General features: G+C 64.8%; 49 protein-coding genes and 2 pseudogenes (2 of these 51 running past the window's edge). 27 read left to right on the forward strand and 24 right to left on the reverse strand.

The genetic code is table 11. The features are described from left to right. Window positions 1–547 carry the 3' portion of a Cof-type HAD-IIB family hydrolase gene (locus AWB75_RS07930; protein WP_061123520.1) on the forward strand. Its footprint begins 347 nt before the window's first position, so the window shows 547 of its 894 coding nt (coding positions 348–894); its start codon lies off the left edge, out of view; its stop codon occupies window positions 545–547. A gap of 129 nt (window positions 548–676) precedes the next feature. Here the strand turns inward: AWB75_RS07930 and infA are convergent, their stop codons facing one another. From infA to AWB75_RS07960, 6 genes are all read right to left on the reverse strand, one after another. Continuing rightward, window positions 677–943 carry a translation initiation factor IF-1 gene (gene infA, locus AWB75_RS07935; protein ID WP_035507474.1) on the reverse strand — a complete coding sequence of 89 codons (267 nt, stop codon included), beginning with the start codon at window positions 941–943 and terminating at the stop codon, window positions 677–679. Between the two features lie 499 nt (window positions 944–1,442). Then, on the reverse strand, window positions 1,443–2,420 hold the full coding sequence (gene corA, locus AWB75_RS07940) for a magnesium/cobalt transporter CorA (RefSeq protein WP_061123521.1): 978 nt from the start codon (window positions 2,418–2,420) through the stop codon (window positions 1,443–1,445). Between the two features lie 166 nt (window positions 2,421–2,586). Then, a complete protein-coding gene (locus AWB75_RS07945; RefSeq protein WP_061123522.1) occupies window positions 2,587–3,021 on the reverse strand; it encodes a bactofilin family protein in 435 nt (144 codons plus the stop codon). A 47-nt stretch (window positions 3,022–3,068) separates the two neighbouring features. Continuing rightward, the gene (locus AWB75_RS07950) at window positions 3,069–3,431 is read right to left on the reverse strand and encodes a hypothetical protein (RefSeq protein ID WP_061123523.1); all 363 of its coding nucleotides are present in this window, start codon (window positions 3,429–3,431) and stop codon (window positions 3,069–3,071) included. Next, window positions 3,418–4,368: a M23 family metallopeptidase gene (locus AWB75_RS07955; RefSeq protein ID WP_061123524.1), complete on the reverse strand. Its 951-nt coding sequence runs from the start codon at window positions 4,366–4,368 to the stop codon at window positions 3,418–3,420. Before AWB75_RS07955 ends, AWB75_RS07950 begins: the two co-directional genes overlap by 14 nt. 286 nt (window positions 4,369–4,654) lie before the next feature. Beyond that, on the reverse strand, window positions 4,655–5,617 hold the full coding sequence (locus AWB75_RS07960) for a LysR family transcriptional regulator (RefSeq protein WP_061123603.1): 963 nt from the start codon (window positions 5,615–5,617) through the stop codon (window positions 4,655–4,657). A 203-nt stretch (window positions 5,618–5,820) separates the two neighbouring features. Here AWB75_RS07960 and AWB75_RS07965 point away from each other — a divergent pair, with 203 nt between their 5' ends. The 3 genes from AWB75_RS07965 (at window position 5,821) to AWB75_RS07975 (ending at window position 8,883) form a co-directional block, all read left to right on the forward strand. Then, window positions 5,821–7,353 carry a CoA-acylating methylmalonate-semialdehyde dehydrogenase gene (locus tag AWB75_RS07965; protein ID WP_061123525.1) on the forward strand — a complete coding sequence of 511 codons (1,533 nt, stop codon included), beginning with the start codon at window positions 5,821–5,823 and terminating at the stop codon, window positions 7,351–7,353. A gap of 12 nt (window positions 7,354–7,365) precedes the next feature. After that, entirely contained in the window at window positions 7,366–8,262 is an 897-nt protein-coding gene (gene mmsB / locus AWB75_RS07970; RefSeq protein ID WP_061123526.1) for a 3-hydroxyisobutyrate dehydrogenase, read from the forward strand. A gap of 288 nt (window positions 8,263–8,550) precedes the next feature. Then, window positions 8,551–8,883: a hypothetical protein gene (locus AWB75_RS07975; RefSeq protein WP_235012017.1), complete on the forward strand. Its 333-nt coding sequence runs from the start codon at window positions 8,551–8,553 to the stop codon at window positions 8,881–8,883. An 86-nt stretch (window positions 8,884–8,969) separates the two neighbouring features. On the opposite strand, the gene AWB75_RS07980 is transcribed toward AWB75_RS07975, so the two are convergent. Genes AWB75_RS07980 through glgC form a run of 4 tightly spaced genes read right to left on the reverse strand, consistent with a single transcriptional unit; the run spans window position 8,970 to window position 14,077 of the window. Beyond that, window positions 8,970–10,406 (reverse strand): dihydrolipoyl dehydrogenase, encoded by a 1,437-nt coding sequence (locus AWB75_RS07980; protein ID WP_061123528.1) that lies wholly within the window; start codon window positions 10,404–10,406, stop codon window positions 8,970–8,972. Window positions 10,407–10,440: 34 nt separating this feature from the next. Further along, window positions 10,441–11,241, reverse strand: a complete 801-nt coding sequence (locus AWB75_RS07985) for an SDR family oxidoreductase (protein ID WP_061123529.1) — start codon at window positions 11,239–11,241, stop codon at window positions 10,441–10,443. A gap of 55 nt (window positions 11,242–11,296) precedes the next feature. After that, on the reverse strand, window positions 11,297–12,763 hold the full coding sequence (gene glgA, locus AWB75_RS07990; protein ID WP_061123530.1) for a glycogen synthase GlgA: 1,467 nt from the start codon (window positions 12,761–12,763) through the stop codon (window positions 11,297–11,299). Between the two features lie 39 nt (window positions 12,764–12,802). Continuing rightward, window positions 12,803–14,077 carry a glucose-1-phosphate adenylyltransferase gene (gene glgC / locus AWB75_RS07995; RefSeq protein ID WP_061123531.1) on the reverse strand — a complete coding sequence of 425 codons (1,275 nt, stop codon included), beginning with the start codon at window positions 14,075–14,077 and terminating at the stop codon, window positions 12,803–12,805. Between the two features lie 521 nt (window positions 14,078–14,598). Between glgC and pdxY the strand changes: the two genes are divergently transcribed. Continuing rightward, entirely contained in the window at window positions 14,599–15,480 is an 882-nt protein-coding gene (pdxY, locus tag AWB75_RS08000) for a pyridoxal kinase PdxY (RefSeq protein WP_061123532.1), read from the forward strand. On the opposite strand, the gene AWB75_RS39250 is transcribed toward pdxY, so the two are convergent. Together AWB75_RS39250 and AWB75_RS39255 are read right to left on the reverse strand one after the other, a co-directional pair. Beyond that, window positions 15,477–16,259, reverse strand: coding sequence for an IclR family transcriptional regulator (locus AWB75_RS39250; RefSeq protein ID WP_061123533.1), 783 nt, complete (start codon window positions 16,257–16,259; stop codon window positions 15,477–15,479). The genes pdxY and AWB75_RS39250 overlap by 4 nt on opposite strands. Next, window positions 16,256–17,014 carry an IclR family transcriptional regulator gene (locus AWB75_RS39255; protein WP_061123534.1) on the reverse strand — a complete coding sequence of 253 codons (759 nt, stop codon included), beginning with the start codon at window positions 17,012–17,014 and terminating at the stop codon, window positions 16,256–16,258. The genes AWB75_RS39250 and AWB75_RS39255 overlap by 4 nt, the downstream gene beginning before the upstream one ends. A 182-nt stretch (window positions 17,015–17,196) precedes the next feature. Between AWB75_RS39255 and AWB75_RS08015 the strand changes: the two genes are divergently transcribed. Next, the gene (locus AWB75_RS08015) at window positions 17,197–18,156 is read left to right on the forward strand and encodes an MBL fold metallo-hydrolase (RefSeq protein WP_061123535.1); all 960 of its coding nucleotides are present in this window, start codon (window positions 17,197–17,199) and stop codon (window positions 18,154–18,156) included. Between the two features lie 108 nt (window positions 18,157–18,264). Then, the gene (locus tag AWB75_RS08020) at window positions 18,265–19,593 is read left to right on the forward strand and encodes an MFS transporter (protein ID WP_061123536.1); all 1,329 of its coding nucleotides are present in this window, start codon (window positions 18,265–18,267) and stop codon (window positions 19,591–19,593) included. 2 nt (window positions 19,594–19,595) lie between these two features. Here the strand turns inward: AWB75_RS08020 and AWB75_RS08025 are convergent, their stop codons facing one another. Together AWB75_RS08025 and AWB75_RS08030 are read right to left on the reverse strand one after the other, a co-directional pair. After that, window positions 19,596–20,066 (reverse strand): hypothetical protein, encoded by a 471-nt coding sequence (locus tag AWB75_RS08025; RefSeq protein WP_061123604.1) that lies wholly within the window; start codon window positions 20,064–20,066, stop codon window positions 19,596–19,598. Window positions 20,067–20,140: 74 nt separating this feature from the next. After that, window positions 20,141–21,028: an alpha/beta fold hydrolase gene (locus tag AWB75_RS08030; protein ID WP_235012018.1), complete on the reverse strand. Its 888-nt coding sequence runs from the start codon at window positions 21,026–21,028 to the stop codon at window positions 20,141–20,143. A 432-nt stretch (window positions 21,029–21,460) separates the two neighbouring features. Between AWB75_RS08030 and AWB75_RS38400 the strand changes: the two genes are divergently transcribed. Both AWB75_RS38400 and AWB75_RS38405 read left to right on the forward strand, forming a co-directional pair. Next, complete coding sequence (locus tag AWB75_RS38400) at window positions 21,461–22,126, forward strand: tetratricopeptide repeat protein (RefSeq protein ID WP_235012019.1); 666 nt, start codon at window positions 21,461–21,463, stop codon at window positions 22,124–22,126. After that, the gene (locus tag AWB75_RS38405; RefSeq protein WP_235012020.1) at window positions 22,071–22,784 is read left to right on the forward strand and encodes a hypothetical protein; all 714 of its coding nucleotides are present in this window, start codon (window positions 22,071–22,073) and stop codon (window positions 22,782–22,784) included. The genes AWB75_RS38400 and AWB75_RS38405 overlap by 56 nt, the downstream gene beginning before the upstream one ends. Here the strand turns inward: AWB75_RS38405 and AWB75_RS08040 are convergent. The 4 genes and pseudogenes from AWB75_RS08040 to AWB75_RS08055 all read right to left on the reverse strand — a co-directional run bounded on the left by AWB75_RS08040 (window position 22,751) and on the right by AWB75_RS08055 (window position 27,065). Further along, a complete protein-coding gene (locus AWB75_RS08040) occupies window positions 22,751–23,215 on the reverse strand; it encodes a hypothetical protein (protein WP_061123537.1) in 465 nt (154 codons plus the stop codon). The two genes, AWB75_RS38405 and AWB75_RS08040, sit on opposite strands and share 34 nt — an antisense overlap. Before the next feature lie 276 nt (window positions 23,216–23,491). Then, complete coding sequence (locus AWB75_RS08045) at window positions 23,492–24,319, reverse strand: shikimate dehydrogenase family protein (RefSeq protein ID WP_061123538.1); 828 nt, start codon at window positions 24,317–24,319, stop codon at window positions 23,492–23,494. Window positions 24,320–24,495: 176 nt separating this feature from the next. After that, on the reverse strand, window positions 24,496–26,214 hold the full coding sequence (locus tag AWB75_RS08050) for a SulP family inorganic anion transporter (RefSeq protein WP_061123539.1): 1,719 nt from the start codon (window positions 26,212–26,214) through the stop codon (window positions 24,496–24,498). Between the two features lie 70 nt (window positions 26,215–26,284). Beyond that, window positions 26,285–27,065, reverse strand: a pseudogene (locus AWB75_RS08055) (NAD-dependent epimerase/dehydratase family protein). Between the two features lie 150 nt (window positions 27,066–27,215). Here AWB75_RS08055 and AWB75_RS08060 point away from each other — a divergent pair. The 7 genes and pseudogenes from AWB75_RS08060 to AWB75_RS08095 all read left to right on the forward strand — a co-directional run bounded on the left by AWB75_RS08060 (window position 27,216) and on the right by AWB75_RS08095 (window position 35,173). Further along, window positions 27,216–28,991 (forward strand): FAD-dependent oxidoreductase, encoded by a 1,776-nt coding sequence (locus AWB75_RS08060; protein ID WP_061123540.1) that lies wholly within the window; start codon window positions 27,216–27,218, stop codon window positions 28,989–28,991. Beyond that, window positions 28,988–30,727 carry an FAD-dependent oxidoreductase gene (locus AWB75_RS08065; RefSeq protein WP_061123541.1) on the forward strand — a complete coding sequence of 580 codons (1,740 nt, stop codon included), beginning with the start codon at window positions 28,988–28,990 and terminating at the stop codon, window positions 30,725–30,727. Before AWB75_RS08060 ends, AWB75_RS08065 begins: the two co-directional genes overlap by 4 nt. After that, window positions 30,724–31,335 carry an NIPSNAP family protein gene (locus AWB75_RS08070; RefSeq protein WP_061123542.1) on the forward strand — a complete coding sequence of 204 codons (612 nt, stop codon included), beginning with the start codon at window positions 30,724–30,726 and terminating at the stop codon, window positions 31,333–31,335. Before AWB75_RS08065 ends, AWB75_RS08070 begins: the two co-directional genes overlap by 4 nt. A 20-nt stretch (window positions 31,336–31,355) precedes the next feature. Beyond that, a complete protein-coding gene (locus AWB75_RS08075) occupies window positions 31,356–32,180 on the forward strand; it encodes a sugar phosphate isomerase/epimerase family protein (protein WP_087086530.1) in 825 nt (274 codons plus the stop codon). A 72-nt stretch (window positions 32,181–32,252) separates the two neighbouring features. Beyond that, window positions 32,253–33,095: an IclR family transcriptional regulator gene (locus AWB75_RS08080; protein WP_061123544.1), complete on the forward strand. Its 843-nt coding sequence runs from the start codon at window positions 32,253–32,255 to the stop codon at window positions 33,093–33,095. A 150-nt stretch (window positions 33,096–33,245) separates the two neighbouring features. Further along, a pseudogene (locus AWB75_RS39260) lies at window positions 33,246–33,368 on the forward strand (antitoxin PaaA2 family protein); the annotation flags it as partial. Between the two features lie 371 nt (window positions 33,369–33,739). Next, the gene (locus tag AWB75_RS08095) at window positions 33,740–35,173 is read left to right on the forward strand and encodes a cytochrome P450 (protein ID WP_061123545.1); all 1,434 of its coding nucleotides are present in this window, start codon (window positions 33,740–33,742) and stop codon (window positions 35,171–35,173) included. Between the two features lie 25 nt (window positions 35,174–35,198). Here AWB75_RS08095 and AWB75_RS08100 read toward each other — a convergent pair whose 3' ends face one another. After that, window positions 35,199–35,819, reverse strand: coding sequence for a helix-turn-helix domain-containing protein (locus tag AWB75_RS08100; protein ID WP_087086523.1), 621 nt, complete (start codon window positions 35,817–35,819; stop codon window positions 35,199–35,201). A 242-nt stretch (window positions 35,820–36,061) separates the two neighbouring features. Here AWB75_RS08100 and amaB point away from each other — a divergent pair, with 242 nt between their 5' ends. The 8 genes from amaB (at window position 36,062) to AWB75_RS08140 (ending at window position 44,590) form a co-directional block, all read left to right on the forward strand. After that, window positions 36,062–37,561 (forward strand): L-piperidine-6-carboxylate dehydrogenase, encoded by a 1,500-nt coding sequence (amaB, locus tag AWB75_RS08105; RefSeq protein WP_061123547.1) that lies wholly within the window; start codon window positions 36,062–36,064, stop codon window positions 37,559–37,561. Between the two features lie 171 nt (window positions 37,562–37,732). After that, window positions 37,733–38,905 (forward strand): NAD(P)/FAD-dependent oxidoreductase, encoded by a 1,173-nt coding sequence (locus AWB75_RS08110; protein ID WP_061123605.1) that lies wholly within the window; start codon window positions 37,733–37,735, stop codon window positions 38,903–38,905. A 264-nt stretch (window positions 38,906–39,169) separates the two neighbouring features. Further along, window positions 39,170–39,361, forward strand: a complete 192-nt coding sequence (locus tag AWB75_RS08115) for a hypothetical protein (RefSeq protein WP_061123548.1) — start codon at window positions 39,170–39,172, stop codon at window positions 39,359–39,361. 298 nt (window positions 39,362–39,659) lie between these two features. After that, window positions 39,660–40,046 (forward strand): PaaI family thioesterase, encoded by a 387-nt coding sequence (locus tag AWB75_RS08120; protein WP_061123549.1) that lies wholly within the window; start codon window positions 39,660–39,662, stop codon window positions 40,044–40,046. Further along, window positions 40,046–40,963, forward strand: coding sequence for a LysR family transcriptional regulator (locus AWB75_RS08125; protein ID WP_061123550.1), 918 nt, complete (start codon window positions 40,046–40,048; stop codon window positions 40,961–40,963). The genes AWB75_RS08120 and AWB75_RS08125 overlap by 1 nt, the downstream gene beginning before the upstream one ends. A gap of 121 nt (window positions 40,964–41,084) precedes the next feature. Beyond that, a complete protein-coding gene (locus AWB75_RS08130) occupies window positions 41,085–42,278 on the forward strand; it encodes a CaiB/BaiF CoA transferase family protein (protein ID WP_061123551.1) in 1,194 nt (397 codons plus the stop codon). Continuing rightward, complete coding sequence (locus tag AWB75_RS08135) at window positions 42,275–43,219, forward strand: hydroxymethylglutaryl-CoA lyase (RefSeq protein ID WP_061123552.1); 945 nt, start codon at window positions 42,275–42,277, stop codon at window positions 43,217–43,219. Before AWB75_RS08130 ends, AWB75_RS08135 begins: the two co-directional genes overlap by 4 nt. Window positions 43,220–43,252: 33 nt before the next feature. After that, window positions 43,253–44,590, forward strand: a complete 1,338-nt coding sequence (locus AWB75_RS08140; RefSeq protein WP_061123553.1) for an MFS transporter — start codon at window positions 43,253–43,255, stop codon at window positions 44,588–44,590. A 154-nt stretch (window positions 44,591–44,744) separates the two neighbouring features. On the opposite strand, the gene AWB75_RS08145 is transcribed toward AWB75_RS08140, so the two are convergent. Together AWB75_RS08145 and AWB75_RS08150 are read right to left on the reverse strand one after the other, a co-directional pair. Continuing rightward, window positions 44,745–47,153 (reverse strand): phosphoketolase family protein, encoded by a 2,409-nt coding sequence (locus AWB75_RS08145; RefSeq protein WP_061123554.1) that lies wholly within the window; start codon window positions 47,151–47,153, stop codon window positions 44,745–44,747. A 190-nt stretch (window positions 47,154–47,343) separates the two neighbouring features. Continuing rightward, entirely contained in the window at window positions 47,344–48,642 is a 1,299-nt protein-coding gene (locus AWB75_RS08150) for a glycosyltransferase family protein (protein ID WP_061123555.1), read from the reverse strand. Between the two features lie 154 nt (window positions 48,643–48,796). Here AWB75_RS08150 and AWB75_RS08155 point away from each other — a divergent pair, with 154 nt between their 5' ends. Further along, window positions 48,797–53,155 (forward strand): DEAD/DEAH box helicase, encoded by a 4,359-nt coding sequence (locus AWB75_RS08155; RefSeq protein ID WP_061123556.1) that lies wholly within the window; start codon window positions 48,797–48,799, stop codon window positions 53,153–53,155. A 7-nt stretch (window positions 53,156–53,162) separates the two neighbouring features. On the opposite strand, the gene AWB75_RS08160 is transcribed toward AWB75_RS08155, so the two are convergent. After that, window positions 53,163–53,384 (reverse strand): hypothetical protein, encoded by a 222-nt coding sequence (locus AWB75_RS08160; protein WP_061123557.1) that lies wholly within the window; start codon window positions 53,382–53,384, stop codon window positions 53,163–53,165. A gap of 433 nt (window positions 53,385–53,817) precedes the next feature. Here AWB75_RS08160 and AWB75_RS08170 point away from each other — a divergent pair, with 433 nt between their 5' ends. Continuing rightward, the gene (locus AWB75_RS08170; protein WP_061123559.1) at window positions 53,818–55,968 is read left to right on the forward strand and encodes a serine/threonine protein kinase; all 2,151 of its coding nucleotides are present in this window, start codon (window positions 53,818–53,820) and stop codon (window positions 55,966–55,968) included. 7 nt (window positions 55,969–55,975) lie between these two features. On the opposite strand, the gene AWB75_RS08175 is transcribed toward AWB75_RS08170, so the two are convergent. Next, window positions 55,976–56,788 (reverse strand): class I SAM-dependent methyltransferase, encoded by an 813-nt coding sequence (locus AWB75_RS08175; protein WP_061123560.1) that lies wholly within the window; start codon window positions 56,786–56,788, stop codon window positions 55,976–55,978. Window positions 56,789–56,861: 73 nt separating this feature from the next. After that, entirely contained in the window at window positions 56,862–57,380 is a 519-nt protein-coding gene (locus tag AWB75_RS08180) for a phasin family protein (protein ID WP_235012022.1), read from the reverse strand. Window positions 57,381–57,596: 216 nt separating this feature from the next. Here AWB75_RS08180 and AWB75_RS08185 point away from each other — a divergent pair, with 216 nt between their 5' ends. Then, a protein-coding gene (locus AWB75_RS08185; RefSeq protein ID WP_061123606.1) for a DUF2964 family protein crosses the window boundary here: on the forward strand, window positions 57,597–57,671 show its 5' end (the start). The gene runs 117 nt beyond the window's last position; 75 of the gene's 192 nt are visible here — the first part of the coding sequence; the start codon lies at window positions 57,597–57,599; its stop codon lies off the right edge, out of view.

Raw genomic sequence — 57,671 nt, forward strand, 5'->3', positions numbered from 1 at the left:
GCTCGAAGCGTTCGCGGCCGCGAATGTCGATGTGTGGGTCTTCATCGACGACAACTGGTATCTCACCAATCGCGATGCGGCCTACGTTCCGCTCGAAACGCGCACGGTCGGCTACGAGGGCGTGCTCGTCACGCGCTTCGACGACGTCGATCTCGATGCGGTCGACAAGATCGTCGGCTCGACGGCCGATACGGCGCTGCTCGCACGCGTCGAGCCGGCGTTGCAAAAGCAATTGGAAGGACGCGGCCATGCGGCGCGCTCGCAGACCTATTACCTCGACGTGACAAGCCTCGAAGCGAACAAGGGCACGGCGGTGCGCGAACTCGCGCGCATCGCAAACGTGCCATTGGAACGCGTGGCCGTGCTCGGCGACATGGGCAACGACATGGCGATGTTCGAGATCGCGGGTGTCTCGATCGCGATGGGACAGGCGTCGGAAACCGTGCAGCGTCACGCGAGCCTGGTCTCGAAGAGCAACGACGAAGACGGCTTCGCGATCGGCATCGATGCGCTGCTGGCGGCGCGTCATGAGGCTCGAAGCGGGTAGGGCAGGCATCGACGCGAGGCGCCGCCAGCGTGGCGAAGCGCGAGGCGTCGAAGTACAGGCGATCCGCGACAGGTTCAGAAGCGTGTGCTGCGGATCAGGCTCACGCCGGTTGCAGGAATACGATGAAAATCAGCGACGGCGCATCGGTGCGCGCGGGCCGCCGCCGCTTGCGCGTTCGTCTTTGTGACGGAAGTTGATGCGGCCCTTGGTCAGGTCGTACACCGAAAGTTCCAGCGTCACGCGGTCGCCAGCCAGAATTCGGATGTGATTCTTGCGCATGCGGCCCGAGGCGTACGCGCCTACGACGACGCCGTTGTCCAGCGTCACGCGATAGCGGCTGTCGGGAAGCACTTCGTCAACGATACCGTCGAGTTCGATGAGTTCTTCTTTCGCCATATGGGGCTCCTGTGGTCAGTTGTAATGGGTGCTGCTTGCACATCGTACGGCTCCAGCGTGTAACGCCGAAGAACGGCCACGCGACGACGTCAGGCGCGCAATCGCGTCGCTACGAAACGTAAGAGGCGATACAAAGCGCGGCCCGGCACGTCCGGCACGTAAAACGTGCGTTTCGGAGCGCGCCGCGTCTCTCTTTCAGGCTCGTCGTGAGCTTGACGGCATAGGCCGGACGACCGTGCGTGCCGCGTTGGCGGCGCGCCGTGGCCGGCATGACCGGGACGGCGACATCGGCGAACAGCGAAGCCGACGTGCAAGTTGAAACGAAAAGCGGTGAATCCGGGAAGTGAGCGCGTTTGCGATACGCTTACGTCATATGCGGTCGAGGGGGCAATTTGCAAGCCCCGCTGACATTCTCGCGCAAATCGGTTGATTAGACAATGAAATTCGCCCGAAGGTTCCTTCTCCGGCGCTTTCCGTTGCGCGGGTGACGCGCTCGTTGCTATAGCCATCCGACTTTCTTGAAACGCCAGTACAGCACCAGGTCGACGACCAGCATGACGGCGAGACACGTCGGATAGCCGTAGACCCAGTCCAGTTCCGGGATGCTCTTGAAGTTCATGCCGTAGATGCCGGCGATCATCGTCGGCACGGCGAAGAGCGCGGCGAACGAGCCGAGGCGCTTGGTCACTTCGCTTTCCGCGAGCGCGATCAGGCCGAGATTGACCTGAATCGCCGTGACGATCATTTCCCGCCGCCCCTCGATGGTCTTCACGATGCGCAGCAGGTGATCGTACACGTCGCGAAAATATTCCTGCATGCCGGAACAGACGCCGGGCGAGCGCCCGCCATACAGTTTGCTGACGGCTTCGAGCAGCGGCGCCGTGTGATGCTGAAGGATCGTCATGCGACGCTTCAGCGAATACAGATCCTCGATGATCTCGCGCGATTCCACCGAGCCCTTCTGCTCGAAGATGCGCTCTTCCACTTCATCCACTTCGGCGCCGAGCGTCTCGAGCACGGGGAAGTATCGATCGACGACCGCATCGAGCAGCGCGTACATCACGAAAGCGGGCCCGTGCTTGAGCAGATGCGGCTCGCGCTCGCAGCGCTTGCGCACTTCCTGAAAACCCTGCGTCGTGCGATTGCGCACCGAGAGCACGTAGTTCCTGCCGACGAACACGTTCATCTCGCCAACGAGCACTTCGCCTTCTTCGTCGAACTCGACCGTGTGAAAGACCGCGAACAGCGAGTCGCCGTATTCCTCGATCTTCGGACGCTGATGACCGTGCTGCGCATCTTCGACCGCCAGTTCGTGCAGTCCGAACTGATGCGTCATGTGCGCGAGTTCGCCGGGACCGGGCTCTTTCAATGCAACCCAAATGAAAGAGTCGGGCAGATCCCGATACGCATTGATATCGTCGATATCCACATCCGCGAGCTTTCGGCCGTTCTGATAAGCCGCGCAATTGACCAGCATGGGCGCCCTTTATAGTTCTGTCGATGTGATGGGCCACGCGTCGATGGGCGCTCGAAGTCGCGTGATTCGCTTGGGGCGCGGGCGCGTGGCCTTCATCACCGAATCTTAGCTGGACATGCGAGCGGTTGCCAACGAGCGTCCATCGAGCGGGGCTCATTGCTTGACGTCAGTTCGCGGCGAGATCGATTCCGTACTCAGGCGGACTCGGCAGCGACGGCACATGAGTGGGCTGCGAATCGAACTTGGTGAGCTTGCCCTCGACCGTCGCGCCGATATCCATGCGCAATTTCTGATAGAAGATGTTGCCCGTCACGCGCGCGTTGGACTGAAGCTCGACGAAATGCGCGACGGTGACATCGCCGGTGACGCAGCCGTTGATGATGACGTCGTAGGCGCTGACGTTGCCGCGAATCGCGCCTTGGTCGCTGACTACGAGCAGCGTCTCTTCGCCAGGGCGGCCCGTCACGTTGCCGGTGACCTGGCCGTCCATGCGCAGGCCTTCGCTGAACTCGAGATCGCCCGAAATGTGGACATTATGCGCGATGAGCGTCGCGAGCTTCGCGAGCTTGACGTTGTTGGGATCTTTCTTCGATGAAAACATCTCGGGTCCTTGCGATGCAGTAAAAGGGTTGCGTGAAGCGCGCGGCTTCAGTTGGGTGCGTGCTGTTTCCTGAGGAATGCGAGGTCCGTCTGGAGGCGCTGGATTTCGGCGGTGCTCTCGGTCACGCGCTGCTCGAGCGACGCACGGCTCGCCGCTTCCTGCTCGAACGCGAACTGTGCGTGCGCGAGCTGCTCGCGCAGCTTCTGTTCGGAGACGGGCGGCGCGCAGAGCGTATCGAGCTTGCGCACCTCTTCATGCGAGCGCTTGAGCGCGAAGCCCGCGGCGGCGAGGGCCGTCATGGCGCACACGGCCGCGATCAAGCCCAGCCAGATGCCCGCGCCGCGCTTGGGCGTAAGCGAATAGGACTGGCGAGTGAGCAGCGATCGCCGCTTCAAATCAACTTTGCGCATTCGGCTTGCGCTTGAAGAGCGCGAGGTAAGGATTGGGATTGATCTGCGCGCCGTCGACGATCACTTCGAAATGCAGGTGCGGGCCCGTGGAACGTCCGGTCGAGCCGATCTCCGCGATTTCCTGTTGGGGCATGACGTAGTCGCCGGGCTTCACGAGGATGCGCGACGCATGCCCGTAGCGCGTCACCATGCCGTTGCTGTGACGGACATCGACCGCATAGCCATAACCGTTGCGCTCGCCGGCCTGCACGACGCGTCCGCCCGCGCTCGCAAGAATCGGCGTGCCGGTCGGCGCGACCATATCGATGCCAGGATGAAAGCTGAGCCGCCCGGTGAACGGATCGAAACGATTGCCATAGGGCGAGCCGCTGCGCGCGGTGGGCGCGGGATTGCGGCCCGGAAACGCCATGAACGCCGCGTAATGCGTGAGCGTCTGCGTTTGCAGTAGCGACACCTCGTCGTTCAGACAGTCGATGATGCGCCGCGCGCCCCTGAGACGCTGGCGCGGCGTGCCGCTGCTTGCCCGCCCCGTGTCGCACAGGCGCGGCGGCAGCGCAGGTCCGCCCGCGCCGTCGAGCGCCGCGGCGCCTTCCTCGCTGTCGGGCAGCGGCGGCACGTCGTGCACGCCGGACGGGCCGCTGGTGCCGCGCGCGGCCTTCAGACGATCGTCGAAATCATGCAGTTCATGCACCTGCGCGGACAGCCCTTCGACGCGCGGCGTGAGTTCGATCAGCGCGGCATTGAGGCGGCCGAGTTCCTCGATCTCGTACGAGCGGCGCGACATCAGCGCCTGCTCCTCGCCGAGATGGCTGCGGGCGAACATCGTGCCGATAGCAATGCCGAGCGCGAGCGCGGCGATCAGAAGCGCGACGCCGCCGATGATCGCGATGGCGCGCGCCGTGCGTGCCTCGACGAAACGGATGCGCTGGTGGGACATGGTCCGGCGTGACCAGATGACGAAAGCCATCAGCGCACGCGGCGGCCGGTCGAGCCGGCGGAAGAAAAACTAGGAAAAATCACGGGGATGGAGTGCGCCGCGCTCTCCACGGCAAAGCAATGAAACTGGGCGGCGATTATGCCGCACGCTTCGTCCGCAAGTGATGTTTAAACAGGATGTCGAAGCAAAATTACATGATTACAGCGAGTCAAATTTTGTGGCGCGCGAACGGGCGGGATTTGCTAGCACATTTAGGTTTTATTGGCGGTCAAAAAGTATCGATCCATCAGGATGACTTGACGTCGACCCAGGCCATGTGCTCACCATCGCCCATCAGGAATGCGCGGTTCGCTTCGGCCGCCGCGCGCAGATAGTCCCACACGGCCGTGATGCGCTTCAGCTTGCGCAGGTCCTCGCGGCATGACAGATAGAAGGCGCGCGTCACGACGATCTCGTCGGGCAGCACCGGCACGAAGCGCGGGTCGGGCGAGGTCATGAAACACGGCAGGATCGCGAGCGCGCGCCCTTGCAGCGCCGCGAAATATTGCGCGATCGCGCTCGTGCTGCGCCAGCGCGACACCGCGCCCGGCACGGCGCGTTCGAGATACAGCAGTTCGTAGCTGAACGCGAGATCGTCGATATAACTGGCGAAGCGATGCCGTCGCAAGTCCTCGGCGCTGCGGATCGGTTCGTGCGCTTCGAGATACTCGGCCGTCGCGTAGAGCTTGAGCCGGTATTCGCACAGCTTCGTGTAGACGTACTGGCCCTGCTCGGGGCGCTCGAGCGTCACCGCGATATCCGCCTCGCGCTTGGAAAGGCTCACGAAATGCGGCACCGGCAGCAAGTCGATGGAAATGTTCGGATGCGCGTCCTGAAAGCGCGCGAGCTGCGGCGCGAGAAAGAAGCAGCCGAAGCCTTCCGTCGACCCGACGCGCACATGGCCCGACAACGCATGGCCGGTATTGGCGATCTGCTCGGTGGCCGATTGCACCGTCGTCTCGATCGAATCGACGAAACCGAGCAGGCGTTGGCCTTCGGCGGTCAGAATGAATCCGCCGCTGCGCGACTTGTCGAACAGCAAGGTGCCGAGCGCGTCTTCGAGCGCGCGCACGCGCCGCGCGACCGTCGTGTAATCGACCCCGAGGCGCTTGGCTGCGCCGCTCGCGCGCTGCGTGCGGGCGACTTCGAGGAAAAAGCGCAGATCGTCCCAGTTGAGGCGAGCGAGGTCGAGTTTGCCGGCGTTTTGCATGGCTTTTTTTTGCATATCGATCGGGTATTTTTATAGTGCCATGATGGACTTTTGCATAACTATACTCAACTAAACGAGCCTGCAAGATCACGGGCCGATTTCTCAAAAGACGGAGACGACATGCTTTTCCCCTTGCGTCGCATCGGCGCGTCTTCGCTTTCCCCTCTCCGTATGTCCGCAACCTTCCTATCAAGGAGTGACTCGTGAATATCGCTGCTGAACATCCGGCGCAGAGTGCGTCCGTCCGTACGGCCAAGCTGCTCATCGACGGCCAGTTCGTGGATTCGAAGACGGCCGAATGGCGCGACATCGTCAATCCAGCGACGCAGGAAGTGGTCGGCCGCGTGCCCTTCGCGACGAAGGATGAAGTCGATGCCGCGGTCGCGGCGGCGCACAAGGCGTTTCAGACGTGGCGCACCACGCCGCTCGGCGTGCGCATGCGCCTGATGCTCAAGTTTCAGGATCTCGTGCGCCAGAACCAGAAGCGCATCGCACAGACGCTCACGGCCGAGCAAGGCAAGACGCTCGCCGATGCCGAGGGCGACATCTTCCGCGGGCTCGAAGTCGTCGAGCATGCGTGTTCGATCAGCACGCTGCAGCAAGGCGAATTCTCTGAAAACGTCGCGGGCGGCGTCGATACCTATACGCTACGTCAGCCGATCGGCGTCTGCGCGGGCATCACGCCGTTCAATTTCCCGGCGATGATCCCGCTCTGGATGTTCCCGATGGCGATCGTCTGCGGCAACACCTTCGTGCTGAAGCCGTCGGAACAGGACCCGCTCTCGACGATGGAACTCGTCGAACTCGCGCTCGAAGCGGGCATTCCGGCGGGCGTGCTCAACGTCGTGCATGGCGGCAAGGAAGTGGTCGACGCGATCTGCACGCATCCCGACATCAAGGCGATTTCCTTCGTCGGCTCGACGGCTGTCGGCACGCACGTCTACAACCTCGCGAGTCAGCACGGCAAGCGCGTGCAGTCGATGATGGGCGCGAAGAATCACGCCGTCGTCCTGCCCGACGCGAACAAGGAGCAGACGCTCAACGCGCTCGCGGGCGCGGGCTTCGGCGCGGCGGGGCAGCGCTGCATGGCGACGTCGGTGGCGGTGTTCGTCGGGGCATCGAAGGACTGGGTGCCGGAGCTGGTCGAGCGGGCGAAGGCGCTCAAGGTCAACGCGGGCATGGAGCCGAACACGGACGTCGGTCCGGTCGTGTCGAAAGCCGCAAAGGAGCGGATTCTCGGTTTGATCGGCAAAGGCGTCGAAGAGGGCGCGACACTCGCGCTCGATGGCCGCGGTATCGACGTGAAGGGCTACGAAAGCGGCAACTTCATCGGCCCGACGGTCTTCACGAACGTGAACCCCGACATGTCGATCTACAAGACCGAGATCTTCGGCCCGGTGCTGTGCGTGCTCGAAGCGGAGTCGCTCGATGACGCCATCGCGCTCGTCAACCGCAATCCGATGGGCAATGGCGTCGGACTTTTCACGCAGAGCGGCGCGGCGGCGCGCAAGTTCCAGAGCGAGATCGACATCGGTCAGGTGGGCATCAACATTCCGATTCCGGTACCGGTGCCGGCCTTCAGCTTCACGGGCTCGCGCGGCTCGAAGCTCGGCGATCTCGGGCCGTATGGCAAGCAGGTCGTGCAGTTTTATACGCAGACGAAAACCGTCACCGCCCGCTGGTTCGACGACGCCACCGTGAACGACGGCGTGAACACGACCATCTCGCTTCGCTGAGGGAGATTTCTCATGCAAATCGGCTTCGTTGGCTTGGGTCACATGGGCGGTCCGATGGCCGCCAATCTGTTGAAAGCGGGCCACGCCGTGACGGCGTTCGATCTCGTGCCGGCGGCGCTCGATGCGGCGAAAGCGGCAGGCGCGACCCTCGCCGCATCGCCGCGCGCGGCGGCCGAGGGCGCGGAAGTCGTCATCACGATGCTGCCCGCCGCGCAACACGTCAAAGCGGTTTATCTGAACGATGACGGCGTGCTCGCGGGTGTCACCAAAGGCGTGCCGCTCGTCGACAGCAGCACGATCGATCCAGCCACCGCAAAGCTCATCGGCGAGGCGGCGGGCCGCCAGGGCAATCCGTTCGCCGATGCGCCCGTGTCGGGCGGCGTCGTCGGCGCGCAGGCGGGCACGCTGACCTTCATGGTCGGCGCGGACGAAGCGCTTTTCGAAACGCTGCGTCCCGTGCTGTCCGGAATGGGGAAAAACATGGTGCGCTGCGGCGAGACCGGCACGGGTCAGATCGCGAAGATCTGCAACAACCTGCTGCTCGGGATTTCCATGATCGGCGTCGCGGAAGCGATGAAACTCGGCGAAACGCTCGGCATCGATCCGACGAAACTTGCAGGCATTTTGAACACATCGACGGGACGTTGCTGGAGTTCCGATACGTGTAATCCCTATCCGGGCATCATCGAAACGGCGCCGGCTTCGCGCGGTTATTCGGGCGGATTCGGCGCGGACCTCATGCTGAAGGATCTGGGCCTCGCCGTCGATGCGGCGCGTGGCGCAAAGCAGCCGGTTTTCATGGGCGCGCTGGCACAACAGTTGTATCAGTCGATGAGCCAGCAGGGGCTCGGCGGACTCGATTTTTCAGGCATTATCAAGCTATATGCGAAGCAACAAAACGAGCAATAAGTAATCTGACGAGTAAATGACCCGGCACGCACGTGCGTGCCGAATTGGGGTCAATAAATAACGGCTTTATTAAGTTGCACTGCACAACGCGTCGCGCAAACGCATACTGGGCGTGGTCATCGGGATAACGATGATTCGCTTTCCACAAAATTGTCCTATTCTGAAAGCACGACGCCCGTCTACCGTTCGAGTCGAACGCTCCGGTTGCGCCACGGTGCTGGTAGAACGTCCGTCATTTTCGGGCAATCAGATGAGGAGTACGCGATGCAAGTAACACGACACTTAAATATGGAATTGCGGCACGCCACGGTGCCGACTTATGTAGCCAGCTATTTCTTTCCGTTGCTGCTATTGGCATACGAAGTCTGGCGCGTGGGTTCCTGGGTGGCGGTGAACGGCTTCAACTTCATGAACTTCAACTCGATGGGTTATGAGTTCGCGTTGATGATCGCCGTGTTCTGCATGCAAGTCATCGTGGAAATCGCGTTCCTCGCAGGCGCTGTTCTGACGAAGCACAAGGACGTTGGGCACAGAGTGGCGAATCTGCTGCTGGGGCTTTTCTGCTCGATGGTCGTGCTCGGTTTCGACCTTGCACTGCAATATGGCCTGAGCGGAAGTTAAGCCAAAACGAATTACTTTTCCGAAGAGGAAAACGCCGGTTGTTCTCAACCGGCGTTTCTTTTTGATGCAGTGCAACTCGAATCGATTCAGCAACCGGCTGCACTTGCCAGTGCTGGCGGCGTTTCGGATCGTTCCTCATAGCATTTCCTGTCCGCATCCTTTAGCGCGCCGCGCAGCCCTTCCTCCACAACCGGATGATAAAAGGGCAGCTTGAGCGCGTCATCCAGCGTCAGTTCCAGTTGCAACGCCCATGCGAGCAGATGGCCTAAGTGCTCCATCGCCGGGCCGCAGCCTTGCGCGCCGCGCAGCTTGCCGGTTTTCGCGTCGGCATAGACGTGCAGGAGGCCGCGATTCTGCCGCATCACGCGACTGCGCCCCTGATTTTCGAACGAGGCTTCTCCGGTCACCGTCATCTGCTTGTCGAGATTGTCGTATGACGCGCCGACGATCGCCACCTGCGGCTCGCTGAACACGATCGAAAACGGCACTTTGCGTTTGACCGATTGCACGTCGGGGAAGCGTGCGGCGTTGTCGCCGGCAAGCTTGCCTTCGTCGGCGGCGTCGTGAAGCCACGGGCGCGTGCCGTCGCAATCGCCCGCGACGAAGATGGTGCTCTGTCCGCATTGCATCGTCGTTTCATCGAAGAGCGGCACGCCTTTCCCATTCAGTTCGATGCCCGCGTTTTGCAGCGCGAGCGGCTCGAGATTCGGCGCGCGGCCGGTAGCGGCGAGCACGAGATCGAAGGTTTCCGCGTGCGCTTCGCCATCGGCTGATTTGAAGCGAAGGAACGGCTTGTCGTCACGCAGGGACATCTCGTCGAACTTCGCTTCGGGATCGAAATAGAATTCGTCGGCGAGCGCGGCGGCGAGCGCATCGCGTACGGGCTTGTCGGTGAGCGCCGCGACGCCGCCACCTTTGCCGAACATGAAAATCTCGACGCCCAGACGCGCGAGGGCCTGCCCGAGCTCCAGCGCGATCGGTCCCGTGCCGAATACGGCGATGCGCTTGGGCAGCGTGCGCAGCTCGAAGAGATCGTCGCTCGTGACGAGCTTGTCGCCGAACACCTTCAGCTCGTCGGGCACCGTGGGCGCCGCGCCCGTCGCGATCACGATACCCTTCGCTTGCACGCGCGTAGCCTCGCCGACCGTCAGCCGCGTCGCCGATTCGAAGCGCGCCTGGCCGCGCAGGAGCAGTCCGTCCGGCAGCGCGTCGATCTCTTCGAGCACGCCCTTGACGAAGTAATCCCGCTCGCGACGCACATAGTCGAGCACATGCGCATAGTCGGCTTCGAGCGCATGCGTGCCTTCGATGCCGCGCGGCGCGAGCGCGTGCGCATCGTGCAGGCCGTTGGCCGCCGCGAGCAGCAGCTTGGACGGCATGCAGCCGACGCGCGCGCAGGTCGTGCCGAGCTCGCCGCTCTCGATGAGCACCGCGTTCACGCCCGCGAGCCGCGCCGCGCGAAACGCGGCCATGCCGGCCGTGCCCGCGCCGATCACGGCGACGTCCACTTCGATCTCGTTCATTCCGTTTCCCGTCGTTCGAACGTCGACGCGTGCTTCAGCCGTTGTCCGCGAATCCCGGATAAAGCGTCATGCCGCCATCGACGAAAAGCGTCGTGCCGACGACGTAATCGCTTTCGTCGGACGCGAGCCACACGGCCGCGCGGCCGATATCCTCGACCTCGCCGACGCGACCATACGGAATCAGCGTCAGCAGCTTGTCGAGCTTCTCCTGCGTGTCCCATGCGTCCTTGTTGATCGGTGTGCGGATCGCGCCGGGCGCGATGCCGTTCACGCGGATGCGCTGCGGCGCGACTTCCTGCGCCAGCGTTTTCATCATCATCTGGATGCCGCCCTTGGACGCCGCGTAGTTCGCATGTCCCGCCCACGGAATGACTTCGTGCACCGAGCTCATGCAGATGATCTTGCCGAGCGCCTTCGACACGTCGCGCATGCCGCGCAGCTCGAACTCGCGCACCGCGCGCTGCGCCGTGAGGAATTGCCCGGTGAGATTCGTTTCGATGACCGTCTTCCAGTCGGCGAGCGTGATCGCGGTGAACTTCGCGTCCTTCTGCAAGCCGGAATTCGCGACGACGATATCCACCGTGCCCCAGCGTTTTACGACCGCGTCGAACATCGAATCGACCTGCGCTTCGTCAGCCACGTCCGCGCCGATGGCAAACGCTTCGCCGCCTTTTGCGCTGATTGCAGCGGCGAGCTTCTCGGCGGGCTCCGCGTGCGCGTGATAGTTGATGGCGACGTGCGCGCCCGCATCGGCGAGCGCAATCGCGACGCCCGAGCCGATGCCCGAACTCGCGCCCGTCACGAGCGCGATCTGGCCTGCGAGGGGTTGGTGCATGTGCGTTTCCGTCAGAGGTTTCCGTGTGGATCGCAAAATGCGCGCCCGCCGGATGTCACGGGCCGAGCAAACCCTGATACACCTCGGCGTACGCGAGCGCCGCCGCTTCCCAGCCGAAGTTCTGGCCCATCGCGCGCTTGACGACCGCTTTCCAGTCCGTGCGCCGCGCCTTGAGCGCGAACGCGCGCCGGATCGCACCGACGATGCCCGCGCGGTCGAAGGTATCGAAGACGAAGCCGGTCGCGAGATCGTCGGCGAGATTTTCGAGCGAGGAATCGGCGACGGTATCCGCGAGCCCGCCCACGCGATGCACGAGCGGCAGCGAGCCATAAGCCAGCGCGTAGAGCTGCGTGAGCCCGCACGGCTCGAAGCGCGACGGCACCATCACGATATCGCTGCCGGCGATGATCGAATGCGACAGCGTCTCGTCGAAGCCGAGCTCGACCGCGACCGCGCCCGGATGCGCCGCCGCGGCGTTCTTCATGCCGGTTTCGAGCGCAGGGTCGCCGGTGCCGAGCACGACGAGCTGGCCGCCGCGCTGCACGATATCGGGCACGGCCGAGAGCAGCAGATCGAGACCCTTCTGCTCGGTCAGCCGGCTCACGACGCCGAAGAGCAGGGCGTCGTCGTCTTTGGCGAGGCCCATGCGTTCCTGGAGCGCCGCCTTGCACTTCGACTTGCCCGATCCGGGTTTTGCCGCCGTGTATTTCGACGCGATGGATTCATCGACCGACGGGCTCCAGATCGAATAATCGACGCCGTTCAGAATGCCCGTGATGTCATGCGTGCGCGTCTGCAAAAGGCCGTGCAAGCCCGCGCCGTGCGCCTGCGTCTGGATTTCGCGCGCGTAGGTCGGGCTGACGGTCGTGATACGGTCGGCGTAATAGAGGCCCGCCTTCAGGAAGGAGACGTGACCGTAGAACTCCAGCCCTTCCATCGCGTAGAAGTCGCCCGGAAGTTGCAGCGCGCCGAATTCGGACGCCGGAAACGTGCCCTGATACGCGAGGTTGTGCACCGTCATCACGCTCGCCACGTGCGGCGCGCCGCTGCGTTCGAACGCGCGCAGATACGCGGGCGCGAGTCCCGCGTGCCAGTCGTGCGCATGCACGATATGCGGTTTCCACGCCGGATCGGCGCCCGTCGCGATGCGCGCCGCCGTCCAGCCGAGCAGCGCGAAGCGGCGGTCGTTATCGGCATACGGGTGATTCGCCGCATCCATATACGGATTGCCCGGCCGATCGTAGAACGGGTCCGCGCGCACCACGTAGACGGTCACGCCGTGGGGCTTCAGCACGCCGCGCTCGAGCCGCACGTTGCCCGCGCCGAACGCGCCGCCCAGATCGGCGACGGGTTCGAGATCCGCAAGCCCCGCGAGCACCGCCGGAAAGCCCGGCAGCACGACGCGCGCATCCGTGCCCAGTTGCGACTGCGCGGGCGGCAGCGCGCCGACCACATCGGCGAGGCCGCCGGTTTTCAACAGCGGAAACATTTCTGCTGCGGCATGCAGCACGCAAACGGTCATCGGCGCTCCTGTCGATTCAGTTCGTGTCGGCGCGTGCGTCTAGCGCTGCGAGAGCCGCGCCAAAGCATCGCGTGTGATGAGCGTGACGCCGGAGTCCGTGCGAAAGAAGCGCGCGGCGTCGTCGTCCGGGTCCTCGCCGACCACGAGGCCTTCGGGCACCGTGCAACCGCGATCGATCACCACCTTCTGCAAGCGGCAACTCGGCCCGACCGTCACCTGAGGCAACAAGACTGCCTCATTGATGTTACAGAACGAGTGCACCCGCACCGCCGACGAAAACACCGACTTCGACACCTGCGAGCCCGAGATCACGCAGCCGCCGCAGACGAGCAGATTCGTGATCGCGCCTTGCTGGCCGTTCAGGTCGCGCACGAACTTGCCAGGCGGCAGTTGCTCCTGGTTCGTCCATATCGGCCATTTGCGGTCGTACAGATCGAGTTCGGGAATCGTCGAGGCGAGATCGAGATTGGCCTCCCAGTAGGCGTCGACGGTGCCGACGTCGCGCCAGTACGCGGGCGCGTCCGGATCGCTGCTGGAAGTCACGCACGACATGCCGAACGGATGCGCGATCGCCTTGCCCGTCGTCACGATGCGCGGAATGATGTCCTTGCCGAAGTCATGATCCGTGTTCGAGGTCTCGATGTTCTCCTGCAGCATGTCGTAGAGATACTTCGCGCTGAACACGTAGATGCCCATGCTCGCGAGCGCGACGTCGGGCTTGCCGGGCATCGCGGGCGGATCGGCGGGCTTTTCGAGGAAATCGGTGACGCGGCGGTTTTCATCGACGTGCATCACGCCGAACGCGACCGCCTCCATGCGCGGCACCTCGATGCAGCCGACCGTGCAGTCCGCGCCGCTCTCGACGTGATCGAGCACCATGCGCGTGTAGTCCATCTTGTAGATGTGATCGCCCGCCAGCACGATGACGAACTCCGGCCCGATCGAGCGGACGATATCGAGGTTCTGATACACGGCGTCGGCGGTGCCGCGATACCAGCTCGAATCGACGCGCTGCTGCGCCGGCCAGATATCGATGAACTCGTTGAACTCGCCGCGCAGGAAACCCCAGCCGCGCTGCAGATGGCGGATGAGCGAATGCGCCTTGTATTGCGTGACGACGGCGATGCGGCGGATGCCGGAATTGAGGCAGTTGGACAGCGCGAAGTCGATGATGCGGTACTTGCCGCCGAAGTGCACGGCGGGCTTCACCCGCTTGTCGGTGAGCGGCCCGAGACGCGTGCCGCGCCCGCCGGCGAGAACGATTGCGAGGGTCGACTTCTGCAAATCGGTGCGATTCTTAGACAGCGTCTCCATGTCAGCCTCCTGATTTGACCTGCGACTATTGATGTCTTGCCGTGTGTTCGTCCTCGTATGCTTTTCGATGTCGTCGCTGCGCTACCGATGCCGGCCGCGCGTGTTCGCCGTTGCAGCATTATCCGGCGCGCGTTCGGATTCGTGTGCTGGAGTTACGCGATTTTTTCGCTGGATGCTGTATGCCCGCCAATGTCGTGCCGCTGGAGCAAAGCGTGTGCCGAACGCGCACGAACGTGCTCTGCGCGATGCCCGGCACGGTAATGGTGTTGCGGCCGCCCGACCGTTCGGGCTTCTGATCGAGCGCGCCGCTCGACAAAACGCATCCGCGCAATTTTTAATGGGCACCCCATGCCGCAGTGCGTCGAGGCACGGCACAATACGTTGCATGCGATTGCCCGTACTCGCCCGCAAAACGGCGCGTACGGGCGTTCTTCCTAAAGCCGCTGTCGCGCTGCGCTGCACGACACGCGGTACGCCAAACGTTTCACCTGACCGGACACGATCAATCGGGAAAGCAGAACATGAACAACGTCCTGAGCATTCAATCGCATGTGGTGTTCGGCCATGCGGGCAACAGCGCGGCGGTCTTTCCGATGCGGCGTCTCGGCGTCAACGTCTGGCCGCTCAACACCGTGCAGTTCTCCAATCACACGCAATACGGACGCTGGACCGGCAGCGCGTTCGACGCCGACGAGCTTCAGAACGTGATCGAGGGCATCGGCGCGATCGGCGTGCTCGCGCGCTGCAACGCGGTGCTGTCGGGCTATATGGGTGCGCCGGAGCAAGGCCGCGCGGTTGTCGAGATCGTGAAGATGGTAAAGGCGGTGAATCCGCGCGCGCTCTATTTCTGCGATCCGGTCATGGGCCAGACGGGCGGCTGCACCGTCGCCGGGGGCATCGAGGATTTTCTCGTCACGACGATGCCCGGCATCGCCGACGCGATGATGCCCAACCACGTCGAGCTGGAGAAGCTCGTCGGGCGCACGATCGAAACCGTGGAAGAAGCCGTCGATGCATGCCGCGAAATCATCGCGCGCGGTCCGCGCACCGTACTGGTGAAACACCTGCTCGATCGCAACAGCCGCGCCGACACCTTCAACATGCTCGCCGTCACCCCGACCGAAGCGTGGTTCGCGCAGCGGCCGCTGTATCCGTTCGCGCGGCAGCCGGTGGGCGTAGGCGATCTGACGAGCGCGGTGTTCGTCGCGCGCACGCTGCACGGCGATTCGTTGCGCAACGCGCTCGAACACACGCTCGCGGCGGTCAACGCGGTCGTCAAGGCGACGTATGAGGCGGGGCGCTACGAGCTGGAGATCGTCGCGTCGCAGGACGAAATCGCGAAGCCGACTGACCGCTTCCCCGCGATCCGCGTGACCGGCACGGAAACCGTCAGGGGCGTTTAGCTCTCTTCCATCAGGCCGAAGCGCCAGGACAGACGGCGCGTCGCGGCCACGAGCGCATGCGCGAGCGGGCCGTTTTCGGCGCTGTCGAAGCCGCCCGCCGAGCCGATCAACGCGATCACGAGGCACACGCTGCCCGTGTGATCGAACACCGGCGCGGCGAGCGTGTGGATGCCGGGCACCGGCGCGCCGAGCGCGGTGTCGAGGCCGCGTTTCCTGATGTCATCGAAGCGCGCAGCGTCCGCTTTCGCGCCGTCCGTTCCCGCGAGACGAATGGTGTCCTGCTGCATCAGGCTCGCGAGCATGTCAGCGGGAAGATGTGCGGCATACACGCGCCCGATCGCCGTATTGACGAGCGACATCACCGTGCCGACACGCAAGCTCACGTGCTGCGGCCGCGCCGATTCCTCCAGCCGGATCACGGTCGGGCCGAGCGGGCCGAGCACGGCGGCGGCGACCGTCATCGACGTGCTCGCGGCGAGTGCGACGATCTCGGCTTCGGCGTCGCGGATCGGCGAGAGGCGCTGCAACGCGATGAGCCCCAGCTCGCGGCTCAACGGGCCCGAATGAAAGAGCCCGGCGTCGTCGCGTGCGAGCAACCCGACTTTCACCAGACTCACCAGATGCGCGAACGCCTTCGCCGGCGGCATGCCGGCCGCGGCGGCGAGATCGCGCAAGGTGAGCGGCTCGCCCGCCGCGACCAGCGCGCGCAAAAGATCGCCCGTCGCGTCGAGCGCGTTGATGCCGCGCTGCGGCCTCGCGTCGTCTTCGAATATCGTCATGAAAGCCGTTCCGTGATATCGCGCGCGGCGTCTTTCAACGCACGGGCGAGCGCGCCGTCCCAGTCGACGTCGGCGAGGCCGGTCGGTCCGATCGCCGTCAGCGCGAGCTGCATGCGTTCGCCGCCGTCGAACACCGGCACGCTCATGCTGCTGACGCCGGGGCTCGGCGCATCGACGCTGCGCTCGATGCCGCGCGTGCGAATTTCGTCGATGCGCGCGTCCATGCCGGGTGCATCGTTTTCCTGCTGATGCGCGAGCATCGCGGCGACGCGGGTTGCGTCGTCGAAGGCACGGAATACGCGTCCCGTCGACGTCGACGAAAGCGACATCACCGTGCCGACGTGCAGATTCACGTGTAGCGGATAGCCGCCGCGTTCGTAGCGCACGATCGTCGGTCCCTGCGGCCCGGCCACGCTGACCGCGACGCTCATGCCCGTCGCAAGCGCCAGCGCCGAAACGCGCGGTGCGGCCGCACGGTACGCCGGCTGATGTTCCAGACTCAATAGACCGAGCCGCAGCGAAAGCGGGCCGGGCTCGTAGTTGCCGGTGAGCGCGTCGCGTTTGACGAGCCCGAGGCGCGTGAGGCTCACGAGATAGGTATGCGCCTGCGCGCTCGACAGCTCGGCGGCTTCGGCGAGCGCGCTCAACGCAAGCGGCTCGCGGCGCGCGGCGAGCGCTCCGAGCAGACGCGCGCCGACTTCGACGCTCTGGATGCCGCGCTGTTTTTTTTCCTCGCCGGTTTCAGAAAGAGCCAAGCGCACTCCGCGACTGATGAAAAGTGAACGAAGGGCAGATGTTAGCGGAGCCGGAGTCATCCGATGCAGTGGTTCGGTATTTACCCGTAATTTGCAAATAGCAAATATGCTTGCTGTTGACAAAAATCATCGACGCGCCGATCATCCACCCATCCCCACGAGAATGGAAGCGAGACACAATCATGGCAAAGGCTTTTGCATCGCAGGCCGATCTGGAAGAAAAGAAGATCACCTTCACGCAACTCTCCGAGAACGCCTACGCCTACACGGCGGAAGGTGATCCGAACTCGGGCGTCATCATCGGCGACGACGGCGTGCTGATCGTCGATACGACCGCGACGCCCGCGATGGCGCAGGACCTCATCGCGAAAATCCGCAGTGTCACTGACAAGCCGATCAAATACGTCGTGCTGTCGCACTACCACGCGGTGCGCGTGCTCGGCGCGTCGGCGTATTTCGAGGAAGGCGCGCAGCAGATCATCGCGAGCCGCGGCACATATGAAATGATCGTCGAGCGTGGCGAGCAGGACATGAAGTCGGAGATCGAACGCTTTCCACGCCTCTTCGCGGGGGTCGAGACGGTGCCGGGCCTCACGTGGCCCACGCTCGTCTTCGAGAAGGAAATCACGCTGTTTCTCGGCAAGCTCGAAGTGAAGATCGCGCATCTCGGCGCGGGCCACACGAAGGGCGACACGGTCGTCTGGCTGCCGTCGCAGAAAGTGCTGTTCTCGGGCGATCTGGTCGAATACGACGCCGCGTGCTATTGCGGCGACGCGCAACTCGAAGAATGGCCCGCGACGCTCGAAGCGCTGCGTGCGCTCAACGCTGAGAAGCTCGTGCCGGGGCGCGGTCCCGCGCTGCTGTCGCCGGCCGAAGTGGACAAGGGCCTCGACTACACGAAGGATTTCGTGACGACGCTGCTGCAAGCGGGCCGCGAAGCCGTTGCCGACAAGCTCGATCTGAAAGGCTCGATGGCGCTCACGCGCAAGTCGATGGACCCGAAGTTCGGCCACGTCTTCATCTACGAGCACTGCCTGCCGTTCGATGTCTCGCGCGCGTACGACGAAGCGAGCGGCATCAAGCATCCGCGCATCTGGACGGCTCAGCGCGACAAGGACATGTGGGCCGCCCTGCAGGACTGACGTTCTTCTCTGGCGGCGCGTTTTAGCGACAGCGCGCCGCATCCCCATCTAAAGGCTCAACAGGCGCGCGCAAGACGCCGGCCCAAACACGCCCATCTGGAGCGAGACATGTCGAAGTCGATCGTTACGGCGGCGCTCAGCCCGAGCGCCGCCGGGGAAGCGCACGCCCTGTCGGACGATGCGCTGTTCCGCAAAGTCGCATGGCGCATCATCCCGTTTCTCTTTCTATGCTACGTGGTCTCGTTTCTGGACCGCATCAATATCGGCTTCGCGCAGTTGCAGATGAAGCACGATCTCGGCTTCTCGGATGCGATGTACGGTCTCGGCGCGGCTGTCTTCTATGTCGGCTACGTGCTCTTCGAAGTGCCGAGCAATCTGCTGCTTGCGAAGTTCGGCGCGCGCCGCACGTTCACGCGCATCATGCTGCTGTGGGGCGTGGCGTCCGTCGGCATGATGTTCGTCTCGACACCCGGCCATTTTTATCTGCTGCGCTTCATGCTCGGCGTGTTCGAGGCGGGTTTCTTTCCCGGCGTCGTGCTGTATCTGACGTACTGGTTCCCGGCCAAGCGGCGCGCCGGCGTGATGTCGGTATTCTTCGCGGGTGTCGCAGTTGCGGGCGTGTTCGGCGGATTGGTGTCCGGCTGGATCATGCGCGACATGGCGGGCGTCATGGGGCTGCACGGCTGGCAATGGATGTTCGCGATCGAAGGCGCGCCGGCGGTGCTGCTCGGCCTGATCGCGCTGCGTATGCTCGTGGATACGCCGCGCGATGCGCGCTGGCTCACGCAAGCGCAACAGGACCGGCTCGCGGCGCTATGTTCCGAACCCTCCGGCAGCGCCGATGCGCACGATCGCCGCGGCTTCCTCGATGCGTTGCGCAACCCGCGCGTCTATCTCTTCGCGTTCATCTATTTTTCGCTGACGTGCGCCTCGCTGACGCTGAGCTTCTGGATGCCGCTGATGATCCGCGATTTCGGCATCACCGATGTGATGTCCGTGAGCCTCTACACCGTCGTGCCGAACGCAATCGGCGCGGTGGGGCTGATTCTGATCGCGCGTCATTCGGATCGTGCAGGCGAGCGGCGCAAGCACTTCGCGTGCTGCACGATCGGCGGCGGAATCGCGTTCGCGGCGCTCACCCTGCATGTGCCGAGCTTTCCGGTGATGCTCGCGATTCTCTCGCTCGCCACGACGCTGATCTTCGCCGCGCTGCCGATATTCTGGGCCGTGCCCGCGAGCCATCTGCCGGGCAAGAGCGCGGCGGCGGGCATCGCGTTCATCAGCAGTATCGGCATCACGAGCGGGATCGTGAGTCCGTGGGTGATCGGCCAGATCCGCACCGCGACGGGCAGCATGGATATCGCCGTGCATCTGCTTTCCCTGCTGCTGTTCGCAAGCGGCGCCGCGCTGTTTTTTGGATTGCGGCGTCGCGCGTGAATTCAGGCTGCCGCGATCGCCTTGAAGTTTTCCGGCGTGGCGAAGGCGAGATATTCGGCCTGCATCTCGGGCGTGAGGAATTCGAGCATCGTCGAGTTCTCGATCCACAATTCGATCACGTGGAAGAAGTTATTGCCGCGCGTGCAGCGCACCGCGCGCCATCCTTCACGCTCGCCGATCGCGATGACGTCCCCGGCGCTCAGCTTCGTCGCGATCGCCATATGGAATGCGCTGTACTGCGGGCGCTTGAACGTGCCCGCGCCGTAGCTCACGCTGTCCTCGTGGGCGCCGCCCGGCGTGATCACCTGATCGCTCGGATACACCTCGATGATGCTGCCGCGATCGTCGCCGGCGACGGCCATCCACGCGTCGGGAAACGGCGAGAAGGGCGCGGCGAAACCGCCCCACAGTTCGGCGAGCACCTGGGCGACGTGCTTCGGATCGTTGGCGGGAATGGAGGCATGGAAGATCATCGTGAGCTCCGATTCGCAGTGCGATGATGCCGGCATTCTTGCAGAGTCTATTGATATGAGCGTTCTCATACGCGTCAGGACTCAGCGCTTATCCGACAAACGCCGATGCGAAAGCGGCGATGTCCGCTGTCAGCCGTGCCGCATCGCTGAGAAAGATGCCGTGCGGCGCGCCTTCGTAGACGACGAGCCGCGCGTTCGGACAGCCGCGCCGTGCGTTGCGACGTCAGTTCCAGCGGATTCGACACGTCTGCGTCGCCCTGCACGATGAGCGTCGGCACATCGATATCGCGCAACTCGTCGCGGAAATCGCCGCGATTCACCGTTTCGTTGCAGGCGAACAGCGCGTGATGCGACGTGCGCAGCGCCATCTCGCGAATCCAGTCGATCATGGCCTGCGATGCGTCCGGTCCCGCGAACGGCCGCGCATTGTCGGCGAGCCATTGCGGATAGTCGGTCATCAGATCGTGCTGGAACGCATCGGCATAGGCGCGATCGATGCCATCGGGATTGTCCGGCGTCTTCCCGAGCATCGGCAAGGTCGAGGCGATCAGCGCGAGGCGCGCGACGCGTGCGCTGCCGTGCCGCGCCAGATAACGCACCGCCTCCGCGCCGCCCATCGAATAGCCGACGAGCGTGATATCGGAAAGACCCAGCGCCTCGATGACACCGGCGAGATCGTCCGCGAGCGTGTCGTAGTCGTAGCCGCCGCCCGGATCGCTGGAACGTCCGTGGCCGCGCCGGTCGTACGCGATGCAGCGAAAGCCCTGGCGCGCGAGCGGTAGCATCTGATAAGCCCACATGTCGCCCGGCAACGAATAGCTCGGAACGAAAACGATCGTCTTGCCGTTGCGTGCCGCGCGTTCCGGCTGCCAGTCGCGGTAAAACAGTTCGACGCCGTCGTTCGTTGCGATGAATCCCGGCCGAGTGATGGCTGCATGGACTCGATGTCGATTCGCGGGCATGTCCGTCTCCTTGTCGATGAACAGTGTGATCGCATCGTCGCAGGAGAAAGTGGGACGGACAATTACGCCAGAGGTAATAGGCCGCGCGCAAAAAAATGCCGCCCAGAAGAAGGCGGCGAGTGCGCGTCCTGTGGGCTCTGCAAATCGAGAGGGGGACGCGTGAGGAGACAGGGCATACGCGTTCAGTATGGCAAAGGCTCGCGCTGCGCTCAATCGCCGATTCGAATTTCTGCGTTTCAGCATCGACGTAACGAAATGAAATGGAATGCAAACGAATCGAGGCTACGCATTTAAGACTTGTCTCCCGTTTATCTGTAGTTTTGGACTGCGACATTGGATAAACTCAGCGGACGTTTCAAACATCCGTTCTTCTTGCGATCCATGTCTTTCGATTCTTCAGCGTCGCCCCAATGCGCGCACGCGGACATACCCTTGTCCGATGCTCATCACGCACTTTCCATCGCGCTCGACATTCGGAGTTCGGGCGACTGGCCTGCGCTCGAACATTTTTGCCGGAAGGCGCTGCAACGCTTCCCGCACGATTACGAACTGCGTTGGCAACTGAGTCATTGCCTCTGGCTGCGCCACGACAGCGTGTCCGCGGAATCGGTCATGCGCGAGGCTGCACGCCATCATCCGGGCAATGGCCTCGTGACCGGCGCGATCGCGATGTATCTCAATGAACAGTCGCGTTACAGCGAAGCCGAAGCGCAGTATCGCGTGGCGCTCGCTCAATCGCCGGGCGAGTACGAACTCGCCGTCGATCTCGCGGATCTCGAACTGCGGCGCGGCGCGTGGCGCGACGGCTGGCTGCGCTTCGAGCGCCGCCTCGATCGTTCGCAACTCGGCGAGAATCGCGTCGTCTCGCGAATGGAGCGAATCGCGCCGCGCTGGGGCGGGCAGCCGCTCGACGGCAAGCGTGTGATGGTCTACAGCGAACTCGGCCTCGGCGACGATATCCAGTTCGTGCGGTACTTTCCGCAGTTCGCGGAAGGCGTGCGGCGAAGCGGCGGTGAGGCCATCCTCGCGGTGCGCTCCCCAATTGCATCCGCTCATCCGGCGCTTCGTGCCGGATTGTGTCGCGGTGGAAGCGCATGACTTCGGCAAGGTCGATTACACCGTTCCCATGATGAGCATGCCGGTATGGATCGGGCTGTTGCCGCATCAAGTCGATGGCCGCGCGTATCTGCACGCGGCGCCGGAACGCATCGACATGTGGCGGCGCATCCTCGCGGCGGACGGCAGCAATGCGCTGCGCGTCGGTCTCGTGTGGGCGGGCAGCCCGACGCATCGCCGCGACGCCCAGCGCAGCATTCCCGTCGATGCGCTCGCGCCGCTCTGGCGTGTGCCGGGCGTCGCTTTCTATCCGGTCGCGCCGGGCCGCGAAGGCGATATCGCGGCGATGCGCTCAGCCGGCGCGCGCCTGTCCGAATTGCCGGAGTATCGCGAGCATTTTCATGATTCGGCCGCGCTCGTCAGCGCGCTCGACGTGCTCGTGACCATCGACAGCTCGCCGCTCCACCTCGGCGGCGCGGTAGGCAAGCCGGTGCTCGCGATGATCGATCGCGCGTCGCATTGGTGTTGGGGAGAGGGCGAGACGCAGCCGTGGTACGACTCGGTGCGGCTCGTTCGGCAGCGCGCGCCGGGCGACTGGGCGCCCGTGGTGGAGCGTGTCGCCGCGGCGCTGTCCGGGCGGCTCGCCGGATGCGCCGCAACGCGAGATCAGCAGGCGTCGGCGCTGGCCAGTCTCGGATAGCCGGGCTGGCTCGAATCGATCGTCGTCACGCACGCGCCGTCGTTCAGATCGAGCATGCTGTCGATGTCGCGCTTCGAGCCGTCCTTCATCTGCACGCTGTAGCGGTAGACCTTCGCCGTCTGCTCGGGGCTCTTCTGGAACAGGCTCGTCAGATCGAAGCTCAGACCCGCGCCGGCGCCCGCGCCACTCCATCCATTTCCGCCGATGCCACCGCCGCCCACGCCTAGCGTGGGACCGGACGACGACGCCGTGCTCGTCGCAACTGTCGTCAGATATTGCTTGCCGACGATGCGGCCGGCCGCGAGCGTGCTGTCCGCCGGCACCGGCGCCGATGCGCCCGGTCCGCTCGCGCATGCGGCGAGCGCGGCGAATGCGATGACCGCGACGCCTGCTCGCACCGCGCGTCGAAATACTCTTTGATCCGATTTCATTCCAGCCTCTTGCGTGCGCCTGCACGCGTTTCATTGGCCCTCGATGCAAGCGCGCGAGTCTCGAACGGCATCGCACGCTCACGCCGGCCCGGCCGGAAACGTCGCGAAAAAAACGCCGCCCTGAAGGGGCGGCGCTCGTTGGGCGATACGCTTCGACACCGGGAGGCCGGCGCGCTTCGCGAGGGACGCGAATGCGCGGCCGAAATGTTGAACGAATACGCGCGGCGATTGAACCAGATTGCTCCGATTCGCTGTGTAACGATTCGCGCCGTTTCGTTAGTCCTTCAGCAGATAAGCGACGATCGCATCGCACACGCGGCCGAACATCTGCGTGCCGGTGACGGTCGTGCAGCCGCGCGCGCGGGCCGCCTCGACGAAGGGCGTGAGCGGCGGCTTGGTCACGACATCGCCGACGAAGGTCGTCGGAGGCAGGCGGGAGACGTCGATCGGCAACGAATCGCCGGGACGCATCCCCGCCGGAGATGCGTTCACGATCAGGTCGTAGCTTTCCGCGGGCGCATCGTCGGCGACACGCACCGCGCCCCGGCCCAGCGCGGCAAGCCGCGAGGCGAGGGCGCCGGTGCGCGCGGCATCGAAATCGCGGATCGCGAGCGACGCGACGCCTGCATCAACGAGCGCATGACCGATCGCCGAGCCCGCGCCGCCTGCGCCGATCAGTAGCGCGCGTTTGGCCCTGGGCTCGCAGCCGGCGTCGCGCAAGGCCGCCACCATGCCGATGCCGTCGGAAGCGCCGCCATGCCACGTCCCGTCCGCGTTGCGTTTGAGCATGTTGACCGCGCCGAGGAACGCGCCCTCGTCGGTGAGCGACTTGCAATACTTCGTCGCACTGAATTTGTGCGGCACCGTGATGATCACGCCGTCGCAGTTTTGCAGCCGCGCGACGCCTGCAAAGAACGCGTCGAGATCGTCGGGCGCGACGTGCGCCGGAATCACGACCGCGTCGCGGCCCGCCGCGCGCAACGCTGCCGTGACGCCGGAAGGCGAGCGCACCTGCGCGATCGGATCGCCGACGATGAAATAGACGCGCGTCGCGCCGCTCAAGCCCGCATCGAGCGATGCGGAAAAATTTGTGTCCTGCGCCATTGTCTCGCTTGCCTCGTGATCGAAAAATTTCGTCTGCCTGAATGCTAGTTGAAAATGGAATAGCATTCAACAAATTTAGGCGAGGCATTCAAGGCAACTAACCGTCGATCGTTTTCACCTCAGCGGACTGATAAACGCTCGCGCGCTGCACCCTCGGCAGCGCGCACCACAACCGTCTATAGCGTCTCCGGCTCAGGCATGCCCGGGTTGGCCCCGACTGCGGCGAGCGCCTCGTGCAGCGTCTCGAACACGTTCGACGCGCCAAGCACCGGCGTCAATCCATGCCGGTCCATGTCGTTGCGCAGGAAGCGGTTCACGCGCCCGAACAGCACCGCGACGCCTCTCCCGCGCAGCGTTTCGATCAGCTCGCCGATCGTGCGGGCGGCCGAGTAATCGAGATCGGTGATCGCGCCCGCATCGACGATCACGTGTCGCAAATCCTCGGATGCCGCATCGACGAGTTGCGTCACTTCCGTCGCGAAAAAGTGATCGTTCGCATAGAACAAGTCCGCGCCGAAGCGATAGACGATCAGATTCGGCGCGGTCATCGCGCCTGGCTTCGTCGGCATGAACTGCCAGGGTTTGCCCGGCGCGACGGGCGTGAGAACCATCGTGTGAGGATGATAGCTGTGGCGCACGTGCCGCATCAGCGACAGCGCGACCGCGAGCAGAATGCCGTGCTCGACGCCCACCAGCACCACCGCGCCTGCGGTGATGACGGCGAGCGCGAACTCGCCCGGGCTTTCGGCGCGGATGTCCTTCAGGCTCTGCACGTTCACGAGGCCGATCGCGATCGTGAACACGATGCCCGCCAGCACGCAATGCGGCAGATAGCGCAGATAGCCGCTCAGGAAAAGCAGCACGATCGCGACGACCGCCGCGAACACGATCTGTCCGAACTGGCTGCGCGTGCCGGCGCGCTCGGCCATCGCGGTCTGCGTCGGGCTGCCGTTGACGACGAACGTGCCGGAAAGCGCCGCCGCCGCGTTCGCCGCCGCGAGACCGAGAATGTCGCTGTTGGTATCGAGCTCCTCGCGGTACTGCTGCGCGAACACGCGTGCCGCCGCGGCGCTCTGCGCGATGATCATCACGAAGCACGACGCCGCCACGGGCATCAGTTCGAGACATTGCTGCCAGGTGACAGCGGGAAAGCGCAGTGGCGGCAAACCGCCGTCGACCTCGCCGAGCACCGCGATGCCGTGCGCGGCGAAGTCGAACGCCTTGCTCGCGGCGATGCTGCCGATCACCGCGATGAGCGCGACCGGCAGGCGCGGCGCCACGCGCTTGCAGCCGAGAATCGCGACGACCACGACGAGCGCAAGCGCGAGCGTCGGACCGTGCGCGTGCATCGCGTGGCTGACCACATACGCAAGCTGCGCCAGGCTGCGCGACGACGGATACGGCACGGCCATGCCGCTGAGATCGCCGAGCATGGCGATCGACACCTGAATGCCCACGCCCGCCAGAAAGCCGACGAGCACCGTGCGCGACAGAAAATCCGCCAGGAAGCCGAGCTTGAAGAGCCGCGCGAGCAAAAGGAGGGCGGCCGTCTCCAGCGCGACCATGCCCGCGAGCGCGACGTATTCGGGGCTGCTCATCGCCGCCATCGACGAGAGCTTGCTCGCGAAGATCGTCGCCGTCGCGGAGTCGGCCGCCACCACGAGATGCCGTGACGCACCGAACAGCGCGAACGCGATGAGCGGCAGGAACGCGGTGTAGAGGCCCGTCACCGCGGGCATGCCGGCGATGCGCGCATAGCCGAGCACTTGCGGAATATCCATCGACGCGAGCGAGATGCCGGCGAGCGCGTCGCGCAACGCGGCGGCCCGGTTGAGCGGGAGTATGCCTTTGAGGAATCTTGCGCCCGCCGCCGGGCTTCGAGTCGGATCGTGCATGCTTGACACCCTGTTCTTGAAGAAGCGAATCGTGCCCCAAGGAACAGGCCGTGCCAAGACGCCGTTCGTCCTACCGATAGAAATTCACGGTTTGTTGCAATCCATCGGCGAGGGGCGTGTGCGGCAGATCCAGCAGCAGTCGCGCGAGCGCCGGATCGTCGGGAAACGATGTCGCGATCGGCAATGGCGCGCCCGCCGCGTCGATACGCGCGTCGGGCGCGATCGCTTTCAGTTGCGCGATGACGCTTTCCATCGGCGTGATGTCGCCCGCGAGTGTGAACGCGTGGACGCCGTCGAACTTGCTTGCGAGCGCGAGTTCATAGGCGGCGGCGACGTCGTCTGCATAGACGAGGCCCGTCGCGCCGGTGAAGGGAATCGTGTACCGCTCGCCGCGCGCGGCCGCACGGCAGGCGAGGCTCGGACCGGCGCTCGACCCCGTTTCGCGTCCGGCGCCGTAAATCACCAGCGGCCGAAAGCCGATGCTCGCGATGCCCCGGTCGTGCCAGTACGCGCGCGCCGCGCCTTCGCACGCGAGCTTGAACGCGCCGTAATGCGTCATCGGAAAGGGCGTAGCGCCATCGTCGGGGCCGAAGACGCCCGCGCTGCTCGCATACAGCACCGAGCCGATGCCGCACGCGATGGCCGCATCGAACACATTGAGCGTGCCGATCAGATTGATGCGCGCGCCGCGCACCGGATCGGCCGAACACGTCGGCGTGAGCACGCCGGCGAGATGGATGACGGCGTCGCAGCCATCGAGCGCGGCCGCGACATCGCGCGCTTCGGCGATATCGCCGGTCCGCCACCCACGCCGCCAGAAAACCGCTTCCGCCTGTCACCAGCACTCGCATAACGTTTCCTCCATCGTCGTCTCAAAAAGAACTTGGCCTTCGTTACGTTTCTGGAATAGTATTCCAATCTCAAAGTGAGTTCTACAGCAAACACGCGTTTCGTATCGTCGGAGAAAACGGCGGCGCGAAACTGGACGGAGCCAAAGAGGAATGGTGGAGACACTGGATAGTCTGGGACCAAACGAAACGTTCGATGTCGTCGTGATCGGCGCGGGCGGCGCGGGCATGTCGGCGGCGCTGGTCGCGGCCATCGACGGCGCGCGCGTGCTGCTCGTCGAGAGCACCGAGTACGTGGGCGGCTCGACGGCCTATTCGGCGGGCACGACGTGGATTCCCGCCTCGATGCACGCGGCAAGCGTCAATCGCGACGATACGTCCGCGAACGCCGAAGCCTTTCTGAATCGCGCGGTCGGCGAGCGTAGCAGCGCCGCGATGCGCCGTGCGTTTCTCGATGCGGGTCCGAAAGCCGTCGCGCATATCGAAGCGAATTCCGACGTGAAATATCGCGCGCGCCCGTTTCATCCCGATTATTTGTCGGAAATCGACGGTTCGACGCTGCGTGGCCGCGCGCTGGAACCGCTGCCGTTCGACGGCCGCAAGCTCGGACGCGCGTTCTCGCTGATCCGTCCGCCGATTCCCGAATTCACCGTGCTCGGCGGCATGATGGTCGATCGCGACGACGTCGGGCATCTGCTCAACATGACGAAGTCGTTCGCATCGTTCCGGCATGCGGCGAAGCTGCTTGCGCGTCACGCACGCGACCGCATGAGCTCGCCGCGCGGCACGCGGCTCGTGATGGGCAACGCGCTGATCGGGCGCCTGCTGTATTCGTTGCTTCGGCGCGGCGTCACCGTGCTGACGGGCACGAAGGTCGAAAGCTTGCACAGCGGCGCGAATGGCATCGAGGCCGTGACGCTCAGCCGCATCAATGCGCGGCGGCGCATCGGCGTGAAGGGCGGCGTGATTCTGGCGAGCGGCGGTTTCAATCGCCATCCGAAGCGTCGCGGCGACATGCTGCCGGGCGCCGATCCCGCCTGGTGTCCCGGCGCGCCAGGTCACGCCGGCGGCGCGCAGGATCTCGCGCTCGCAGCGGGCGCGCGCTTTGGCGAGGGCGCGCTGTCGAACGCGTTCTGGGCGCCGGTCTCCGTGCGCAAGCGCGCCGACGGCACCACCGCCGTGTTTCCGCATTTCCTGATGGATCGCGGCAAGCCGGGCATGATCACCGTCGATAAAACGGGCAGACGCTTTCTCAACGAGAACACGTCGTATCACCTGTTCGGTATCGCGATGCAGAAAGCGAACGAGACGACGCCTTCGGTCCCCGCGTTTCTCGTCACGGACGCCGAAGGATTGCGCAAGTACGGCCTCGGCATGGTGCGTCCGGGCGGGAAAGGACTCGCGCCGTTTCTCGCCGATGGCTATCTCGTCGAAGGCAATACGCTCGATGAACTCGCGGGCAAGCTCGGCATCGACGCGTCCGGACTCGCGGACAGCGTCGCGCGGATCAACCGCTATGCGCAAACCGGCGTCGATCCGGATTTTCAGCGCGGCACGACGGACTACCAAAACGCCAACGGCGACGCCAACTGGACCGGCCCGAACAAGTGCCTCGGGCCGATCGGGACGGCGCCGTTCTATGCGGTGCGGCTCTATCCGGGCGATATCGGCGCCGCGACGGGCCTCGTCACCGACACCGACGCACGCGTGCTGAACCGCGACGACCGGCCGATCGGCGGCCTCTACGCGTGCGGCAACGACATGCAATCGGTGATGGGCGGCGTCTATCCAGGCCCCGGCATCACGCTCGGGCCCGGTCTTGCGTTCGGCTATCTCGCGGCGCGCCACGCGTCGGCGCGCGCGACGCAGCCGGCAAGCGCGGCGTTCACCCTTCCGCTCGAACTCGACACGCACGCACACGCCAAATGAAGCACGAACCGATTCTGGAATGCGACGTCCTCGTGCTGGGTTCCGGCGCGGGCGGTCTGTCGACGGCCGTGACCGCGGCTACGCAAGGCTTGTCCGTGCTCGTCTGCGAGAAAGAAGACGTGTTCGGCGGCACGACGGCGTGGTCCGGCGGCTGGATGTGGATTCCGCGCAATCCGCTCGCGACGCGCGCGGGCATCGTCGAAGACGAGCGCGCGCCGCGCACGTATCTGAAGAGCGAGCTCGGCGCGCACTTCGACGCCGCCAAAGCCGACGCGCTCATCGAGCACGGCCCGCGCATGGTCGAATTCTTCGAGCGCAATACGTCGATGCGTTTCATCGACGGCAACCGCATCCCCGATTTCCACACGACGCAAGGCGCGGCCACGGGCGGCCGCTCACTCTGCGCGATGCCGTTCGACGGGCGCGAGCTCGGGCCGCTCATCGGCAAACTGCGCCCGCCTCTGGCCGAAGTGACGATCAAGGGCATGGCGATCGCGTCGGGACAGGATCTCGCGCACTTTTTGAACGCGACGCGCAACGCGAAGTCCGCATGGCACGTGACGAAGCGCTTCGCCGCGTTCGCGTGGCACAGGCTGCGTCACGGCCGCTCGATGCATCTCGTGAACGGCAATGCGCTCGTCGCGCGGCTGCTGAAATCGGCGGAGGATCGCGGCGTCGATCTGCGCACGCGTGCGAGGGCGGTCTCGCTCACGCGCGAGGCGAATCGCGTGACGGGCGCGCGCGTCGAGATCGAAGGCGTGATGCATGCGGTGCGCGCGCGATGCGGCGTCGTGCTGGCCTGCGGCGGCTATCCGCACGACGCGAAGCGTCAGGCCGACACGTTCCCGACGATGCCGCACTGGTCCGCCGCCCCGCGCAGCAATACGGGCGATGGCATTCGCCTCGGCGAACGAGCGGGCGCGCATTTCGATGCTTCGCTCGAAGCGCCCGCCGCGTGGGCGCCCGTGTCGCTCGTGCCGAAGCGCAACGGCGAGCCGGTTGCGTTTCCGCATCTGATCGAGCGCGCGAAGCCGGGCGTGATCGCGGTGACGCGCGCGGGCAGGCGCTTCACGAACGAGGCGTCGTCGTACTACGACTTCATCTCGTCGCTGATCGGCACGACGCCGCCGGGCGAAGAAGTGTGCGCGTGGCTCGTTTGTGATCATCGGTTCCAGCGGCGCTACGGGCTCGGCTTCGCGAAGCCGTTTCCGTTTCCGCTCGCGTCGTACGAGCGCTCGGGCTATCTGAAATCCGCACCCACGCTCGAAGCCCTGGCGCAGCAATGCGGCATCGATGCGCGCGGTCTCGCGGACACCGTCGCCACGTACAACAGCTACGCGAAAGACGGCTTCGATCCGCAATTCCACAAAGGCTCGACGCCCTACAACCGCGTGCAGGGCGATGCGTCGCACGCGCCGAATCCGTGCCTCGCGCCGATCGCCGACGGCCCGTTTCACGCGGTGAAGATCGTCGCGGGCAGCCTCGGCACCTTCGCTGGCCTCGCGACGGATGCGCGTTCGCGCGTGCTCGACGAAGCGCGCGCGCCGATCCCCGGTCTTTACGCAGTCGGCAACGACGCCGCGAGCATGATGGGCGGCCACTATCCCGCAGGCGGCATCACGCTCGGCCCCGCGATGACCTTCGGCTATCTCGCGGGCCTCGAACTGGCGTCGCCGTTGTGCGAAGACAGCGTCACGAATCTCTCGAACTTCAAACAGGCAAGGACTCTGCAATGACTCTCTACGACACGGTCACGTTGACGGTGAAGATCGGCGCGAACGCGCGGGTTTTCGAAAACATCCAGGCAAGCGGCGATGCGCCCGGCTCGAAGCTGCTCGGCTGCTGGTATTCGGATATCGGCGCATTGGGCCGTGTGATGGTGCTGCGCGGCTTCGAATCGGAAGCGGCGTTGATAAAAGAACGTCAGCGCCTGTTGCTCGAAGGCAATCCGTTCGGCTGCGGCGAGTTCATCACCGATGTCGAAGTCAACAGCTACGCGCTGTTCCCGTTTCTCCCGCCGATCGAACCGGCCGTGCACGGCGGCATCTACGAGATGCGCGTCTACGGCACGAAGCTCGCGAGCCTGCAACATACGATCGACGCGTGGAAGAACGCCGTGCCGGAGCGCGCGAAGCGCTCGCCGCTCATCGGCGCGATGTATGCGCTCGACGGCACCGTGCCGCGCTTTCTCAACATCTGGCCGTACCAGAGCGTCGATGAGCGCTCGCGCATCCGCGCCGAGGCCGTGAAGGACGGCATGTGGCCGCCCAAAGGCGGACCGGCCCATCTGACGACGATGGAATCCACCATCTATGTGCCCGCGCCGTTCTCGCCGCTGCGCTAACCATCACGGAGACAATGCAGATGTCACGACGCAAACTGTCCTTGTCCGCGCTGACGGTTCTCGAATTGACGCCCCCGCAGATGGTCGAGTGCGCGGCGAAGGCGGGCTACGAATTCGTCGGGTTGCGGCTTCTGCCCGCGACCGACACGGAGGTGCGCCATGAGATCGTCGGAGCGACGCCGATGAAGCGCGAAACGCTCGCCGCTTTGAAAGACACGGGCATCGGCGTGCTCGATGCCGAAATTCTGCGGCTCAAGCCCGATACGAATGTCGCGGATTACGAGCCGATGCTCGAAACCGCCGCCGAACTGGGCGCGCGTTACGTGCTCGTCGCGGGCAACGATCCTGACGAGGCGCGCACGGCAGAACGGCTCGCCGCGTTGTGCGATATCGCGAAGCCGTACGGTTTGTCGCCGTCGCTGGAACCGATGCCCTGGACCGACGCGAAGGACATCGTGCAGGGCGCGCGCATCGTGAAGGCGGCGGGGCGCGGGAACACGGGGCTCATCGTCGATCCGATTCATTTCGACCGCGCGGGTTCATCGACGCACACGCTGCGCGAGTTGCCGCGCGAGTGGTTCGGCTACGTGCAGTTCTGCGATGCGCCCGCCGAGCGTCCGGCCGATCTCGATACGCTGCTCTATCAGGCGCGCGCCGAACGGATGATTCCGGGCGAAGGCGGCCTCGATCTCGCGGGCATCCTGCGCGCGCTGCCCGACGATCTGCCGCTGTCGATCGAAATCCCGATGAACGCGTGGGCGAAGACCGCGAATGCGCTCACGCGCGCGAAGCGTCTGCGCGAAGCGACGCTCGCGGTGCTCCAGGAGACGTACGCCGAACATTGATACGCGCGGGTTGAATTCCGGGGTGGAATCGTGTTCTCATTCCGAATCATCGGAAATTTTAGAGACTGAGACATGGCAGGAAATCTGGAGCGGGCGCTGTCGATCATCGAGTTGCTGGCGAAGAATGGCGGGCGCATGCAGCTCGCCGCCATCGCCGACACGCTCAACATTCCGCGCAGCGGCACGCACCGCCTGCTCGCGATGCTGATCGACGAGGGCTATGTCCGTCAGGACGAGGATCACGGCGAGTACATGCTCGCGCTGAAGCTCGTGTCGCTCGCGCTCATCTATCTGTCGACGGGCGGGGTGCTCGATGTGTCGCAGCCCGTGCTCGACCGGCTCGCAGCGCAGTCGGGCGAGCTGGCGCGGCTGGGCGTCGTCGAGGACGATCACATCACGTTCGTCGGCAAGGCGCAGGGCGCGAAATCCGGCCTTCGCTACGACCCGGACATGGGCAGCCAGCCGCCGCTGCATTGCACGGCGAGCGGGCAGGCGTGGCTGTCGTCGCTGTCGGACGAGGAAGCGCTGGCGCTCGTATCGAAGCAGGGCGGTCTGGGCAAGCCGGGACAGGGCGGGCCGAAGGCGCCGAAAACCATCCAGCAGTTTCTCGCGGATGTGCAGGCGGCGCGCAAGCGCGGATACGGCATCGCGAGCGAGACCTACGAGGCCGGCATGACGTCGATGGCCGCGCCGATCCATCATCCGGTGACGGGCGTGGTCGTGGGCGTCGTGAGTCTCGCAGGTCCGACTAGCCGGCTGCCCGAGGCGCGCCTGAAGGAACTTGCGCCGGCGCTGCTCGAAGCGGCGTCGGACATGGGCGCGGCGACGTTGAGCTCGCCGTATTTCAAGCGGCCGGTCGTGAAGGTCGAGGTTCCTCCTGAGATGGCCAAAGGGAAGAAGGTCAGCGCTGTATGATTGGCCGAATGGACGAGGTGACGCGGGGAAAATGCCTGCGTTATCATCGTTTTCATCATGAAACGAGAACTTGAAATGCCCACTCCGCTCGATCCCATCGTGTCCGAATTCGCCACCGTCGAAGAAGCCGAGGCTTAAGACCAGTGGTTTCGCGAGAAAGTAAGACGCTCGATGGCCGATACGCGGCCGCGGATTCCGCATGACGAAGCAATGGCCCGCATTCGCGTGAAGCTGGAAGCGATGATCAAAGAGAAGGAAAGGTCGAGATCCTGATGCTGCCGGTGCAATGGACTGCTGAAGCACTCGATGACCTCGACCAGCTTACCGACTACATAGCCGAACATGATCCTTGGGCCGCGATGACATGTTCGAGGCCATCGAAAAGGCGGTGGCACACGTGAAATCGTCGCGCATCCGAACTACATCGTCGTTTATCGCGTCATGGGCGACTGGATTGAAATCGTCAACGTAATTCACGCGCGACAACGCTACCCGTTCCAATGACGCTCGCCCCACGGCGTCGGGGCATCAGGCAGATCAGACGGACACAACGAAACAATGGAATCGCGCGAAAGGACCGCGCGTTCCACCCCCATCTTCGTCCTGCACTATCCTGCAAAGATCAAGCCCTCGCGAGGCCGATCATGAACGCAGCGTCCGTCAGCGCGCCCTTGCGCGAAGTCGATGACTTACCGTCCCCGCGCGGCCTGCCTTTGCTCGGCAATCTGCATCAGTTGCCGCCCGCCACGCACCATCTGACGCTCGAGCGCTGGGCCGCCGAGCTCGGCACGCCCTACGTGTTCCGCTTCGGCACGACGCCCGTCACGGTCTGGAACGATATCGAGTTGTCGCACGCCGTGCTGCGCGAGCGGCCGCATCGCTATCGGCGTTATGCGCCCATCGAAAACATCCTGAAAGAGTTCGGCTGCAACGGGCTCTTTTCGATCGAAGGCGCCGCCTGGGAGCCGCAGCGCCGTCTCGTGATGCAGGCGCTCTCGATCCCGCACATCAAGGCGTTCTATCCGACGCTCGCCGCGATCACCGAGCGGTTGCGGCGGCGCTGGGAAGCGGCGGCGCGCGCGGGCCGCGTGGTCGACATGACCGAGGACCTTAAGCGCTTCACCGTCGATGTCACGAGCGCGCTTGCATTCGGCGAGGATCCGAACACGCTGGAAAACGAGCACGTCCTGATTCAGGAGCAACTCGCGATGCTCCTGCCGATGCTGATGGCGCGTGTGAATGCGCCTTTCGCGTACTGGCACTACGTGAAGTTTCCGCGCGACCGCAAGTTCGATGAAGCGATGACGGCCGTGCATCGCCATATCCGCGAACTGATGGCGCGCACGCGCGCGCGGATGCGTGACGACACGGCGTCCGGCGCGCGCGAGACCGAAGCGCCGCGCAATCTCCTCGAAGCGATGCTCGCACTGCGCGATGCACCGGGCTCCGATATAACCGACGACGAAGTCTCGGCCAACGTGCTGACGATGCTCGTCGCGGGCGAGGATACGACGGCGACATCGATCGCGTGGGCGCTGCTCTTTCTCGGCGCCGACGACGCATTGCAGGCGCGCGTCGCAGCCGGCGCGCGGCGCGTGCTCGGCGATTCGGCCGTCTGTCCGAGCTACGACGCGATGCGCGAGCTGGACCTGTGCGAAGCGGTGTGCACCGAAGCGGGCCGCCTGCATCCGATCGCGCCGTATATGTCGCTGGAACCGCTGGAGGAAGTGCGGCTTCAGGGCGTGCGTTTGCCCGCGGGCACGAAGATATTCCTGCTGAACCGGCCCGCGATGCTGGACCCGCGCAACTACGCCGACCCCGGGCGCTACGATCCGGAGCGATGGCTGCATGATCAACGTCATGAAGGCGCGCACGAACCGCGCGCTTATCTGCAATTCGGCGCGGGGCCGCGCGTGTGTCCGGGGCGGCATCTGGCGGCGGTGGAGATGCGGCTCGTCGTGTCGATGCTGACGGCGAACTTCATCGCCCAGCTCGCGACGAATCCCGCCGATATCCACGAAGTCTGCGCGTTCGTCTCGGTGCCGAGCGAAATGCCGGTGCGTCTCGTTCTGCGCTAGCGGCCTGATCAGGCGCAATCGGACATCAACGGGCATCCACTACATCGGCTGCCGACGGCGCCGGCACGCCGCCGCCCGTGGCCATCCACAGCACTTCGGCGTCTTCCTCGCTCGTCGAAATGGCTGCGTGGCCGGTGCGGCTGTCGAAGTAGATGCTGTCGCCGGCGTTTAGATGCGTCGGCGCGTAGAGTTCCGAATAGAGGCACACGCTGCCGCTGATCACGTAGAGAAACTCTTCGCCTTCGTGACGGCCCCAGTCGTCGAAAGCGTCGAGCGTGTGCGCCGAAATGCGGATGCGAAACGGCAGCATCGCCTTGTGCGCGAGTTCGGTGGCGAGCAACTCCATCTGATAGCCGCGATACGCATGGCGCTGCCCTGCGTCGCGGCGCGTGAGGGCGCGGCGTCCGCTCGCGCTCGGTGCGGGCGCGCTGCCGAAGAGTTCGGCGAGATCGATCCGCAGACCGCGCACGATTTTTTGCAGCACGTCGAAGGTCGGCGACATCAGGCCGTTTTCGATCTTCGACAACGCCGAGCGCGACACGCCGCACAGGCGGCTCGCGGTTTCGAGCGTCAGGTCTTGCGCGACCCGCGCGCGTTTCACCCGGCGTCCGAGATCGGCCGCGGATTGATCGGGGATGTTCTTCATAAGGATGCGGTCGAGGCCTTTTGTTTCCGATAATAACATCGCGCAAACGCGGCATTCGCACCGGCGCGCAGGCCGAAAACATGCCGAATCTACTGCCACCAAAGGCCGCGCGCATTGGTGACAACCCCAATATTGTCCGCTGTTGTTCGCAAAGCCGGCAGCGCGTATAGTCACCAGGCTTACGCAAGTTTCCGATCAGAAACTTCGCTCCAAGGACAAACCCGCTTCGAAAGGACTTCATCGTGAACGCACAATCGATTCTTTCCGACCTCGGCATCGCGAGCCTCGTGACCGACGGCGATATGGCCGCCGCCTCTCCGATCACCGGTGAAGTCATCGGCCGGGTAAGGCAGCACACCACCGCGGATGTCGATGCCGCACTCGGCGCCGCGCGCACCGCCTTCGCCACCTGGCGCAACGTGCCCGCGCCGCGCCGCGGCGAGCTCGTGCGGCTGCTCGGCAATCGCCTGCGCGAGAAAAAGGAAGCACTCGGCCGCCTCGTGTCGCTCGAAGCGGGCAAGATTCTTCAGGAAGGCCTGGGCGAAGTGCAGGAAATGATCGATATCTGCGATTTCGCCGTCGGCCTCTCGCGCCAGTTGTACGGCCTCACGATCGCGTCCGAGCGGCCCGGGCATCGCATGGCGGAGACGTGGCATCCGCTCGGCGTGTGCACGATCATCTCGGCGTTCAATTTTCCGGTCGCGGTGTGGTCGTGGAACGCGGCGCTCGCGCTCGTGTGCGGCAACGCCGTGGTGTGGAAACCGTCCGAAAAGACGCCGCTCACCGCGCTCGCCGTCGATCGCATCATGCGCGACGTCATCGATGAATTCGGCTCGGCGCCCGCAGGTCTCGCATCGGTGATCATCGGCGGACGCGAGGTCGGCGCGGCGCTCGTCGCGGACAAGCGCTCGGACATCGTCAGCGCGACCGGCAGCACGGAAATGGGCCGCAAAGTGGGCGTCGCGGTGGCGCAGCGCTTCGGCCGCTCGATCCTCGAGCTCGGCGGCAACAACGCGGGCATCGTGTCGCAGACGGCGAATCGCGATCTCGCGCTGCGCGGCATCCTTTTTTCGGCGGTCGGCACGGCCGGGCAGCGCTGCACGTCGCTGCGGCGTCTCTTCGTCCACGACAGCATCTACGACGAAACTGTCGCGCGCCTCAAAGACCTCTACGCGAAAGTGCCCGTCGGCAACCCGCTGGAGCAAGGCGTGCTCATGGGGCCGCTCATCGACGTGCAGTCGTTCGCGCGCATGCAGGACGCGCTCGAGCAGGCGAAGGGCGAGGGCGGCAAGGTGTTCGGCGGCGAGCGCGTCACGGTGAAGGGCCATGAAAACGGCTATTACGTGCGCCCGGCGCTCGTCGAAATGCCGTCGCAAACGGAGGTCGTGCTGAAGGAAACCTTCGCGCCGATTCTCTACGTGATGCGCTATTCCGATTTCGATGAAGCCATCGCCGCCAACAACGCCGCGGCGCACGGCCTGTCGTCGTGCACGTTCACGACCGATCTGCGCGAAGCGGAGCGCTTCCTGTCGGCATCGGGCAGCGATTGCGGCATCGCGAACGTCAATATCGGACCGAGCGGCGCGGAAATCGGCGGCGCGTTCGGCGGCGAGAAGGAAACCGGCGGCGGTCGCGAATCCGGCTCCGACGCGTGGAAAGCGTACATGCGCCGCGCGACGAACACCGTCAACTACTCGTCGGAACTGCCGCTTGCGCAGGGCATCGACTTCAATCTGGACTGACGTTTCTTCGGCCGGCGACGGCTTTACCGACGCCTGAGCGTTCTGCGCGCCGATCTTGCATTTCGCGTTTTGCATTACGCATGCGTTTTGGTTTTTTGCCTTTTGCATGCAACGCGCGATGCGCATCGGCGGGCGACGCTGCGGCAACTCTCATCGACGACTGGAGGCGGCGTGGCTTCTCAAGTGGTGATCGTGGGTGGCGGCGTGATCGGCAGCTCGGTCGCGTATTTTCTGCGCGCGTCGGACCCGACCGTGCAGGTCACGGTAATCGAGCGCGATCCGACGTACGCGCGCTCGTCTTCGGCGCTGTCGGCGGCGTCGATCCGGCAACAGTTCTCGACGCCGCTTTCAGTGCGCATGTCGCTCTTTGGCATCGAGTTTCTACGCTCCATCGGCGAGCGGCTCGAAGTGAATGGCGAGCGCCCGTCGATCGATCTGCATGAAGGCGGCTATCTGTTCCTCGCGACCGCGCACGGCGAAGCGACGCTGCGCGAGAATCACGCGTTGCAGCGCGGGCTCGGCGCGGACATCAGCCTGCTCGAACCGGCGCAATTGCAGGCGCGCTTTCCGTGGCTGAACACCGAAGACCTCGCGGCCGGCGCGTTCGGCGAAAGCGGCGAAGGCTGGTTCGACGGCTACGGGCTCGTGCAGGCATTGCGGCGCAAGGCGCAAGCGCTCGGCGCGCGCTATGTGGCGACGGAAGTCGTCGGCATCGAGCGCGAAGGACGGCGCGCGACGGCCGTGCGTGCGGCGAACGGCGAAACCTATGCGTGCGATGTCGTCGTGAACGCGGCGGGTGCGTGGTCGCGTGGGATCGCGGCGATGCTCGGCATCGACATTCCGGTGTATGCGCGGCGGCGCAGCATCTTCAACGTCTCGTCGCCCGCGAAGCTCGAACGCGCGCCCTTGCTGATCGATCCGAGCGGCGTCTACTTTCGTCCTGAGGGGCGCACGTATATTTGCGGCACGTCGCCATCGGCGGATAACGATCCCGACGATCTGCCGCTCGACGAAGTCGATCACGCGCTCTTCGACGACGTCATCTGGCCGGCGCTCGCGCATCGCGTGCCGGCGTTCGAGGCATTGCGCGTCGAGCGCTGCTGGTCCGGCTATTACGAATACAACGTGCTCGACCAGAATGCGATCATCGGCTGTCACCCGGACGTCGAGAATTGTATTTTCGCGAATGGATTCAGCGGACACGGCTTGCAGCAAGGTCCGGCGACGGGCCGCGGCGTGAGTGAACTGATTCTGCTCGGACGGTATGAAACGCTCGACTTATCGCCGCTTGACTGGGCGCGCGTGCTGGAAGGACGGCCGATCGTTGAAAAGAATGTCGTATAACAGATAAAAGACCGGCACATACCGTCTTCCATAATCGATGATTCAAGTCTGCCCGGCCCCGCACCGGGCATTTTTTTCGCTACAGAAAGACTAAGCGTATTGAAAACGGTTCGTGGTGCGTTTCGAACGGGCATTCTTTAACATCATCGTCACGCAATTGGGCTGCGTCCATCAATGAAATCCACTAGGGCGAGCCGCGCCCGAGAAGTGCATGCTGAGAACCATCAAACGCCTTTTTCGCGCTTTACCGAAAGGAGACATAACATGGAAGCCAATGCGAGCGCGCATTTTTATGCCTGGATCGACGACGGCGAAATTCCGCCCGATACGAGCGTGCATGTGTCGCACCGGTCCAGCCAGGTATCTGCGGCGCCGGAGTACATCGCGGAGATTTGCGGACGTTTTGCGAAGACTGAAGAGGAAAAAAATTCCTGCGTGATTCGCGGTTATAACTGACGCCCAAATACAGTGTGTTGCGCGCGTGACACTGTTTGTTATAGCGCGCATTAACGCGCAGGAAGATGCGCGCCACGCGATTCATGAAATGACCTCATGAAAAGCGAAATGCCGATTGGTATTTCATCGGTAATGCAGGTATTTGTGTGCGTTGTCAAACAGAAGGTCCAATGTAAGTCGAACCCGCCGCGTGCGGGTTTTTTCATGCGTCGCCTGCCTCACGCCACAATGACTCCCTCGGCAGCCCGCGCCGGCCGATGGCACAATCGCTCGCAACGACGCGATATCAGGAGCAAAGGTGGCGAATCTGGATCTCGACAATCCGTTTCTCGAAGGGCTCGGCGCAATCTTCACCGAATGGCGCGCGGGCTACGCCGAATTCACGATGCCGATCCACGCCGGACATCTGAACCGGCAGCGCATCCTGCAAGGCGGCGCGATCGCCACGCTGCTCGACGCGGCCTGCGGCTACGCGGGTCTATTCACGACGGGCGCCGCGCCCGTGCACGGCTTCACGCTCTCGCTGACGGTGAACTACCTCGATCGCGGCATCGGCGACAAGGTCGTCGCGAAGGGCTTTCTCGAACGGCAGGGGCGCTCCGTCTACTTCGCGCGCGGCGAGGCGTGGGTCGACGGCCGCGTGATGATCGCGAGCGCGCAAGGCACCTTCAAGTACGCGCGCTGATGGCCACGCGCAATCTCCTCCGACGTCTCGATCTCACGACGCTGCAACTCTTTCTCGCCGTGTTCGAGGAAGGCACGCTGACGCGCGCGGCGGAACGCGAGGCGATCGCGGTGTCGGCGGCGAGCAAGCGGCTGCTCGAACTGGAGCAGGCGGTAGGCGCGGTGCTCTTCGAGCGCAAGGCGCGCGGCATGGACCTGACGCCCGCGGGCGAAACCCTGCTGCATCACGCGCGGCGCGTGATGCGCGATGTCGAGAACATCGGCATCGAGCTCGCGGAGCACGCGAGCGGCGTGCGCGGCTATGTGCGGATGATGGCGAATCTCTCGGCGATCGTCGAATTCCTGCCGGAAGACCTGCGTGCGTTCATCGCCGTGCACGATCAGATCAAGATCGACCTGGAGGAGCGGCCGAGCGGCGGCATCGTGGAGGGCGTGGCCGATAGTCTCGTCGATCTCGGCATCTGCTCCGGCGACGCCGACACGCGCGGCCTCGAAAGCGCGCACTATCGCCACGACCGGCTGTGCATCGTCACGCCGGGCGATCACCCGCTTGCGCATCGCGACAGTGTAGCGTTCGCGGACACGCTCGACTTCGATCACATCGGCCTGCATTCGGCGAGCTCCATCAACATGCGCACGCATCTGGCCGCGCGCCAGGCGGGGCGCGCGCTGCGGCTGCGCATCCACGTGCCGGGCTTCGATGCCGTGTGCCGCATGGTGCAGGCCGGCATGGGCGTCGGCGTGCTGCCGCTGCAGGTATTCGAGGCGATGGGCCGTCAGCTCGGGCTCGCCGCCGTGCCGCTCGACGAGGAGTGGGCCGCGCGCAGCCTCGTCATCGTCGTGCGGGATTCAGATGCGCTTTCGCCGGTGAGCCGGCTCCTGTTCGATCATCTGCGGACCATCGAAGCGCGCGCTTAGCTTTCAGAGTCCCGGCGAGCGTTCGCGTTTGGCGAACGATGCTTGCCGAATTGCGGTTGGACGGGGCCCAGCGTTCGCCAATAAGCTTGTCTCACAGTACAAATTTCAGGAGACAAGCAACATGAGCGGACCCCTTCAGGGCATTCGCGTCATCGAGATCGGCACACTCATCGCCGCGCCTTTCGCGGCGCGCATGCTGGCCGAGTTCGGGGCGGAAGTCATCAAGATCGAAACGCCCAATGGCGGCGATCCCCTGCGTAAATGGCGCAAGCTCCACGAGGGCACGTCGCTCTGGTGGTATCTCCAGTCGCGCAACAAGAAGTCGGTGTGCGTGAATCTGAAGTCGCCCGAAGGCGCGGACGTCATCAAGCGGCTGGCTGCGGATGCCGACATCATCATCGAAAACATGCGTCCCGGCGCGCTCGAAAAGCTCGGCCTCGGCTGGGACGTTTTGCATGCAATAAACCCGAAGCTCACGATGGTCCGCATCTCCGGGTACGGACAGACGGGTCCGTACCGCGATCGTCCCGGCTTCGGCGCGATCGGCGAGGCGATGGGCGGCATCCGCTACACGACCGGCGACGCCGAAGGGCTGCCCGCGCGCGTCGGCGTGAGTCTCGGCGATTCGCTGGCGTCGCTGCATGGCGTGATCGGCGCGCTGATGTCGGTGCTGCGTGTGAAGACCGGCCAGGGCGACGGCCAGGTGGTCGACGTGTCGCTCGTCGAAAGCGTCTTCAATCTGATGGAAAGCCTCGTTCCCGAATACGACCTGCTCGGCCACGTGCGCGAGCGCAGCGGCGGCGCGCTGCCGGGCATCGCGCCGTCGAACACGTATCGCACGGAAGACGGCGGCTTCGTCGTGATCGCGGGCAACAGCGATCCGATCTACAAGCGCCTGATGCATGTGATCGGCCGCGCCGATCTCGCCGACGATCCCGCGCTCGCGCACAACGACGGCCGCGTGAAGCAGAGCGCGATGCTCGACGAAGCGATCACTGCCTGGACCTCCCATCACTCGATGAACGACGTGCTCGCAACGATGGAGCGCGAGGAAGTGCCCGCGGGCCGCATCTATTCGGTCGCGGACATCGTCGACGATGCGCACTATCAAGCGCGCGACATGCTGCTGCAGGCGGTGCTGCCGGGCGGCGCGTCGGTGAAGATGCCGGGCATCGTGCCGAAGCTTTCCGACACGCCGGGCGAAGTGCGCTGGCAAGGTCCGGCGCTGGGCGAGCACACGGCGACGGTGCTCGAATCGCTCGGTTTCGATGCGAGCGACGTGGAGCGGCTGCGCGCCGCGGGAGCGGTGCAATGAATTACGAATGCAAAGAACCGTTGATCGTTCAGGAAGTCGCGCCGCGCGACGGCCTGCAGATCGAGAAGCAGTGGGTCGAGACCGAAGACAAGATCGCGCTGATCGACGGCCTGTCCGCGTGTGGCTTCACGCGTATCGAGGCGGGCTCGTTCGTGTCGCCGAAAGCGATTCCCGCCTTGCGCGACGGCGACGCGGTGTTCAACGGCATCCGTCGTTCCTTGCGGACGATCTACGTCGCGCTCGTGCCGAACGTGAAGGGCGCGGAACGCGCGCTCGCCGCGCAAGCCGACGAACTGAACCTCGTGATGTCGGCGAGCCAGACACACAACCGCGCGAACATGCGCATGAGCTGCGAGACGTCGCTGGCCGGTTTCGGCGATGTCGTTCGGCTTGTGCGCGGCGACGCCGATGTCACGCTGAACGCGACCGTTGCGACGGCGTTCGGCTGTCCGTTCGAAGGACGCATCGATGAGGAGCGTGTGGTGTCGATTGCGCGGACGTATCGCGAGATGGGCATCGCGGGCGTCACGCTCGCCGATACGACCGGCATGGCGAATCCGCGTCAGGTCGCGCGCCTCGTCGCCCGCGTGCTCGAACACGTGCCCGCCGCCGATTTGACGCTGCACTTTCACAACACGCGCGGCCTCGGCCTCGCCAACGTGCTCGCTGCCTACGACGCGGGCGCACGCCGTTTCGATGCCGCGCTCGGCAGTCTCGGCGGCTGTCCGTTCGCGCCGGGCGCATCGGGAAACATCTGCACCGAAGACCTCGTGAATATGTGCGACGAGATGGAGATTCCTACGGGCGTCGATCTGCAGAAGCTGATCGTGCTGTCGCGCACGCTGCCCGCGCTCGTCGGACATGAGGTGTCGGGTCAGGTAGCGAAGGCGGGACGCAATTGCGATCTGCATCCGGCGCCCGAGTACGTGCGGACCATCTGAATTAAAAAGACCAAAACATCATTGGAGACAAACATGAGTGATCTGAGCGTGGGCACGGCAAACGAGCCGAAGGCTTCCGAAAATACCGCGGACATCATTCGCAAAGTGGCCTGGCGGCTCATGCCGCTCATCATGCTGTGTTATCTGTTCGCGTTTTTCGACCGCATCAACATCAGCTTCGCGAAGTTCCAGCTCCAAAGCTCCCTGGGCTTTTCCGATACGGCTTACGGCCTCGGCGCGAGTCTCTTCGTGATCGGCTACGTGCTCTTCGAAGTGCCGAGCAACATGCTGCTCTACAAGGTCGGCGCGCGGCGCTGGATCGCGCGCATCATGATTTCGTGGGGCATCGCGACCGCGCTGATGGTCTTCGTGCAGACGGAGTGGCAGTTCTACGGGCTGCGCTTCGTCATTGGCGCGATGGAAGCGGGCTTCGCGCCCGGCGTGCTGTACTACCTGACGCTGTGGTTCCCGGCGAGCTATCGCGGACGCATCACGTCGCTGCTGTTTCTGGCGTCGGCGTTCTCGGGTCTCGTCGGCGCGCCGCTGTCGGGCCTCGTGCTCGGCCATATGAACGGCGTATTCGGCATTGCCGGCTGGCACTGGCTGTTCCTGCTCGGCGGCCTGCCGTGCGTGCTGCTCGGCGTGCTCGTGCTCAAAGTGCTGAAGGATCGCATCGATGACGCCGCATGGCTCACCGCTTCCGAGAAGACCTATCTGAAAAGCCAGATCTCGACGCAGAGCCAGCACACGGACACCGGCCACTCGCTCTTCGGCGCGATCAAGACGCCTGGCTTCCTGATGCTCGGCCTGATCTACTTCCTGATCCAGATCGCGTCGTACGGCCTCAACTTCTGGGCGCCGCACCTGATCCGCGCGGCGGGCACGCAGAACCCGACGATCATCGGTCTTCTGACGGCGGTGCCGTATATCTGCGGCGCGATTTGCATGGTGGTGGTCGGCCGCATGTCGGACCGGTCGGGCGAGCGCCGCAAGTTCGTCGCGATCCTGCTGGTGATGGCAGCGGCGGGCTTCTTCGCGGCCGGCATCTTCGACAAGCAGACGACGCTCCTGATCGCCGCGCTCGGCGTGATGGGCGCAGGCGTGATCGCATCGATCCCGGCGTTCTGGGCGCTCCCGCCGAAGCTGCTGACGGGCGCCGGCGCGGCGGGCGGCATCGCGTTGATCAATACGCTCGGGCAGTTGGGCGGCATCGTGAGCCCGGTGATGGTCGGCCGCATCCGCGACACGATGGGCAGCACGACGCCTGCGCTGTACGCGATCGGCGCGATGAGTGTAGTCTGCGCGCTGTTGCTGCTGTTCGGTTTGCCGCAGTCGCTCAGGCAGCGGGATCATTCGGAGCAGAAGCCCTGAACCTTTTGCGGCATTAGAAGCGTCCGAAAGCGAAAGCGCTCCGGCGGAGAGTCATCTCCCCGGGCGCTTCTGCATTTTGCATCTGGCGTTTTGCATGCATTCGACCAGATGGCGTTTTGCATGCCGAATGCGGTTCAGCGAAGAACCAACGGCCTCAACCCTTCCACGTCCACTCGCGAATCTCGTCGCGATCGATGCCTTCCTCATGCGCGTACCGCACGCTCTCGATGATCTGATTCTTGAGCCACTCCTTCGCATGCGCGCCGCTGCCCGCGATGCGCGGCACGCGGTCGATGACGTCGATCGCGAGCGTATAGCGGTCCACGCCGTTGATGATCGCGAGCTCGAACGGCGTGTTGATGTTGCCGCGTTCGCGATAGCCATGCACGTGCATGTTCGCGTGATTCGTGCGGTTGTACGTGAGCTTGTGCACGAGCGTCGGGTACGAATGGAAGTTGAAGATGACCGGTTTGTCGCGCGTGAAGATCGAATCGAAATCGCGATGCGGCAGGCCGTGCGGATGGTCGGTGTCCGGCATCAGCCTGAACAGGTCGACCACGTTCACGAAGCGGATCTTCAGATCGGCGCAATGTTCCTTCAGGATTTCGACGGCGGCGAGCGCTTCCATCGTCGCGATATCGCCCGCGCATGCGATCACCGCGTCGGGTTCCGCGCCCTGATCGGTCGATGCCCAGTCCCAGATGCCGATGCCCTTCGCGCAATGCACGATGGCCTCCTGCATGCTCAGATATTGCAGGTGCGGCTGCTTGTCGGCGACGATCACGTTCACATAATCGTGCGTGCGCAGGCAGTGATCCGCGACGCTCAGAAGGCAGTTCGCATCCGGCGGCATATAGATGCGCACGACGTCCGGGCTCTTGTTGGTGACGACATCGAGAAAGCCGGGGTCCTGATGCGTGAAGCCGTTGTGATCCTGCCGCCACACGAGCGACGTGATGAGCAGGTTGATCGACGGCACCGGACGACGCCAGTCGAGCTCGTTCTTTGCCTTTTCGAGCCACTTCGCGTGCTGGTTGAACATCGAGTCGATCACGTGCACGAACGCTTCGTACGTCGCGAAGAGACCGTGGCGGCCCGTCAGCACGTAGCCTTCGAACCAGCCTTCGAGCGTGTGCTCGGAGAGCATTTCCATCACGCGGCCATCGACGGAGAGCGCGCCGCCGTCATCGTCCTCGGGTAGCGTTTCTGCAACCCAGCGCTTGCCGGATACCTCGTACACGCCATCGAGCTTGTTGCTCGCGGTCTCATCGGGGCCGAAGAGACGGAAGCTCGTCATGTTGCGGCGCATGACTTCGCGCAGGAAGGCGGCGAGCACGACCGTCGGCGACTGATAGACGCTTGCCGCGCGCTTGAACTCGAAGGCGTAGTCGCGGATGTCGGGCATATCGAGCGATTGCCGCAGCAGGCCGCCGTTCGCGTGCGGATTCGCGCTGATGCGCCGCGTGCCTTCGGGCGCGAGCGCGCGCAGCGTTTCGATCAGGCGGCCGTTTTCGTCGAAGAGTTCTTCGGGCCTGTAGCTGCGCAGCCAGTCCTCGAGCAGCGAGAGATTGCGGTAATTGCTCGCGGGATCGACGATCGGCACCTGATGCGAGCGCCAGAAGTTTTCGACCTTGTGGCCATCGACTTCCTTCGGACCGGTCCAGCCTTTGGGCGTGCGCAGGACGATCATCGGCCAGCGCGGTCGCGTCACGGTTTCAGCGCGGTCTCCTTCGGCGCGCGCGTTCGCCTGAATCGCGCGGATATCGGCGATGCAGCGTTCGAGCGTCGCGGCCATGCGCTGATGCATGGCTTCGGGCTCGTCGCCCTCGACGAAATGCGGCGCGTAGCCGTAGCCCTTGAAGAGCGCTTCGAGCTCGTCGTGCGGAATGCGCGCGAGGATCGTCGGATTGGCGATCTTGTAGCCGTTCAGATGGAGGATCGGCAGCACCGCGCCGTCGGTCGCGGGATTGAGGAACTTGTTCGAGTGCCAGGAAGTGGCGAGCGGGCCGGTTTCCGCTTCGCCGTCCCCGACGACCGTCGCGACGATCAGATCCGGATTGTCGAACGCCGCGCCGAACGCATGCGACAGGCTGTAGCCGAGCTCGCCGCCTTCGTGAATCGATCCCGGCGTCTCCGGCGTGCAGTGCGAGCCGATGCCGCCCGGCGACGAGAACGCGCGAAAGAGCTTGAGCATGCCGCGCTCGTCCGCGCTGCGGTCGGGATAGATTTCCGGGTAATGGCCTGCGAGCCAGGAATTCGCGAGCGTCGCCGGCGCGCCGTGGCCGGGGCCGGAGACGAACAGCACGTTCAGGTCGTCGCGCTTGATGAGGCGGTTCAGATGCACCCACACGAACGACTGGCCGGGGTCCGAGCCCCAGTGCCCCAGCAGGCGCCGCTTGATGTGTTCCGGCTTGAGCGGCTCGCGCAACAGCGGATTTGCGCGCAGGTAAATCATGCCGGCCGAAAGATAGTTGCAGGCCCGCCAGTACGCGTCGATGTTCGCGAGGAGATCGGGGGCGACAGGTTTCTCGAGCGTGGTCGATCGAATGACGTCGTCGTTCAATTGCTTCTCCTTGGCAAATGAAAGGATGGGTCGAGCGTCGTGCGTGCGGCTTCGCGCAGGATCGGGTCCTGCGCGCCGTTCAATGATCGGGGGTGTTTGTGGCGCTATGGTTGCAGCAGGCGCGACGCCGGATGAGCGTCTCGGATCATCTTAAAGGGGTTTTACCGATCGAACTGGACTGTCGGGCGCGTCATTCCATCGCGGAGTGCCTGAGGTCGTAGTCCATCATCAGCGCGCGATTGTCCTCCCACATGCCGACGTAGTGAACCATGAAGCTGTCGGGGCGCCGGTAGATCCAGGGCGTGTTCACATCGATGAAGCTGCGGATGTGCGTCGCGTCGAATTCGGGCCGCGCCTCGAAGGCGCGAATGAAGAAGTGCTGGTCGCCGCGGCTCGAATACACGTGCGACTTGTCTTCGAGTTGCGCGCACTCGGTCATGACGTCCGCGAACGCATCGTAGTTGTGCTGATTGCGCTGAAAACCCATGATTCCGGAGTTGAAACTCCACGTTCCCATGTCGCGCGCGAGGACCACTTCGCGTTCGTGCGTGAGTGGCTCGAGCCGCTGGTTCATGTCGTTGATGAGCACGTCGGAGTCGATCCAGAACACCCATTGATGATGCGGCAGGTACTCGCGCAGCAACGCGGCCTTGAACCAGTTTCCGGAGCTTCTCCCGTCGCTCAGTTGGGCCGGAATGTCGCGATGCACATAGAGCGTATAGCCGTGACGCTCGCAGTAGCGCCTGAAATTGGCCTCGGCGATGCGCCCGTAACACGCGATGTTCGGCGTGTAGAGCATGACGACAGCGATCGCACGGCCCGGTTGCGACACGCTGTGCGTGGCCGGTTCGCGCACGCCGCTATCGGGCAGAGAGAGATACGGCACCCCGCGCGCGTTGCAATCGTTGATGTGCTCGAGAACGGCAGCGCGAAAACGCCGATGCTGCTTTTCGTCGCGAAAGCTCGCGGCGAACGCGTTCCAGGTTCCCCAAACGCTTTGGAGGTTGCTTGCCACCGGCGCCACGACGTGGACCTCGCCGACGCGAAACTGAGGCGGACAGGCGTCGAATGCGTGGAGCATGGCGGCTTCGTCGTCCGGCAACACGACTCCGTAGCGGCACTTGCCGACGAGATCCGCGATGTTTCGACGCACGGAGTCGGTGTTGCGGAAGATCAGCACATCCGTCTGCGGAAGGTCGGATTCGGTGCAGGCGAGGAGCCAGTCCCGGCCCGCCATCAACAGCGGCAATTCCACCGGCTGAAGAATCGCGGCGTTGTCGCTCAGCAGAAGCACGATTTCGTTGGGCGCCGCCTCGCTCAGGTAGTGCAGCAGCGTTTCGTATTTGTAGACCCAGCGATGGGCGCCGCTGCTGCCGGACAGGTCCGACATGTCGATCTCCACGTGGCGATATCCAAGCGTGCGAGCGTAGTGCCGGTGGTTGGTGAATGCGCCGGGCGCGCGGTCGAACAGAAGGCTGATGACGATCATAAAAACGAAAGCGAGGAAAGTAACGGCTCGGCGCTCAAGGACGGGCCGCTCGGGCGAACTGCTTAGCATCGCCGCCGCACGCCTCCGTTCGCATCGGACCTGTCTGAAAACCACGGGAAACACGCTATTTCTCAAGCGCCCATAAAATGTCCGGATGATCCGAAAAGCCTTTTCCGCCGATGACGCCCTGCAGGGCTTCCATCCCGCCGTCGCGGGCTGGTTCCGCTCGCGCTTTCCCGCGCCCACCGCGGCGCAGGCCCGCGCGTGGCCGCTCGTGCACGCGCGCCGCTCGACGCTCGTCGCCGCGCCGACGGGCTCGGGCAAGACGCTCACGGCCTTTCTCGCCGCCATCGACGAACTCGTGCGCGATGGCATCGCGCTCGGCGGTGCGCTGCCGGACGAGACGCGCGTCGTCTACGTGTCGCCGTTGAAGGCGCTGTCGAACGACATTCACGTGAATCTCGAGGCGCCGCTCGCGGGCATCGCGCAGACTTTGCGCGAATCCGGCGTGGCCGCGCCGGAAATTCGCGCCGCCGTCCGCACCGGCGACACGACGCAGCAGGAACGCAACGCCGTGAAGAAGCGCCCGCCGCACATCCTCGTGACGACGCCCGAATCGCTCTACGTGCTGCTTTCGTCCGATTCAGGACGCGCGATGCTGTCGACCACGCGCACGGTGATCGTCGATGAAATTCATGCGGTCGCGGGCAGCAAGCGCGGCTCGCACCTGAGCCTGTCGCTTGCGCGGCTCGATGCGCTGTGCGAGGACGCGGGCGGGCAGCGTCCGGTGCGCGTCGGCTTATCCGCGACGCAAAAACCGATCGGGCTGGTCGCGAAGTTTCTCGTCGGAGAAAAGGAGCCATGCGAGATCGTCGATGTCGGCCATGCGCGCGCGCGCGATCTCGCGCTCGACATCCCGCCGATGCCGCTCGAAGCGATCATGTCCAACGACATGTGGGAACGCGTCTACGATCGTCTCGCGGACTTGTCGGCGCAGCATCGCACGACGCTCGTCTTCGTCAACACGCGGCGCATGGCCGAGCGCGCGGCGCGGCATCTGACCGAGCGCCTCGGAAAGGAAGCGGTCGCGGCGCATCACGGCAGCCTCGCGCGCGAGCATCGGCTGGAGGCGGAGCAGCGTCTGAAGCGCGGCGAGCTGCGCGTGCTGATCGCGACCGCGTCGCTGGAACTGGGCATCGATATCGGCGATGTCGATCTCGTCTGCCAGATCGGTTCGCCCGGCTCGATCGGCGCGTTCCTGCAGCGCGTCGGACGCTCGGGGCATCACGTCGGCGGCACACCGAAAGGGCGGCTTTTTCCGACTTCGCGCGACGATCTGATCGAATGCGCCGCGCTGCTCGACTGCGTGCGGCGCGGCGAGCTCGACGCGCTCTCGATCCCGCGCGCGCCGCTCGACGTGCTCGCGCAGCAGATCACCGCCGAAGTGGCGTGCCGCGAGTGGGGCGAGGACGCGCTTTTCGAGCGCATCACGCGCGCGTATCCGTATTCGACGCTCGATCGCCAGCATTTCGACGCCGTGCTGCGCACGCTCGCGGAGGGCTATACCGGGCGGCAGGGCGTGCGCGCCGCGTATGTGCATCGCGATGCCGTGTCGCGCACGCTGCGCGGACGGCGCGGCGGCAAGCTGACGGCGGTCACGTCGGGCGGCGCGATTCCCGACAACGCCGATTTCGCCGTGCTGCTCGAACCGCAGGGCTTGCAGATCGGCACGGTGAACGAGGACTTCGCCGTCGAGAGTCTCGCGGGCGATATCTTCCAGCTCGGCAATACGTCGTACCGCATCCTGCGGGTGGAAGGCGGGCGCGTGCGCGTCGAGAACGCGAACGGCCAGCCGCCGAACATTCCGTTCTGGCTCGGCGAGGCGCCCGGCCGCAGCGACGAGCTTTCGCACGCGATTTCGCGGCTGCGCGGCGATATCGACATGCGGCTCGAAAACGGCGGCGTCGATGAAACCGTCGCGTGGCTCGCACGCGAAACCGGCGTCGACGAAGAAGCGGCGCGGCAGATCGTCGATTATCTCGCGCGCTCGCGCGCCGCGCTGACCGTGCTGCCGACGCAGGACACGCTCGTCATGGAACGCTTCTTCGACGAATCCGGCGGCACGCAACTCGTCATTCACGCGCCGTTCGGCAGCCGCGTGAATCGCGCGTGGGGTCTCGCGCTGCGCAAACGCTTTTGCCGCACCTTCAACTTCGAGCTGCAGGCGGCGGCGACCGAGGACGCGATCGTGCTGTCGCTGACGGGCAGTCACAGCTTCGTGCTCGATGAAGTGTGGCGCTATCTGAAATCCGCGACGGCGGAACACGTGCTGATCCAGGCGCTGCTCGACGCGCCGCTCTTCGGCGTGCGCTGGCGCTGGAACGCGACCAATGCGCTCGCGCTGCCGCGCTACACCGGCGGGCGCAAGGTCGCGCCGCAGTTGCAGCGCATGAAAAGCGATGATCTGCTCGCGGCGGTGTTTCCGGATCAGGTCGCATGCGCGGAGAACATCGTCGGCGAGCGGGAGGTGCCGGCGCATCCGCTCGTCGAGCAGACCATCGACGATTGCCTGCACGACGCGATGGACTGCGAAGCCTGGCTCGCGCTTCTGCGGCGCATCGAAACGGGCGATGTGCGGCTCGTCACGCGCGAGCTGCCCGCGCCGTCGCCGCTCGCCGCCGAGATTCTCTCGGCGCGGCCGTATGCCTTTCTCGATGACGCGCCGCTCGAAGAGCGCCGCACGCAGGCCGTGCTCGCGCGCCGCTGGGCCGATCCGCAATCCGCGGACGATCTCGGCGCGCTCGATCCCGACGCGATCGCGAGCGTGCGCGAGGAAGCGTGGCCCGACGTCACGAGCGCCGATGAGATGCACGAAGCGCTGACGACGCTCGCCTGCATCACGGAAACCGAAGCGCAGCGCGATCCGCAATGGCTCGCGTGGCTCGATGCGCTCGCGCATTCGGGCCGCGCGACGCGCCTGCAGATCGCGGAGCACGACGCGCTGTGGACGCCCGTCGAACGGCTCGCGTGCCTGCGCGCGGTCTACGGGCATGCGCCGATGCATCCGCCGCTGCTTCCGCCTCCCGGCTTCGACGACGCCTGGGCGCCCGACGACGCGCTCGTCGAAATCGTGCGCGCTCGGCTGTCGGGCGCGGGTCCGCTCTCCGTGCCGGAGATCGCGCGTCCGCTCGCGCTGCCCGCGTCGGCGATCGCGCTCGCGCTGACGCGGCTCGAAGCGCAGGGCTATGTGATGCGCGGCCGCTTCACGCCGGGCGCGCAGGCCGAGGAATGGTGCGAGCGGCATCTGCTCGCGCGGATTCATCGGTATACGGTGCGTCGGCTGCGGCGCGAGATCGAGCCGGTCGAGCGGCAGGATTTCATGCGCTTTCTGCTCGAATGGCAGCGCGTCGCGCCCGACGCGCACGGCGAGGGCCGCGACGCGCTCGGCGCCGTGCTCGAACAGCTGGAAGGTTTCGAGGCGCCGGCGGTCGCGTGGGAGGACGACATTTTGCCCGCGCGCATCGCCGATTATTCGGGCATGTGGCTCGACGAGCTTTGCCGCGCCGGCAAGCTCGTGTGGACGCGTCCCGCCGGACGTTCGCGCGCATCGGGCGGCCCGGTGCGCGGCACGCCGATCGTGCTGCTGCCGCGCCGTCATCTCGATGCGTGGAACGCGCTGATGGCGCCCGACGAAGCACCGCGGCTTTCATCGCGTGCCGAACGCGTGTTCGATGCGTTGAAGGCCCACGGCGCGATGTTCTTCGACGAACTCCTCGCCGATGTGCGGCTTTTGCGCACCGAACTGGAAGACGCGCTCGGCGAACTGGTCGCTCTAGGGCTCGTCAACGCGGACAGCTTCGCGGGCCTGCGCGCGCTGCTCGCGCCAGCGGCGAAGCGCAACGCGTTCGCGCGCCGTCCGCGGCGCGGCGGTTTGTTCATCGGCGGAATGGACGATGCCGGCCGCTGGGCGCTCCTGCGCCGCGCGCAGCACGACGACGCCCGCAACGAAGGCGATATCGAGCACGTCGCGTTGACGCTTTTACGGCGCTACGGCGTCGTATTCTGGCGTCTCCTGGAGCGCGAAGCTCAATGGCTGCCGCCGTGGCGCGACTTGCTGCGCGTCTATCATCGGCTGGAAGCGCGCGGCGAGATTCGCGGCGGGCGCTTCGTCGCGGGGCTCGCGGGCGAGCAGTTCGCGCTGCCCGAAGCGGTGCCGCTCCTTCGTGACATGCGCAAGCGGGCGAAGGACGGCGCGTTCGTCGCGCTCTCGGCGGTCGATCCGCTCAATCTGGTCGGCACGTTGTTGCCGGGCGAGAAAGTGCCGGCGCTCGCGGGCAATCGTGTGCTGTATCTCGACGGCGTGCCGGTCGGCGCGGTCATCGCGGGGAAGACGCGCTACTTCAGCGATGTCGAAGGCGAAGGGCGCGAGCGTGTGCGTCTCGCGCTGGTGAAGCGCAGCGCGCGTTCGCTCGGAGGTGGAATGGCGGGAGCGAGCGTAGCGCTGCGCAATTAGAGAAGCGTCAAGTCTTCTTGACGATCTTCGTCGTGAACGGTCCGCTCGCGACGACCGGCACATCCTTCACCGGCACGCCCGGATAATCGACGACACGGTTCACGTTCGACGCCGGACGGATGCGAAACGACGGGCGCAAGCCGTCGCGCGCTCCGCCGACGATCGTGTTCATCGCCTGTCTGTCGAGCTCGACGCTGTCGGCGAGATCCCTGATTTTGATGACGGCCATGAGTGTTCCTCCGTAATGGGGAGTCGACGTGTCCGATGAGTATAGGCAAACTGCGTGGACGCTCATCGGTCGGGAAAACGCCAAGGGCGGCAAAAGGCCGAAGTCTTCTGCCGCAGGACGCTTGCGAAAATCGATGCGAGAGCCGTGCCAGATTGAGGCCCAACCGTGTCAGAGCACGACAACGCCTTGATTCGTCGAGGTTTTGAGCAACTCCGGCCACGCCGTGCGAACGTCCGCGCCGAATGATATGCCGCTCACACGCCGACACTCGTCATCGATGTGTCGGTCTCCGAACGACATGTGCGCGATACCGCTCATGATCGAAAACGCCATTTGCACAAGCGTCATGCGAAGGCTAGTATCGACAGAGCACCCCGGGGGTTGTTACGACAAGTGGATTGTCGATCGATTGGAGCCGCGTCGCGTCCCACAGATGACAAGTTTTGCGCAAGCGATACGAATATATCGGGGCGACGGCGGGTCGCGCGACGAGTTCTTTGCCGGCGTGGACGGCGCACTGGCGACCGAGCAGACGCCGCCGAAGCGGCTCATGGAGATCCTCGACGAGGAACATGCGGCGCGGCCGTTGCCGCCCGACATCTATGCGGCCATCCGGCGGCGCATCGAGCATGCCGCGCGCACGCGTCCCGATGCGGATTCCGCCACGGGCTCCGCCGGCCGCGACGAAACGCGCCTGCAGACCACGCCCGGCTTTTCGCCGCCGCCATCGCGCGATCCGAGCAGCGGCACCGGCGGCACTTTCGGCCAGGCGACGCAGGTGATCGTGGACCGCGATCAGCAGATGAAGGGCGTCGGCGACACGCTCAACAGCCGCTTCGTGCTGGAGGAGTGCCTCGGCATCGGCGGCATGGGCACCGTGTACAAGGCGCTCGATCTGCGCAAGCTCGAAGCGTCGGACCGGCGTCCGTATGTCGCGATCAAGGTTCTCAATCTCCAGTTTCGCGGCAATCCGAAATCGCTGATCGCGCTGCAGCGCGAGGCACGCAAGGCGCAACAGCTCGCGCATCGGAACATCGTCACCGTGTACGACTTCGACCGCGACGGCCAGGTCGTCTATCTGACGATGGAATATCTGTCCGGCCAGCCGCTGTCGCGATTGCTTCGGAACCCGAATTTCAAGGGCATGCCGTTCGCCGAAGTTTTTCCGATCTTCAAGGGCATGGCCAACGCACTCGCTTACGCGCACGAGCGCGGCTTCGTGCACTGCGACTTCAAGCCCGCCAACGTGTTTTTGACGGACACGTCGGAAGTGAAGGTGATCGATTTCGGCATTTCGCGCGTGATTCAACGTCCTGAAGAAGAATCCGAAGCGACCGTGTTCGATCCCGGCAGCCTCGGCGCGATGACCCCCGCGTATGCGAGCCCGGAAATGATGGAGCATCGCGAGCCCGATCCGCGCGACGATATTTACGCGCTCGCCTGCATCGCCTATGAACTGCTGACGGGCAAGCATCCGTTCGATCGCGTGCCCGCGCTGCAGGCGAGGAGCGCGGGCATGAAGCCGCAGCGCCCGGACAATCTCGGCAACAAGCAGTGGAAAGCGCTGAAGGCCGCGCTCGCGTTCGAACGCGAGGCGAGGACGCCGAGCGTCGCGCAATTCCTCGACGAAATCAGCGAGGACCACGCCGCGACGCCCGCGGGCCGCAAGGCGAAGAAAAGCGCCGCGCCGAAGCTCGCGTTCGGCGCGGCGGTGGTCGCGACGGTGGCGATCGCGGGCGCGGGCTACTATTTCTACGATCAGTCGAGAGGCGGCGAGGACACTGCGCGCGAAGCGCCGCCGCGCGCATCGGATGGCAGCGCGACGGGCGTAGTGACGCCGCACGCGCCCGGCGCCCCGCCGGCTTCCGCCGTGGTCGTTACGCCCGCGGTGCCCGCGACGCCCGTTCCCCAGCTCACGACGGCGGCCGTCACGCCCGTGCTCGCGAGCGTGCCGTGCTCGGCGCTCGTCGCGTCGGTGCACGATCAGACCGTCGACGTGCAAGGCTTCGTGTCGCAGAAATACGGCCTCGCGCGGCTCAAGGAAGCGCTCGGCCGCGTTCCCGGCGTGAAGACCACGAACTTCGGCGTGCAGCAGGTCGCCGACGACAAATGCGATCTGCTCAAGGTGTTCGGCGCTTACTGGACGGCCAACCGGCAGTCGGGCAGACCGGCTTCGGTGCACACGCGGTCGCGCGCGACGCGGCTCATCGAAGGCGATCCGCTGATCGTCGATCTGATGACGCCCGGGTTCGATTCCTACGTCAACGTCGATTACTACATGCTCGACGGCAGCGTCGTGCACCTGGTTCCGAATGCGCGCTCGCGGGACAATCAGGCGCCGCCGAACTACACCGCGACCATCGGCACGATGGGCGATTGGGTCGTCGGCAAGCCGTTCGGCTCGGAGATGATCGTGCTGACGGTCGCGCCCGCGCCGCTTTTCGACGCCCCGCGCCCCGACAGCGAAGCGAAAACCGAGTATCTGCGCGCCGTCGAGAAGCGCCTGTCCGCGCTCGCGGGCAAGTACGGACGCGACCGGGTGGCCGTCGATATGTTCCAGATCACCACGCAGGCCAAAAAGTAGGCGCGAATCAGGGCTTCGTAGCCGAAGCCAGCACGCAGGGCATCGGCACGAGCAGCTCGCCGTGCTGCGAGTACGCCTTGACGGCCGTGCGCACGTCCTGTTCGATCGACGCAAGCGCGGCTTTCGATTGCGCGCGCAGCAGCGCCGCCATGCGCACGCCGCCATGCATCAGCCCGTCGAGCGGTGTTTCCGGCAGCACGAGATGCCAGGTCTGCTCGACTTCGTCGGCGCGCGCGTCGGAAAAGCCCGCTTCCGTCAGCACGCGCACACACTCTTCCGGATCGCTGAAGCGGAAGAAGGGCGGTGAGGGCGGCAGACCGACATCGAGTTTCCCGTGAACCTGAATGGCGTCGAGCACCATGCCGAAGCCGACGGCCCGCTCGGGCGCCGCCCACGCGGTGAACGCGACGCGTCCGCCCCGGCGCAGCACGCGCGCGGCTTCTTCGAGCGCGCGTTCGGGCTCCGGAAAATGCAGCACGCCGAAGCTGACGCCGACCGCGTCGAAGCTCTCGGCGTCGAAGGGCAGATGCTCGGCGCCCGCGATCTGGAATTCGATCTCGGGATGAAGCTGGCGCGCATGCGCGATCATCGACGCGGAGAAATCGACGGCCGCCGCGGTCGCGCCGCGCTCGATCGCCGCCGCGGCGAGATTGCCGGGCCCGGCGGCGACATCGAGCATGCGCGTGCCGGGACCGATCTGAAGCGCATCGAGCAACGCCGGATGCGACTGGACAGTGAGCCTACCGAAATAATCCTCGTACGACTGGACCACATGCTCCCAGCCGTCCTTCTCGAACGCCGCGAAATCCTCGAATTGCATGACGCACCTCCGCCCGCCGCTCGCGCGGCCTGGGTCGTTGCCGGAGGCCGGGCCTCGCGAGGCAGACGCGAGGCTAGGTCTTGGGCTTCTCGATAGAAGCTTTCAGCTCGTTCAGCGCGTCTTCCATGCGCTTGCTGACGAGCGCATAGGCTTCGGCCTGAGTCTGCTGGGTCGTGCGCGCGATGTCCTGCATGTCGGCGAGAGCGTTGTGCAGCGCGCGTTGCACGACTTCGTTGGCGTTGAAGGGAGGCTGAGTCGACGTGGTGGCCAACTGTCTCGCGATGGCTTCCAGGTCGCCCAAGGTCCGGCGCAGGATTTCGAGTTGTTTGTCGCGCAGCGCTTCCATGCCGCCGAACGCGACGCGATTGGTCGCCGCGAGCGCCTCGACGTCCTTGCGCCGCGATTCCATGATCGCGGTGACGTCGAACCCCGGAAGCTGGTACTGCTGGAACATGGCGGCAAACTGGCTGAACGGATCGCTGAAGTTTTGATTCATCGTGCCTCCCCAGGGTTTTCTCGGTCGAATGCGAGCCACGCTTGCGGGCAAAAAGGCGAGCCTGGCCCGTCCGGCACGGGCCGTGCGCGAAACCATGCCAACGCGCACCCCGGCACCTGATACTACCAATATAAGCCGTGGATTTGGGGCAAGGGAAAACACCAGAACGAACGGTCTTCGCGGGGGGACGTGCGGTCGGAATTTGATGCAGATCAAATCGTGCCGCAGCGCGCAAGCGACCATTGAAGCATGGCGGCGGCGCGAGCAGATGACCGCGCAAGCGCCGAGCCGCCCGAGGGTCGGGAGAACATCATGATCAGGGGTGAAGGGCGCATCGTAGCGGCTCTGGGCGCCGTGTTCCTCTCGCTGGGCGGCATCCATGCGGCG

This window comes from Caballeronia catudaia, assembly GCF_001544755.2.
Classification (GTDB): domain Bacteria; phylum Pseudomonadota; class Gammaproteobacteria; order Burkholderiales; family Burkholderiaceae; genus Caballeronia; species Caballeronia catudaia.

Coding starts and splice junctions, on each gene's coding strand:
- infA (WP_035507474.1), bottom strand. CDS start 943: ATGGCGAAAGAAGAACTCATCGAACTCGACGGTATCGTTGACGAAGTG.
- corA (WP_061123521.1), bottom strand. CDS start 2,420: ATGCTGGTCAATTGCGCGGCTTATCAGAACGGCCGAAAGCTCGCGGAT.
- AWB75_RS07945 (WP_061123522.1), bottom strand. CDS start 3,021: ATGTTTTCATCGAAGAAAGATCCCAACAACGTCAAGCTCGCGAAGCTC.
- AWB75_RS07950 (WP_061123523.1), bottom strand. CDS start 3,431: ATGCGCAAAGTTGATTTGAAGCGGCGATCGCTGCTCACTCGCCAGTCC.
- AWB75_RS07955 (WP_061123524.1), bottom strand. CDS start 4,368: ATGTCCCACCAGCGCATCCGTTTCGTCGAGGCACGCACGGCGCGCGCC.
- AWB75_RS07960 (WP_061123603.1), bottom strand. CDS start 5,617: ATGCAAAACGCCGGCAAACTCGACCTCGCTCGCCTCAACTGGGACGAT.
- mmsB (WP_061123526.1), top strand. CDS start 7,366: ATGCAAATCGGCTTCGTTGGCTTGGGTCACATGGGCGGTCCGATGGCC.
- AWB75_RS07975 (WP_235012017.1), top strand. CDS start 8,551: ATGGAATTGCGGCACGCCACGGTGCCGACTTATGTAGCCAGCTATTTC.
- AWB75_RS07980 (WP_061123528.1), bottom strand. CDS start 10,406: ATGAACGAGATCGAAGTGGACGTCGCCGTGATCGGCGCGGGCACGGCC.
- AWB75_RS07985 (WP_061123529.1), bottom strand. CDS start 11,241: ATGCACCAACCCCTCGCAGGCCAGATCGCGCTCGTGACGGGCGCGAGT.
- glgA (WP_061123530.1), bottom strand. CDS start 12,763: ATGACCGTTTGCGTGCTGCATGCCGCAGCAGAAATGTTTCCGCTGTTG.
- glgC (WP_061123531.1), bottom strand. CDS start 14,077: ATGGAGACGCTGTCTAAGAATCGCACCGATTTGCAGAAGTCGACCCTC.
- pdxY (WP_061123532.1), top strand. CDS start 14,599: ATGAACAACGTCCTGAGCATTCAATCGCATGTGGTGTTCGGCCATGCG.
- AWB75_RS39250 (WP_061123533.1), bottom strand. CDS start 16,259: ATGACGATATTCGAAGACGACGCGAGGCCGCAGCGCGGCATCAACGCG.
- AWB75_RS08015 (WP_061123535.1), top strand. CDS start 17,197: ATGGCAAAGGCTTTTGCATCGCAGGCCGATCTGGAAGAAAAGAAGATC.
- AWB75_RS08020 (WP_061123536.1), top strand. CDS start 18,265: ATGTCGAAGTCGATCGTTACGGCGGCGCTCAGCCCGAGCGCCGCCGGG.
- AWB75_RS08025 (WP_061123604.1), bottom strand. CDS start 20,066: ATGATCTTCCATGCCTCCATTCCCGCCAACGATCCGAAGCACGTCGCC.
- AWB75_RS08030 (WP_235012018.1), bottom strand. CDS start 21,028: ATGCCCGCGAATCGACATCGAGTCCATGCAGCCATCACTCGGCCGGGA.
- AWB75_RS08040 (WP_061123537.1), bottom strand. CDS start 23,215: ATGAAATCGGATCAAAGAGTATTTCGACGCGCGGTGCGAGCAGGCGTC.
- AWB75_RS08045 (WP_061123538.1), bottom strand. CDS start 24,319: ATGGCGCAGGACACAAATTTTTCCGCATCGCTCGATGCGGGCTTGAGC.
- AWB75_RS08050 (WP_061123539.1), bottom strand. CDS start 26,214: ATGCACGATCCGACTCGAAGCCCGGCGGCGGGCGCAAGATTCCTCAAA.
- AWB75_RS08060 (WP_061123540.1), top strand. CDS start 27,216: ATGGTGGAGACACTGGATAGTCTGGGACCAAACGAAACGTTCGATGTC.
- AWB75_RS08065 (WP_061123541.1), top strand. CDS start 28,988: ATGAAGCACGAACCGATTCTGGAATGCGACGTCCTCGTGCTGGGTTCC.
- AWB75_RS08070 (WP_061123542.1), top strand. CDS start 30,724: ATGACTCTCTACGACACGGTCACGTTGACGGTGAAGATCGGCGCGAAC.
- AWB75_RS08075 (WP_087086530.1), top strand. CDS start 31,356: ATGTCACGACGCAAACTGTCCTTGTCCGCGCTGACGGTTCTCGAATTG.
- AWB75_RS08080 (WP_061123544.1), top strand. CDS start 32,253: ATGGCAGGAAATCTGGAGCGGGCGCTGTCGATCATCGAGTTGCTGGCG.
- AWB75_RS08095 (WP_061123545.1), top strand. CDS start 33,740: ATGAACGCAGCGTCCGTCAGCGCGCCCTTGCGCGAAGTCGATGACTTA.
- AWB75_RS08100 (WP_087086523.1), bottom strand. CDS start 35,819: ATGAAGAACATCCCCGATCAATCCGCGGCCGATCTCGGACGCCGGGTG.
- AWB75_RS08115 (WP_061123548.1), top strand. CDS start 39,170: ATGGAAGCCAATGCGAGCGCGCATTTTTATGCCTGGATCGACGACGGC.
- AWB75_RS08125 (WP_061123550.1), top strand. CDS start 40,046: ATGGCCACGCGCAATCTCCTCCGACGTCTCGATCTCACGACGCTGCAA.
- AWB75_RS08130 (WP_061123551.1), top strand. CDS start 41,085: ATGAGCGGACCCCTTCAGGGCATTCGCGTCATCGAGATCGGCACACTC.
- AWB75_RS08135 (WP_061123552.1), top strand. CDS start 42,275: ATGAATTACGAATGCAAAGAACCGTTGATCGTTCAGGAAGTCGCGCCG.
- AWB75_RS08140 (WP_061123553.1), top strand. CDS start 43,253: ATGAGTGATCTGAGCGTGGGCACGGCAAACGAGCCGAAGGCTTCCGAA.
- AWB75_RS08150 (WP_061123555.1), bottom strand. CDS start 48,642: ATGATCGTCATCAGCCTTCTGTTCGACCGCGCGCCCGGCGCATTCACC.
- AWB75_RS08155 (WP_061123556.1), top strand. CDS start 48,797: ATGATCCGAAAAGCCTTTTCCGCCGATGACGCCCTGCAGGGCTTCCAT.
- AWB75_RS08160 (WP_061123557.1), bottom strand. CDS start 53,384: ATGGCCGTCATCAAAATCAGGGATCTCGCCGACAGCGTCGAGCTCGAC.
- AWB75_RS08170 (WP_061123559.1), top strand. CDS start 53,818: ATGACAAGTTTTGCGCAAGCGATACGAATATATCGGGGCGACGGCGGG.
- AWB75_RS08175 (WP_061123560.1), bottom strand. CDS start 56,788: ATGCAATTCGAGGATTTCGCGGCGTTCGAGAAGGACGGCTGGGAGCAT.
- AWB75_RS08180 (WP_235012022.1), bottom strand. CDS start 57,380: ATGGTTTCGCGCACGGCCCGTGCCGGACGGGCCAGGCTCGCCTTTTTG.